This window comes from Thalassospira xianhensis MCCC 1A02616, from assembly GCF_003326475.1.
Lineage (GTDB): Bacteria > Pseudomonadota > Alphaproteobacteria > Rhodospirillales > Thalassospiraceae > Thalassospira > Thalassospira xianhensis.
Genome location: NZ_JPWA01000007.1, coordinates 57,672 through 115,342, shown reverse-complemented (window position 1 = coordinate 115,342; position 57,671 = coordinate 57,672). Strand labels below are relative to the sequence as shown.

Sequence of the window (57,671 nt, the reverse complement as noted above, 5' to 3'; positions counted from 1 at the left end):
TGGAGTACCTGTTCAATCAATCAGGACCGATGTCGATGGCACCAAGCCAGCTTGGCATCTTCACCAAATCGGATGCGTCATTCGAAACGGCGAACCTGCAGTATCATGTTCAGCCGTTGTCGCTTGAAAAGTTCGGTGATCCTGTCCACCCCTTCCCGGCCTTTACGGCAAGCGTCTGTAACCTGCGTCCTCAAAGTCGCGGCAGCATCCATTTGAAATCGCCCGATTTCCGCAACCAACCGGCCATCGCGCCCAATTATCTGAGCGCGGATGCCGATAAAAAGGTTGCTGCCGATTCTATCCGTTTAACCCGCAAAATTGCCAATCAGCCCGCCCTTGCCCCGTACCGGCCCGAAGAATTTAAACCCGGCCCGTCATATGAGACCGAGGATGATCTGGTCAAAGCCGCAGGCAATATCGGCACAACAATTTTTCACCCCGTCGGCACATGCCGCATGGGTACGGACCCGGCATCGGTGGTCGACCCGCAATTGCGGCTGCGCGGGCTTGACGGGCTTCGGATTGCAGATGCCTCGATCATGCCCACCATCACATCGGGCAATACCAATTCACCGACCATCATGATCGCGGAAAAGGCCGCCGCAATGATCATGGAAAGCGCACGAGACTAGCGTCAAAAACCAAACAAAAAAGGCCGGACAGTCACCCTGCCCGGCCTTTTGCATTTCTCAGTTGCCTGATCACCCTTTGGTGCGGGCAACGATCCGTTCGCGGACTACGGCGGCAGAACCGGTTCTGGCGACCTCGCCATCGCCAATGACGATTGCCTCGCGCAGTAGTGCCGTTGCCTCTTCAAGCTGCGCCTGATCGCGGATATGGGCGATACAAAGCGGCGTTTCTGCCGAAACCGCCTGCCCGACCTTGATGAAATCGGTAAATCCGACAGCAAAGTCGATTTTCTGGTCGGCACGCGTCCGGCCACCTTTCAACGCAACCAGCGCCAGACCGACCTTGCGCGCATCCATCGATACAACCCGCCCCGTCTTTGCCGCGCTGATCGGCTTGATCATAGGCGCCACCTCGAGATGGTCCGAAGTATTTTCGATAAAATCCACCGGACCGCCAAGGGCCGATACCATTTTGCCAAAGACTTCGGCTGCCTTGCCTGATGTCAGGGCGTCGCTTGCTTTCTGCAAACCATCCGCGACATCGGTTGCGACACCGGTCAATGACAGCATTTCGGCTGCCAACGCCATTGTGACATCATAAACCCGCTGTTCCTGATGCTTACCGGTCAGGAAATCAACCGCTTCGTGCATTTCAAGCGCGTTGCCAACCGTATCGCCCAGAACCTGTTCCATATCGGTCAGAAGCGCTGTGGTCGGCACGCCATTGCGGGTTGCGACTTCGGTAATGCTCTCGGCCAGTTCGCGCGCCCGATCATATTCATTCATGAACGCACCCGACCCGAATTTGACATCCATCACCAGCGCATCCAGACCCGCCGCCAGTTTTTTCGACAGGATCGACGCCGTGATCAACGGAATGCTTTCAACCGTCGCAGTAACATCGCGGATGCCATAGAAACGCTTGTCTGCCGGCGCAAGATCGGCGGTCTGCCCGATGATGGCGCAGCCGACTTCACGTGTGACCTTGGCAAATTCGTCTAAGGTCGGTGCGGTACGATAGCCCGGAATGGAATCAAACTTGTCCAGTGTCCCCCCCGTATGACCAAGGCCCCGTCCCGAAATCATCGGAACAAATGCGCCGCACGCACCAACAATCGGCCCCAGCATAAGACTAACCTTGTCGCCAACGCCACCTGTGGAATGTTTGTCGACAACTGGGCCTTCAAGGCCAAGCGCCTTCCAATCAAGTACGGTTCCGGAATCACGCATATTGCGCGTAAGGGCAGCGCGCTCATCCATGGTCATGCCATTAAAGAAAACCGCCATGGCAAGGGCTGCAACCTGCCCCTCGCTGATGCTTTCATCGGCAATGCCATTTACGAAAAACGCGATTTCGGCATCTGTCAGTACTTCGCCCTCACGTTTGCGGCGAATGATTTCCTGCGGCAGCATGTGCTGTCTCCTGCACGCTTATTATTGAATTACGTTTCCAAACCCGATCAAAACAGATTCATGCATCACTTGAGAAATAACGCAGCAGGATCTTGATCAGATTGGCAGATCCTTCTTTCGCCATTTCAAGCGTCTGTTCATGGCTAAGGGCGGTCGGGCTCATGCCCGCGGCCAGATTGGTAATATTTGAAACTGCCGCCACCCGGAATCCCAGACGACGAGCAAGAATGTTTTCCGGCACGGTCGACATCCCGACCGCATCCGCCCCCAGAACCTTAAGCGCGCGAATTTCGGCCGGTGTTTCAAAGCTCGGTCCGGTGCACCAGCAATAAGTCCCTTCAAACAAATCAATACCAAGCTCTGCTGCGGTATTTTTCAGACCCGATCCGATTTCCGGGTCATAAGGCACATCCATCCCGACAAAACGATCGTTGCCATGATAACCGATCAACGGATTGGGACCGAACAGGCTGATATGATCGGTAATCAGCATCAGGTTGCCCGGTGATGCCTCGGGGATAAGCGAGCCTGCCGCATTGGTCAGGATAAGCCGGTCTGCACCCAATTCACGCAATGTCTCAAGCGGCTCGTTCATCAAATCCGAACGACCGTGTTCATAATAATGCGCCCGCCCCTGCATAACTGCGACGGAAACACCGCCAATCCGGCCAAGTACCAACTGCCCGCCATGGCCCACCACCGTCGGCTTGGGAAAGCCCGGTAGCTCGGCATAGGAAATCCTGATGGCGTCACTGACCGCGTCAATAACGCCTCCCAACCCACTGCCAAGAACAAGCGCGACCTCGGCCTTAAAACCCGGGGCTTTGGTTGCAATGATGTCCAATGCGGCTTTGACGTTGCTCATTTCAGATTCTCCGGCCCGAAGGAATGGGGAATAAGTTCTTCACGGGTCAGGCTCAGAAGCGTTTTGCCCGCATCATTGATGATATAAATCGTCGCATCCGATCCGGTGAATTCCCGGATTTTCTGACGACAACCACCACATGGTGTACAGGCAACATCCCCCAGCCCTACAACAACGATTTCATCAAACTTGGTTTCACCCGCCAGAACCATGGCCGAAATTGCCCCGGCCTCGGCACACACACCTTCGGGATAGGCCGCATTTTCAACATTGCATCCGGCAATGATCTGTCCGCGCTCCGTCCGAAGGGCTGCGCCAACGTGGAATTTCGAATATGGCGCATATGCTTTGTCACGCGCGGCAAGTGCCGCATCAATCAAATCGCGCGGAGCGTCGGTTACAGTTTGCGATGTCATGTGTCTTAATCCTGTTTTTCCTGCCGCTTATCGCGGGCAGGTTCCATCCTGCATATAGTCGTGAACCGTAATCCTGCCGTCGATGATGTCGTTGCGCGCCGCATCGGCCGCATCCTTCATCGCAGGCGTGATCAGGTCTCTGTTAAAATCGTCAAATGCCCAGTCAATCCCGCCTTCGGCAAGGCCAAGACTGCGAATACCGGGCTTCCAGCCCCCATTGCGCGCCGCCTCGAATGCATCGAACACGGCGACATCGACATGCTTGACCATTGATGTCAGAACCGATCCCGGATGCAATCCGTTCTGGTTTGCGTCCGATCCAATTCCAAGCTTTCCGGCATCCGCAGCTGCCTGCAAAACGCCAATTCCTGTACCGCCGGCCAGTTGCAAAACAACATCCGCACCCAGACCGATCTGCGTGGTCGCCAGTTCAGCACCACGGGCCGGATCGTTCCACGCCGCACCGGTTGTTCCCGTCATGTTTTCCAGCACCTTGATGCCGGAAACCGCCTGCAACGCGCCAAGGGCATAGCCGCATGTCATTCGACGGATCAACGGAATGTCCATGCCGCCGACGACGCCAATAGTCCCTGTGTCCGACGCCATGGCCGCCAACATCCCGACAAGATAAGTGCCTTCATGTTCACGGAACACCACCGACTGCACATTGGGCTGATCAACAACCATATCGACGATTGCAAAACGGGTATCGGGAAATTCCGGCGCAACTTTGGCAAGTGACGTCGCCTGCTGAAACCCGATCACAATAATCGGGTCCCGTCCCTCGCGGGCAAAATTCCGGATCGCCTGTTCGCTTTGCGTGTCATTGCGCAATTCGAACTCGCGATAGTCAATACCGGTTTCCTGTTTGAAACGGTCTGCGCCCTCAAATGCTGACTGATTGAACGAACCGTCAAACTTTCCACCGGTCGAATAGACAACTGCTGGCGCAATTTCGGAAGCCCGCACGGCAAAAACCGTGACGGGCAGCGAAACAGCCAGAACGGCAATGATGGAAAAGACCTGTTTGCAATTCATCACAGCCTCGTTTGCCAGATATGCCTGATAGGAACGCTGATCGCGACGCGATCAGCGTTCCTTCACATACGGACGACCAAGCGATTTTGGCGGCGTGGCACGGCCAATAAAGCCCGCCAGCAGGACCACCGTCAAAACATAGGGCAATGCCTGCACCAGTTGCACCGGCACCTCGCCGATCCCCGGCAGGATAACACCCTGCATGCGGGTTGCCGCAGCATCAAGGAACCCAAACAGCAAACAGGCAAACAATGCCGGGAAAGGCCGCCACTTACCAAACACCATCGCGGCTAGTGCGATATAGCCCTTGCCCGCCGTCATATCCTGAAGGAAGGACGCCCCCTGCGCGGTCGAAAGATACGCACCAGACATGCCGACAAGAACACCACTGCACATCACCGCACGGTAACGCATGGCGACAACACCAATACCAGCTGTATCAACCGCGCCGGGATTCTCACCAACCGCCCGCAGACGTAGGCCGAAACGTGTGCGATACATCACCCACCAAGCCGCCGGAACTGCCAGAAACGCAACATAAACAAGAATGTTATGACCGCTAAGTAACTCCGAATATATCGATCCCAAAACCGGGACATCGGCAACGGCATCCGCACCGGGCAAGGTGATCGGCTGGAACCGCGATCCATGATCAAGCGATGGCGTCTTGCCGCCCTGCGCAAACAGCGCAATCCCGACCAATGCCGTCAGACCCGACATTAGAATATTGATTGCCATCCCCGATACGACCTGATTGCCCTTATGCGTGATGCAGGCAAAACCATGCAAAAGCGAAAGGCAGATCGTGGTTCCGATTGCTGCTAGCAACCCGATCCATGGATTTCCAACATAATAAGCGACAGCTGCGGCTGAAAACGCTCCGCCCAGCATCATGCCTTCAAGTGCAAGGTTAATCGTGCCGGATCGCTCCGAAAACATCCCGGCCAGTGCGGCAAGAATAAGCGGGGTCGATGTCCGAAGCGTCGCATCCAGAAGCAGGATAACCAATTCAAAATTATCCATTATGCTGCCTCCTGCGCACGACGGCGCAAATGCCACGCTGTATAAATCCGGGTCACACGCGGACGGAACATGTGTTCCATCGCGCCGGTGAACAGGATCACAAGCCCCTGAATAACCACGACCATGTCATTCGAAATCGTCGGAATTTCAAAGCTCAGCTCCGCCCCGCCCTGATACAGCATCCCAAACAGCAATGCCGCCAGGAAAATGCCAAACGGATGATTACGCCCCATCAGGGCTACAGCGATCCCGACAAAGCCGTAACCAGCTGTAAAATCGATCAGCAACCGGTGTTGAACACCCATCACTTCGTTAAGTGCCATAAAGGCCGAAAGCGCGCCTGAAATCATCATCGCCATGATGATATAACGCCCTGGTTCGATCCCGGCATAGGTCGCGGCAACAGCATTGGCCCCAACCGTGCGGATCGCATAGCCCCATCTTGTATGCCAGATAAACAGCCACACCAGAACGCTGCAGACAAGCGCGTATACGAACGACAGGTTCAGCGGACTGCTTGCCATCTCCAGACCAAGGCCTGCCGCGATATCATGGATGAACGGCAGACGCAGATGTTCGGCAATCTGTTCGCTTTCCGGGGTCATCGATCCCTGCGGACGCAGAACATTGACAAGCAGATAAACCATCAGCGACGATGCAATGAAATTGAACATGATCGTGGTGATCACGACATGCGACCCGCGACGTGCCTGTAAATAGGCCGGTATATAAGCCCAAGCCGCACCGAAAACTGCCGCGGCGAGAATGGCAACAATCAGCATGATCGGGAATGGCAGGAAATCAAGATAAAGGGCCGCCAGAACAACACCAAGCCCCCCGACATAGGCCTGCCCCTCGGCACCGATATTAAACAGACCGCAATGGAATGCCACGGCAAATGCCAGACCGGTAAAGATGAAGTTGGTGGTGTAATAAAGTGTATAACCCCACGCCTCTTCATAACCGAACGCGCCATAAAGCAGGATTTCAACAACTTGCGTCGGACTTTCGCCAATCGCCAGAACCACAAGCCCCGAAACAATCAGAGCCAGCAGAAGGTTGAGCAGCGGCAACGCGCCAACATCAATCCAGCGCGGCAGTTGAACGGTATCACTCATGCACTGCCCTCCGCGGCTTTGGCTTCATGGGGGTCAACCCCGGCCATCATCAGGCCAAGGACCCGTTCATTTGCTTCGGCAGCAGAAACTTCACCGATGATGGAACCATCACACATCACCAGTATGCGGTCGGCAAGAGACATGATTTCGTCCAGTTCGACGGATACCAGCAGGACGGCCTTGCCAGCATCGCGCATCGCAACAATACGTTTGTGAATGAATTCGATGGCACCGATATCGACCCCACGCGTTGGCTGACCGACCAGAAGAAGTTCCGGATCACGCATGATTTCACGCGCCAGAACCAGCTTCTGCTGGTTGCCGCCGGAAAAATTGGCGGCTTTCAGATCAGGATCATTTGGCCGCACGTCGAATTCCGACATCATATGTTCGGTCGCATCGGAAATCGCATGCCAGTTCAGGAAAATGCCCTTCTGATAGGTCGCGTCATCCTCGTAACCTAGGATAGCGGCCTCTTTGGCCGAAAATGACGTCACCATTGCCATACGATGGCGATCTTCTGGCACATGGGCGACACCACGTTTGCGCAGCTCGGCGGCATCAACACCGCGACCGGGTGTCACATCCAGCCCGTTTAACAGGACCTGTCCCTCGGTTACTGCTCGGATTCCGCCAAGCGCTTCAAGAAGTTCACTTTGCCCGTTGCCGGAAACCCCGGCAATGCCGACGATCTCGCCGGCGCGCACGCTAAAGCTGGCATTCTTGACCTTGCGCACACCCTGCGATGTTTCAACGCACAGATTATCGACCTCAAGAACCGTCGCCGCCGGTGCGGCTTCACCCTTTTCAAGGCGCAAAAGCACCTTGCGGCCAACCATCAGTTCGGAAAGTTCTTCGGGGCTGGTTTCTGCCGTTTTGCGATGGGCCACCATTTCGCCCTGGCGCATAACGGAAACATTGTCCGTTGCCGCCATGATCTCACGCAGTTTATGCGTGATCAGAACAACGGTTTTTCCCTGCTGTTTCAGGGTTTCAAGAATGCGGAACAGATGGTCGGCTTCCTGCGGGGTCAAAACACCCGTCGGTTCGTCAAGAATAAGGATTTCGGCCCCGCGATATAGGGCCTTCAGAATTTCAATGCGCTGCTGCAAGCCGACAGAGAGATCACCAACAATGGCATCGGGATTAACGTCGAGCGAATATTCACGCTCCAGACGTCTGAGCTCCTCGCGGGCCTTGTCTACACCCTCGCGCAGGATCGCCCCACCCTCGACACCCAGAATAACGTTTTCAAGCACCGTGAAAGGTTCAACCAACATGAAGTGCTGATGGACCATGCCGATCCCGACCGCAATGGCGTCTTCCGATCCCTTGATATCGCAAAGCCTGCCATCGACATGGATGGTGCCTGCATCAGCCTGATAAAAGCCATACAGAATACTCATCAGGGTCGATTTCCCCGCACCGTTTTCCCCGACGATGCCGTGAATCGTACCCTTTTCAACTTTCAGATCGATTGATTTATTCGCGTGTACCGCACCGAACCGCTTGTCTATACCGCGCAGTTCAATAGCGGGCTGCACGGCACCGGTCTCCCCGGCGCCGTGCATTTGATGCATCGTATCCGACACTACAAATCCCCGGTTTGTTCGTCCTGCCTTACATCGGGCAGGCGCTGTCGCTCATGTAATCATGGACTTCAAGGCTGCCGGAAATGATTTCTTCCTTGGCCTTGGCAACAGCCGCTTTCATGTCGTCGGTGATGAGTTTCTCGTTATTCTCGTCAAGCGCCCAGTCAACACCGCCTTCTGCAAGGCCAAGAACAGTCACACCCGGTTCCCATGTGTCGTTGGCAGCAGCTTCGAACGCTTCGTAAACCGCAACATCAACACGCTTGAGCATAGAGGTCAGAACCGAACCTGGATGCAGGGCATTCTGATTGGAGTCAACGCCGATACCAAGCTTTCCGGCATCCGCCGCCGCCTGCAGAACACCAACACCGGTGCCGCCAGCCGCGTGATAGACAACGTCCGCACCACGGTCGAACTGCGATTTCGCAAGCTCGCCACCTTTAACCGGGTCATTCCAGGCCGCACCGGTGGTGCCGGTCATGTTCTGGAATACTTCGGCATCGGCATTGGCGTGTTTAACACCCTGCGCATAGCCACAGGCAAATTTACGGATCAGCGGAATGTCCATGCCTCCGATGAAGCCGACCTTGCCGGTTTCCGATGCCATTGCCGCGAGAACGCCAACAAGGAACGATCCTTCATGTTCCTTGAAAACCACCGACTGAACGTTCGGCAGGTCAACAACCATGTCAACGATCGTGAACTTGGTGTCGGGGAATTCGGTTGCAACTTTCTCAAGGGCGGACGCCTGCGAGAAGCCGATTGCGACAATCGGGTTCATACCACGGCGTGCGAAGTTGCGCATGGCCTGTTCGCGCTGCGAATCGTTCTGGATTTCGAAATCGCGATACTCGGTCCCGGTGTCGGCCTTGTATTTCTCGGCACCGTTATATGCGCCCTGGTTAAACGAACGGTCAAAACGACCGCCCAGATCATAAACGACTGCCGGTTTGATTTCTGCTGCGCTCGCTACACCTGCATAGCATGCAACAGCCGCGACCATGGTGGTCAGAAGCTTTTTCATTCCGATGCCCTTCTATTGCTTGATTCTCTTTTATATCCCACCAGTGCCCTTAACCGGCAGGACTCCCTCATCGAAAAAGTGTTTCATGCAGCAGTGCCGCTTTTTTTGCCCCGGATGCCGGTATGCTCTTGTGCGTCTCTGCTGCAGAACGCCTATGGTAACTACAAAATACAGTGCTCTGTAAATAGCAGAGCACGAACCATTGATACAAAACCTGTCCATTCGGTCAGAATTCATTCTACCCCGGCTTGCCTTTTTACCGTCTATCTGCGGGGTTTCCCTTAGTTTTTCACGCATTAGAAAATGCTGACATTCCAACCGCTGCCGATACTATTTCTCGAAGAATTTCATAATCCCGCCGCGCGCCATTTCTGTAATCCCGACTGTTGCCCCACGAACAAAGGCGTCCGATTCTGCATTGCAATGAAAATGCCTTCCTCCATCGCCCTGGTGCGGATCGACAATTTAACCGCCCAGTCATCAACCGGGCGTACCCCCGCCGGAATTTTAATGCTAGGATCGCGTGCGTTCAGGGATTTGACTTTTCATACCATACCGGGTCGAGGGATCCCGGTGCAACGGCTTGTTCGGAGATAAAAAATGAAACGGAAAATTGCCGGGCTTCTTTCGGCCTGTACAGTGCTGACTTTCGGTGCCGGTTCGGCACTTGCGGATTATGATCTGCGCATCCTCCATACCAACGACGTTCACGACCGCGTTGAATCGGTTACCAAATATAACAACAGCTGCAGTGCTGAAGACGAAACCGAAGGCAAATGCTTTGGTGGCTATGCCCGTTTGGCAACCGCTATTCGCGACAACCGGGCCATGGGTGGAAATGTCCTTGTTCTGGACGGCGGAGATCAGTTCCAAGGGTCGCTTTATTATTCGACCTACAAGGGCAAACTGACCGCCGAACTGATGGCAATGGCGGGTTATGATGCCATGACGATTGGCAACCACGAATTTGACGATGGTCCCGATGTTCTTGCCGCCTTCATCAAGGCGAGCAAAATTCCGGTCCTGTCGGCCAACGTTAAACCACTTGGCGGTTCCGGCCTTGAAGGTTTCATCAAGCCCGACACCATCGTCGAGGTCGGGGGCGAGAAAATCGGCCTGATCGGCATCACCACCGAAGAAACCCCGGATATTTCAAGCCCTGGCGACCATGTCAGCATCACTGATTCCGAAATGGCGCTGCGCTATTCCGTTGCCCGTCTGCGCCTGAAGGGCATCAACAAAATCATCGTGATGAGCCATTCCGGGTCTTACAAGGATTTTGAACTGGCCAAGACCGTCAGCGGCGTCGACGTCATCGTCGGCGGCCACGATAACCAGCTATTTTCGAACACCAATGAAAAGGCGGACTATCCCTACCCGGTTGTTGAAACCGCACCGGATGGCAAACCTGTTCTGGTTGTTCAGGCCTACGCCTATAGCAGGTATCTCGGCGCGCTTGAGGTCACCTTTGATGACGACGGCGTTGCCAAAGCATGGTCGGGCGAGCCAATCACCCTTGATGCCAGTATCAAACCTGCCGAAGATGTTCTGGCGAAAATCGCCGAAGTCAGCGGTGCGGTCGATGCGGTCCGCACCATCGAAGTCGGCAGCTTCACGACCGCCGCCGATGGATCTCGCGAAACCTGCCGCGCGATGGAATGCGCCATGGGCTCTCTGATTGCCGATGCGATGCTGTGGAAAGCTGGCGAGGGTTACCAAATCGCCATCCAGAATGGCGGCGGCATCCGTGCCAGCATTGACGAAGGCACCGTGACAATGGGCGAAGTCCTGACGGTTCTGCCGTTCCAGAACGCCCTAGCGACCTTCAAACTGTCAGGTGCCGATGTCGTGGCGTCCCTTGAACATGGCGTTTCACTGGTGTCCGAAGGCAAAGGCCAGTTCCCGCAGGTTTCGGGCCTGAAATTTGATCTGGACCTTAACGCACCCGTCGGGTCGCGCGTATCTAACGTCATGGTCAATGAAGGCGGTACTCTCGCTCCGATTGATCCGGCCAAAATGTATGGCGTCGTATCGAACGATTTCATGCGCAATGGCGGGGACGGTTATGCCCTGTTCCGTGATAATGCGACCGATGTCTACGATTTCGGCCCGAACCTTGAACAGGCTGTTGCGGAATATATCGGCATGAACTCGCCGATGACCCCGGCAACCCATGATCGCATCATGATGAAATAACCCCGAACCAACCGGTTTGACCTAGGGCGATGCACGATGATCTCGCGCATCGCCGTTCTTGTTTTGCTTGCGTTGCGTTGGCCCTGCAGCTTATGACTTCGCACCTGTCCCCAACGATCCGTTCAATAAGAAACAGAGCATCATCTTGATTAACCCGGCCAGCAATATCCTTTGCCTTGGTGCAGCCCATTTTGACCGAACCCTGCAATGCATGGAAACATTCGTGCCTGCAGCGTCAAATCCTGTGCGGACCCTGCATCGCAAACCGGGTGGTGTCAGTCGCAATATCGCGGTTCACCTGCGCCTGCTGGGCTGCAATGTCGGGATGCTTGGCGCGGTTGGCGAAGACGGTGACGGGGACGAAATCATCCAGTCCCTGTCCGAAATCGGTATTGATACACGGCAAATCCGCAAGATTCCCGGCGGTCATACCGCCGGCTATACCGCCATTCTTGACGAAACCGGTGAACTGGCCCTTGGGCTAATGGATGCCGAAATATATGACCACCTGACATGCGACCTTTTGGCCTATCAACTGGCAAATATTCAAAACTGGCCGTGGTGGCTGGTCGATGCCAACCTACCGACCGAAACCCTGATCTGGCTGGCCGACCAGAAAGGCACATCGCGCTTTTGTGCGGCTACAGTATCCCCATCAAAGTCGGCACGCTTCAAACCGCTTCTGAACAAACTGGATGTCCTGATTGCCAATCGGGCCGAAGCAAAAATTTTATCCGGCACTGAAATCAACGACATTGATGATGCGATAACCGCGATCAAGGTCCTGCGTGATCATGGTATTCCCCATACTATCATCACGCTGGGTGCCAAGGGTGTCGTATCTGCCAATGACCACGAAATCGCTTTCTGGCGTCCGTTGCCAACCACGGTCGTTGACGTCAATGGTGCCGGAGATGCGTTTTATTCGGGCTTCTTGTCGGCTTTCAGCAAATCGGAAACCAGCTTTGACGCTGCGATTGGCACCGGCCTTGCAATGGCAAGCCTGACCGCAGAAACCCGCGGGACAACCGTTTGGAATCTTGACAGCAAAATGGTTCAGGAACGTGCGTTAAACGCCTATAAAGAAACGATTTAACAGCCAACTTTACCGACTGAATATTTCAGCCAGTTACCAAGTTCCAGCAATCTGCGTTCATAAAGCAGCGCATCTTTGTCAATGCCGTATTGCCATGCCAGATCGCGTCGATCCGGGTCCTGATGCAACGCCATCCAGTTTGCCGCCATGTTTTCAAGCGCTCCCTGATCGGCAAACAATCCGGCATCAATCAGGCGCTGCCCGTATCGCCGGAAAATCGCGGCAAGTTCCGCCAGCGTATATTCCGGATGGTATTGCACGCCCCAGAATTTCAGCCCGTCATTTTCCATCGCAAGCGCCTGGATATGGCTGTGCTCATTCCCCGCAAGAACCACGGCCCCCTTGGGTGGAACCGATACTTCGTCCATATGCACGGTCAGTGCCGAAAAACAGACCGATTTCCCGCGATACATCGGATGCACAACCCCTGCGCGGTTCAGGCGGATCATGCGCCCGACCCCGATTTCACGCCCATTGGGCGATGCCCGGACTTCGCCGTCAAAGGCACGGGCCACGATCTGCATGCCCCAACAACTGCCAAATACCGGCACACCGGATTCAACCGTTGCCTTGGCCAAGGGTAATTGATTTAAAACCGCATCTTCATCGATATAGGCATTAAGCGCCGAACCGGTCCACGCAATGCCGTCAAAATCGCCAAGCTTCACACCGTCGGGAAGACAGTCCGGCCCATCATCGGCAGGCCGGACAATCGTAACATCAAGTTCAGGATCAAGGCGTCGCAGGGCCGTTTCATATCCCTCGCCCGATGGCGATCCACCCAGTGAACGGTTCAGCTCATTCACCTCGTGGCGATTGCCATCGACAATCAGGATTTTTCTGACGTTTTCCATGATAACACCCTGATCCCGTTATTGTTCTGGTTATCGTTTCTTGAACTTAGCCAAGTTCGCCGACACAGGCCCGACGGAAGATTTCGGCATAATCAGCCACCGAAAGTTCAATCGGGTTGCCTCCATCGGACGGATCACCCTTGGCTTTGGCCGCGACTTCGTCGGCACGGTTTACGTCGACACCGATTTCCGCCAGCGTATTGACGATGCCAAGACGGATACGGAACGCCAGAACCCATTCAAACAGGGTATCAAAGCCCGGTGCAGCAAGGCCCAGCAAACGACAAATCGTTTCACAATTGCCTTCAATCGCGCGGCGGTTGGCACGCATGACATACGGCAGAAGGATTGCGTTGGTCAGGCCATGATGTGTATCAAAAATCGCCCCGATCGGATGGGCCAGTGCATGAACACCACCAAGTCCCTTCTGGAAGGCTGTTGCCCCCATCGACGCTGCCGAAAGCATATCAGCGCGCGCCTCAATATCCTTGCCATCGTCATAGGCACGCGGCAGCGCATCGGCAATCAGCCGCATGCCTTCAAGGGCAACACCATCCGCCATCGGATGATAACCCGGCACACAATGGGCTTCGAAACAATGCACAAACGCATCGACACCGGTCGCTGCCGTCACATGCGGCGGCAGGCCAATGGTCAGTTCCGGATCGGAAATCACGATGGCTGGTAACATCTTCGGATGGAAGATGATTTTCTTTTCGTGCGTATCTTCCTTGGTGATCACGCTGGCACGACCGACTTCGGAACCAGTCCCCGACGTGGTCGGAACGGCAACAATCGGCGCGATACCGGCCGGATCGGCACGGGTCCACCAGTCACCGATATCTTCGAAATCCCACATCGGACGGGTCTGCCCTGCCATCAAGGCAACTGCCTTGGCCGCATCAAGGCCCGAACCGCCACCAAAGGCAATCACACCGTCATGACCGTCTGCACGGTAGACCGCCAGACCGTCTTCAACGTTTTTGCCTGTCGGATTGCCTTTCACACCAGCAAACAGCCCTGTCGGAAGTCCTGCGGCTTCGTTTGCGGCAATCGCATCGCGCACCATCGGCAGGTCTTTGAGCCCCTCGTCGGTGATCAACAACGGCTTCTTCATGCCTGTTGCCTTGCAGGCATCTGCCAGTTCCGAAATACGGCCCGGACCAAAACGCACGGAGGTCGGGAAGTTCCAGTTTCCAACAATCTTCTTGGTCATCTCTGTATCCTTTGCGCGCAAACGCGACGTTAAATCTTGGTCCGCAGGTGGAAGCTTTTCGGCCGGGTCAGTGATTCGTAACCCAATTTCGAAAGCGTGCATCCACGTCCCGAATTTTTCACCCCCGTCCAGGCCAGTGCCGGATCAAGGTAATCTGCACGGTTCATGAAAACCGTTCCGGTCTGAAGCCGGTCACCAATCGAAAGGGCAGCATCTTCATCCGCCGTCCAGATCGATGCCGTCAGGCCGAATTCACTGTCATTCATCAGGGCAATGGCTTCCTCGTCGGACGTCACCTTCATGATGCCGACCACCGGGCCAAAGCTTTCCTCGCTCATGACGCGCATCGAATGATCGACATTGATCAAAACCTGCGGCGCCAGATACGAGGTGCCTTCCTTGTTGGCGGCAAATTTCGACGGATCGATCAGTGCCTTTGCCCCGTCGCGGATGGCATCGGCAATCTGGCCACGCACAAAGGCCGCCGATGACGCCCGCACCATCGGGCCAAGGTTGGTTTCCGTATCAATCGGGCTGCCAAGGCGGTATTGCGACACAAGGTCGGTTGCCTTTTCAACAAAGGCATCAAACACGCTTTCATGGGCGTAAATGCGTTCAATCCCGCAGCACGACTGACCGCTGTTAAAGAATGCACCATCAATGACGTTTTCAACCGCATGATCGATATTGACGTCCGAACGCAGATAGGCCGGGTCTTTCCCGCCAAGCTCCATACCGGTTGCGATGAACTTGCCACCCACCGCTTGCTGAACTGCGTGACCGCCTGGAACCGAACCGGTGAAATTGACGAAATCAACACGGATATCGCCCATCAGTTTTTCCGCATCCGCATGGCTCAGATGAAGATACTGGAACAATCCCTTGGGCAGGCCAGCGGCCTCAAACGCCTCGGCAAAGCGTTCCGCGCAAAGCGGAGTCTGGTGCGAATGTTTCAGCACCACCGCATTCCCCGCCATAAGGGCGGGAACAACGCCATTCACGGCCGTCAGATACGGGAAGTTCCACGGCGCGATGATCGCAACAACGCCCAATGGTTCACGGCGGATGAAACGGTTAAAACCGGCCTTCTCGCCCGGATTGTAATCGCCAAGCGCCTCGGGGGCGATGTCGATCATGTAATCCGCACGTTCCTTGAAACCGTTGACCTCGCCACCAGCCTGCGAAATCGGGCGGCCCATCTGCCAGCTGATTTCAGCCGCGATTTCATCCTTTTTCGCGACAAAGGCGGCAACCGCCTTGCGCAGGATTTCCTGACGGGTTGCGACCGGCACAGTTCGCCATTCGGCCTGTGCGGCGCGGGCAACATCAAGTGCCTTGTTGATCTCGGCAGCACTGGCAAGCGGACGCTCGACATAAACGGATCCATCAACGGGCGAGATGGTGCGTAAACTCTCGGACATAATGCCTCACAATTGGAGAATGAGTTAGGGCGCTAAGATATGTGATCGGGCGCGAAGCGACGATGCGTCGCCGCGTGCAACAGATCAAATGATTTCGAAGTAACGCTGCATTTCCCAGTCGGTAATCGCCTTGCGGAATTCGCGTTCTTCCCATTCCCGCGATTGGGCGTAATGGGTCACGAATTCTTCGCCAAACAGCGATTTTGCAGCCTCCGATTTGCGCAAACGTCCAGCTGCCTCATAAAGGGTGGCTGGCAATGTCGTCTCTTCGGGGAATTCCTGCGCATAGGCGTTGCCGACGACCATTTCGCCCGGCTCCACCTTGTTTTCAATGCCCCAAAGTCCCGAACCGATGGCAGCCGAAAGCGCGATATAGGGGTTAATGTCCGCCGCAGCAATGCGATATTCAATACGCTGCGATTTGGCACTACCCGGAATGACGCGAAGCGCCGTGGTCCGGTTTTCAACACCCCATGTTGCCGTCGTCGGTGCCCAGAAACCCGGGATCAGTCGCGAATAACTGTTTACCGTACAGGCCACCATCGACAGAAGTTCCGGCATAAGTTTCTGCTGCCCGCCAAGGAACCAACGCATTTCATCGGACATGTTGTGCGGTTTATTGGCGTCATAAAATGCCGCCCGGCCATCCTTGCCCTTGATCGAAACATGCATATGCCCCGACTGCCCCGGCCAATCGGGCGACCATTTCGCCATAAAGGTCGCCATCCATCCGGCACGCTGAGCCAGAACCTTGGTAAATGTCTTGAACAATGCGGCTTTGTCAGCTGCCCTTAATGCTTCGTCATGACCAATGGCGGCTTCAAGCACACCGGGACCGGTTTCGGTATGAAGTCCCTCAATTGGGAAATCCATGCTTTCGCCGAGTTCAAGCAGGTCATGATAGAATTCCGAATGCACGGAATTGCGCAGCATCGAATAACCGTAAAAGCCCGGCGTGATGTTCTTAAGATTGCGATAGTTCTTTTCACGTACAGAATGCGGATCTTCCTCGAACAGGAAAAACTCGAACTCGCAAGCAGCCGACACGTCATATCCCATGGCATCGGCTTTTTCGAGAACACGGCGCAATGTGCCGCGCGGACAAACAGTTTCCGCTCGTCCCTCGAACTCGCCAAGGAACAGGACGGTATCGTCTTCCATCGGCAATTCGCGGCAACTTTCCGGGATCACGCGCACCGGTGCATCCGGATATGCCGTGTGCCAGCCGGTAAACTCGGATTTGTCATAAAGCTGGTCATTTGAATCCCAGCCCAGAACCACATCACAAAAGGCAAAACCGGAATCGAGTGCCGACAGGAATTTGTCGCGATGCATGTATTTGCCGCGCATGATTCCGTCGACGTCGAAAATACCGATTTTGACGAATTTGATGTCTCGTTCCTTAATCAGTTTTCGTGCGTCATCGGCGGTTTTGACATCCTTCGCCTGCATCGGCGGCCTCCTGTGATTTGGGCTTTATTATTGTGTCGGATTGACCGGTTCCTGCCCGTTTATATTTCGCGTCTTGTGACGTCTTGGTCTGTAATGTAAATTACAATATTGAACATTTAAACAAATATTTTGCCATTTTGTATTATTCATTACATGGACAAAACTCGCATAAATGCAAAAGAATACCGGTTTACAGGGCAGCAGGTGCCCAATGAAACATCTGCTGCCCTGCCCAATCAAAATTGACCGTTCCCGACGGGCTTAGCTGTAACGATACGGCTTGCCGGCTTTTTCCATCACCGCAGCATACTGCTTGAAGATCTCCACGACCTTCGCGCAACGCGGGCTGGTCTGCGCAATCTCATCCCAGAACTTATGTGCTTCGGCTTCGACCGTCGCCCATTCCGCATCGGGGATCGAGGTCAGCTTCAGCTTCGTACCCTGGGTCCGAAGTTTGGCTTCACCACCCCAGTACCAATGCTGGCGATAATAGTGCGAGCTGTCCATGCACAGCTTGAACAGAACTTTCAGATGTTCCGGAAGTTCGTTCCAGCGTTCTTCATTGGCGAAGAACGAGCCACACCATGCACCGGAAATGTTGTTGGTCAGGAAGTAGTTGGTCACATCGGCCCAACCGACCGTGTAATCCTCGGTGATGCCCGACCATGCGATCCCGTCAAGCTCGCCGGTCTGAACGGCAACCTCGATGTCTTCCCACGGCAGGGTGACCGGAACAACGCCAAAGCGCGACAGGAATTTACCCGCCGTCGGGAAGGTAAAGACACGCTTGCCTTTAAGGTCTTCCAGACTGTTGATCGGATCAACCGTTGCAAAATGGCACGGGTCCCACGAACCGGCAGAAAGCCATTTGACACCTTCGACTTCGCTATATGCTTCGTCCCAGATTTCGTTCAGGCCGTATTCTTCAAACAGGACCGGAACGTCAAGGCTGTAACGGGTCGCGAACGGGAAATAGCCGCCAAAGACCGAAATATCCACCGGAGCCGCAATCGAGTCATCATCGGACTGAACCGCATCAATAGTGCCGCGCTGCATGGCACGGAACAACTCGCCGGTCGGAACCAGCTGATCGGCATAGTAAAGTTCGATTTCCATTTCGCCATTGGCGACCTTGTTAAAGGCATCAATCGCCGGTTTGATCACATGTTCGCCCAGCGCCGGACCGGCATAGGTCTGCAAACGCCAGGTGATCTTGGCGTTCTGCGCCTTGACATAAGGTGCGGCAAACGCCGTGGTACCGGCTGCTGCGGTTGCAACACCGGCTTTCTTCATAAAGTCGCGTCTCGTCGTCATTGTATCATCTCCCTGATCGATGAAGTTCGTTAACGCATTAATTAGCTGCCCTGCCCGCCTTACGGGTCTGGCAGCGCCTCCTCTTGTTGGAAATTTAAACCTCCCCTGAATTGATTTTGTTTTGAACGGCGGGGCCTTCTGCGACCCCGCCGGTATCGGGTTCATTTGCTTACCGCGCGTAATGCCATTCCGGCAGCCATAGCGCGATCTGCGGGAACGCCATCACGATGCCAAGCGCCATCGCCATGATGATCACAAACGGTGTGATGGATTTATAGATGTCCTTTAACGTTACCTCTGGCGGGGCCATGGCACGCATCAGGAACAGGTTGTAACCAAACGGCGGTGTCATATAGGCGATCTGACAGGTGATGGTATAAAGCACGCCATACCAGACCAGATCGAAACCAAGTGCACCAACCAGCGGCACATAAAGCGGTGCGACGATCACCAGCATCGCGGTGTCATCAAGGAACATGCCCATCAGGATGAAGGAAATCTGCATCATGATCAGGATCTGCCACGGGCCAAGGCCCATCTGATCGACAAAGAAGCTTTCAATCGCCCGAACCGCACCCAGCCCGTCAAACACCGCACCGAATGCCAGTGCTGCCAGAATGATCCACATGAACATGCAGCTGATCGACAGTGTCTTGCGCAGGGTTTCTTCCATGACAACGCGGGACAGGCGGCGCTTGAACAAGGCGGCAAGGGTCGCGGCAAGCGCCCCTACGGCCGAACTTTCAACAAGCGACGTAATCCCCATCAGGAACAGACCGGTCATCGAGAAGAAGATGAACAGCGGAACGATCCCGGCTTTCAGCAGGCCAACCTTCTCGCCCCATGTGATTTCCGCGCGTTCTTCCTTGCTTAATGCCGGGCCCATACTGGGCTGCAGCCAGCAGCGAATGGCAATATAGATGATGAACATGCCCGCCATCAGCAGCCCGGGGAACACCCCCGCCAGCCAAAGCTGCCCGACCGGCTGACGCGCGATCATGCCATACAGCACCAGAACCACGCTTGGCGGCACAAGAATGCCAAGCGAACTGCCCGCCTGAATAACCCCGGTCACCATGACCTTGTCATAGCCACGCCGCAAAAGTTCCGGCAACGCAATGCTGGCCCCGATCGCCATGCCCGCAACACTTAGGCCATTCATGGCCGACACCGCGACCATCAGAACAATCGTCCCGATGGCAAGGCCACCGCGAACCGGCCCCATCCAGACATGGAACATCCGGTAAAGATCATCGGCCAGACCGGATTCCGAAAGCATATAGCCCATATAGACAAACAACGGCAGCGTCAGAAGCGGATACCACTTCATCAGCTTCATCGCGGCACTGAACGCCATTTCAGAACCGCCATCCCCCCACATGCCAAGGGCGAAAACAACGGCAACAAAACCGATGGCACCAAAAACCCGTTTCCCGGTCAGAAGCATCAGCATCATCGTGGAAAACATCAGAAGAGCGATCATTTCATAACTCATGAAAGGCTCTCCCCGCGGGCGGCTGCCACATCTTTAAAGAAGGTTGCAATTGCCTGCAGCAGCATCATGAACACGCCAAATGTCATGATCGCCTTGATCGGCGACATCGGCGGTGACCACGCGGAATAGCTGGTTTCGCCATACTCGAACGCATAGGCGGTCGACGACACGCCGCCATACAGCAGAAATGCCAGATAAAAGATCAGAAACAGGATCGTGATCGCATCAAGCCCGGCCTGTTTGCGCGGCGACAAAGCGCCATACAGCAAATCCATCCGAACGTGCGAGTCCAGCTGCATGGAATATCCCCCGCCCAGCAGGAAATAGGACACCATCAGGAACTGCGCGGTTTCCAGCGTCCAAAGGGCCGGAAATTCCATCAGCTTGGTCGCAGCGGAATACAAAAGCACCGCAAGCATCGCAAAGATCAGATACATCGCAAACCGGCCGATGATCCGGTTCACGCAATCGACCCATCTGACGTAGGTCTTGATAAATTCAGGCATCTAACGCCACCCCAACATCTCCCTGTTTTATCGGTCGCAACAGCGGTTGGTTTGTCATTTGCAAATATGATCCCACCCGTTCACATCCGATGGATGCGAACGGTGATACGAAATGCCTTACCGCCCGGAAAAACCCGGCAGGTTCAACATCGACACCAAATCTGGATGGAAGTATTCGCAGCCCTGACAACCCATATTGCATCCCCTTGTCTGCACCACCTTTTACAAGGCCGTACCGTGTGATGAACCGCCTCCCGGGCGACCGACTTTTGCCAAGCCGTTGAATTGTTGCACCGCTTTTCGCGGCACGGGTTTTATCCCTTCTGTAACGAACGTTACATGATTTCAATTTTGATGACAAGAATATCAAATATTGTAAAATTCGTTACAATCATTGTATTTGTAGGTCAGACAAGGTAAACCGCGCCCGAACAATGCATAAGCGCACTTTGCGGGTGTTTGGCCATTCCGTGCGAATGGCATAACCGGGGAAATATCGCCTTTGGATGCGAAGCAGCAGGCAACGAAACCGACAGTCGCCGAACAGATCACGCAAAAAGCCGATACACTGACCGCATCGGAACGCAAGCTGGCGCAGGCCCTGCTTGGCAACTATCCAATGGCCGGGCTTGAAACCGTGGCGACCTTTGCCGAACGGTGTGGCGTTTCCGCCCCGACGGTGCTGCGCTTTGCCAGCAAGATCGGCTTTGACAGCTATCCCGATATGCAGGCGCGCCTGCGCGGTGAACTCGAAGCCCGCCTGCAATCGCCCCTAACCCGAAGCAGCCTGCCCCGTTCGCGCAATCATTCCGGCCATCCAATGGGCGAATTGCTTCATGAAATGACCGAAGCAACCATCAGCAACATCCGCACAAGCCTTGCCAATATCAACCCGGCCGAACTGCAAAGCGCGATTGAGCTGATCGGTGATTGCAAGGGATCGGTTTATCTGCTGGGCGGGCGGTTTACATCCGCCCTTGCGGTTTATGCCTATGAACATCTGCGCACCATGCGAAGCCATGTGCGCCGCGTCTCGGGCCAAAGCGCCAAATGGGCCGAAGACCTTCTGGATATCGGCAAACGCGATGTTCTGCTGGTCTTTGATGTCCGGCGTTATCAGGCCGATGTCATCGCATTTGCCGAAGCCGCTTCCAGACAGGATGCCAAAATCATTCTGTTCACGGACCAATGGCTCAGCCCGATTGCACAATTCGCCCGCCATGTTTTTCCGGTCCGCATCGAAACCGGCACGACGTGGGATAGCTCGGCTGCCAGCATGGTCATGCTGGAAACCCTGCTTGAAGGGGTCGGTCAACATAACCCCGAACAGGTGCGCGCGCGCATCAAGCATCTGGAAATCCTGCGTCGCGCGCCGCAATCTTAGTACGCCGCGTGCGTTGCCCGCAGTAATGATTGAAACCACCGCCGCACCGCGATAGCTTGGGGCATAATTTTTATCCCCAAATACCGGAGCTGCACCGATGCATCCCTTTTTCATTTTCGTGAAATGCGATCTGGGCAAAGCCTATGACGTTGCCACAGCACTGGTCGAGGAAATCGAAGGTGTATCGGAAGTCTATTCGATTTCGGGACCGTTTGAATTGCTGGTAAAGGTCTATATCGAAGACGGTCAGGATATCGGGCGCTATGTGAACGAAAAAATCCACCTGCTGCCCCATATCAAGGATACGCAGACGATCATCACCTTCAACGCCTTCACCTGATCATAGAACCACAGGCGCAAACAAAAAAACGCGGTGAGATTTTCACCGCGTTTTTCTTTATCCATATCACATCCGATGCTAGTCGCGCACAACGTCGCGGATCACATCAAGGATGATATCGGTTCCCTTTTCAATCAGGACCACATCACTACCGACAATCTGTCGAATGGCATCCGAACGATACGGCAGGCGTGATCGTAAATCTGCCGGAAGGTCGCGTTTGGCAATCCCCGGGGGCAAGGTGCCGCCGCGCTCAAGCTTCATGGCAATACCGGGTGGCAATCCGTCTTTTCCTTTGCCGTTACCCTTGTTCTTGCCACCTTTGCCTCGATTTTCGTCATCGCCAATATTGCGGTCAACCGCATCAAGCACGTCATAAATGATGCGCCGTTCTTCTTGGCTAAAACCGCCCGATTGCGCGATTTCATAAACTGGCGCAGCAGCCGGTTTGCTCGCAGCCGCCGTTGCTGTCAGAACCATCACTGCCAGCAAGGTCGAACCCGCAAGTAACAATGGTTTGGCGATGGACTTGAACTGATCGAAATACATCATCGCAACCTCGTCGGATTATTAAAGCTGATCCATCATAGATGATGTTCGAGAACGCCATTGGCGACCCCGCCTGTTACGATAACGTCTGAAATGATTGTTTTATTCCCGCCTCAAAAGAAAAAAGCACCCTTTTGGGGTGCTTTGATCAGTGGCGGACAAGGAGGGATTCGAACCCTCGATGGGGCTTTTGACCCCATACTCCCTTAGCAGGGGAGCGCCTTCAGCCACTCGGCCACTTGCCCTTATCTCTTTGGTGTTCCGTGCGGAACGACGCCTTTCTTAAACATCGCATCAGCCCATGTCAATGCCGGAAACAGGCGTCCTGCCCGTTTTCTTTTATCAAATCCGGTGAATGAAACCACCAGCTTTTTGAAGGGCTTTGCCATTACCTTTTCTGGTTGAGGACCAAAAGAGTCTCCAAACCATCATATTGCTGTCATCGCAGCGAAAAACTTGGCTGTCATAAGAGCTGTGTAAGTTTCTTTTTCCCGTTTGAGCCCGTTCGAGACAGAAAGCAGGTTAAAGCATCATGCGTACCGTTTATCAGAGCACGGATGACCTCGGTCATACCCTTCGCGCCCTGAAACTCAGCAAGGAAGGCCACAATAATCCGGTCTATCTTGGCCTTGTCATTCACGACCGCGAAGTCCTGTTTCGCACCCGTGAAAATTCATCACGCGAATTTGTTCTGCAGAAGATCAAGGAATTCGTCGCGGCCAACAGCCCGACATTAAATGCCCAACCGGCCTGATGGCCGGTTTTTTATTGCCCGGATCGCGGTCGGTTCATCCCGCCCGCAATACCACGCGAAACGAGATCGCGCCGGGGCGAAACTCCCCGTTCGCCCTGCAACTCGAACCGCCGGTCTATTGACCGGCGGTTTCTTTATCCGTCCTATGCCCGCTGCGTCACCGCCTGCCGCCCGCCAAGCCACATCAGTACCATCGCCATCACCAATACTGGCAGAACCCCGAAATTGATAATGTTCCACCCGGCTCCGGCAATCAGCGCACCTGCCACCAGCGATGCCGCCGTCCCGGTAATACTGTTGCCAAGTTCCATCAGGCTTTGCGCATGGCCGCGTTCCGATGCATCATGCCCCTCGCCCAAAAGCGTCGTCCCCGCCAGCAACATCAGGTTCCAACCAATCCCCAACAGGAACGAACTGATCAGGAATGCCGAAAAACTGATCCCCGACACGGCAAAGGCCACACTGAACACCAACGCCAGCGCGCCGACCATTGCCATCAAGCGCGCACCAAACCGGTCAATCATCGGTCCGGCAACAAAGGCCGGTAAAAACATGCCGATAATGTGCCAGCGAATGACATTCGCCGCCGTATCCACATCAAACCCGCAAAACTTCATCGCAAGTGGCGTCGCCGTCATGACAAGAATCATGATGCCGTGCCCGGCGGCACCGACCGCGATTGCCCCGCGCAACCTCGGACGACTTAACAGTTCCAGTAACACCGCACCACCGGTGCGCGTTTTTGCCGGAACCCCACCATCACGCAACATCAACATGATAAGAGCCGCGATTGCTGCCAACCCGGCAAGTGCGAGATACGATCCGGCAAACGGGATCGCCACCATATTGCGGGTATGGCTTGCAATTTCGGGCGCAATCAGGGCCGCCAGAACACCGCCCCCCACCACCAAGGCGGCCGCACGACCCTTCTGATCATCCCGGACCGCTTCCAATGCGGCATACCGGTAATACATTGCCGATGCCTGATATCCGCCAATCAAAAACGTCCCCAGACACACCAACAAAAATTCCGCCTGATAAACCCCGGCGGCCACCACGGCACCGCCAAGAACCCCGCTGATCGCGCCCAGAAACAATCCGGTCCGCCTGCCATAATGCTGCATCATCATCGCCAGCGGATGCACACAGGCGAGGTTCCCCAGCAACAATAACGCCAATGGCAGGGTCGCCAATCCCGGCACAGGGGCCAGATCAATCCCGATCAATGATGTCAGGGTTATCCCGATCAGCGAACAGGACCAGTAAAGCGCCTGAGCAATAAACAGCAGACGCACCGATCCATTGGTCAGTAACAGCATGTCGCCAACTCCAATAAAAACAGATCATTATAAAAATATCTTCGCCGTTCGCTTAAACCGGAACGGCCATTGGCCTTCGCCCGAAACGGTCGGCATATTCCTGCGGACTGACCGACAAATGGCGTTGAAAGGCGCGGCGCAACGTTTCGGGATGGCCAAATCCGCATAGTCGCGCCACACGCGTCACTGTCATGGCATCATCCTGCAAAAGGGCACGCGCGGCTTCGATCCGAACCCGTTCAACATAACGTGCCGGTGTCATGCCAAGATCGCGGGTGAATACCCGCGATAATGTCCGGGCCGACATGCCCGCACGACGGGCCAAGGCTTCCAGCGACAGATCACCATCGAGTTGGCCCGGTATCCATTCTAGCAACCCGGCAAGCTGCGCTGTCGCCCCGATGGCAGGCGTCAGATAGGCCGAAAACTGGGCCTGCCCGCCCGGTCGCTTTAAGAACATCACCAGTCGCCGAGCGACGGCAAGGGCAATCGCCCGCCCGTGATCCACCTCGACCAACGCCAGAGCAAGATCAATGCCCGCCGTTACCCCGGCCGATGTAAAAATATGCGGATCGCCGTCCAGACCACTCGCATCGTAACTGTGCAGCCGATCCTCGATCACATTGACCTTCGGGAAATGCGCGCGCATCTCGTCGCAACGCGACCAATGCGTGGTTGCCATCCTGCCATCCAGAAGTCCCGCCTCGGCCAGAATCAGCGCACCGGAACAAACCGATCCAAGCCGCCCGACACTACCTTCTGCCCGTGCCAGCCATTCCAGTATATCCGGACGCTGGCGCAACCGGTTGACACCATCTCCCCCCGCAATCAGGACAGTATCGGTTTCATCCAGATCAAGGTCCCGCCAATCCAGATCGGCATACAACCTGAATCCGCCCGATGTCGGCACCGGCCCGGCAGCATCGGCAATCACCAGTAACTCATAAGCCCGTTCGCGCCCCTGCCGTTCCAGTTCGGTATTAGCGGATGCGAAAACCTGCAACGGTCCGACAACGTCAAGGCTCATGACATCGGCAAAGGCAAGGCAGGCGATGGTTTTTGTGCTGGTTGTGTGGTCTGGCATGAGAATCCCCGTTCATCAGGAATGCAGCATGCCTCAGGATATCATTGGCAACAATGACAAACACCCCACGAATCTTGCCACAACATCTGTTGCCACAATCTTCGCGGGGTGTGCCTCTTCGCAGTTTTACTGCGTCTCCCCACCAAACTCTGGATCGGTCGCCCTAAAAACCGCTTCGCTGCAAAAGGGCATAGAAATCACGTATCGTGCCTTCCTTGGCCGTCATATCCTTGATGTCATCAACAAGCTTGTCGGTAAAATTCGGCTGTTTCAGATACCCGACGACCCTTTTCCGGGCCATGGATGCCGATTTCCCCTCGATCAGAACGCCACTCGAACAGAATTGCACCAGCATATAGGCACGCTTACGCAGATGAAGCGACGGATTGTCGATCCGCTCGATCACCTTTTCACGCACCAGATAATCCGCCAGCCCCTCGTCAAGCTTGTCGCCAATGCGCTGTTTCTGTTCGTCGGAAAGTTTCGATGCCTGGAGCGCATCATTCATCACCGTGACCGTCGCCATCTTGTCGCGCGGTTTGGCATCACTGTCGCAAAATGCGCGCAATGCCCGCATATCCTTGACCGTATCCATCAGCATATCGAAAACTTCGTCCCCGAAATCTTCGACAATCCCGGAATTCATAACTGCCAGCAGCCAAGCCATCTTGCGGCAATTCGGCCCCATGCGACCGTTGATTTCCGCCACCCCGTCAATCATGGCACGCGGACCACCAACATTGCGAAGACGCGCGCCGCGCTCGGCCAGTGCCGATACCATCGGTGCCCCGTAAACAACGCCCTTCTCGCTCACCAGCCGGTCCAGAATACCGACCAGCGGATCAGGATCGCTTTCATGACGGGTCAGACTGTTCGCACTGCGCAACTCGCGAACAATATAATCAAACAGGGCTTCCTGCGACGTCGCCAGCAAGCCCGAACCAAACAGCGGATTCAACAACTCAAGAATATCATCCGCTGAACCGCGATTACCACGCGCCCGCCCCAACGCCAGATCGATATGCAGGATTACCGCATCGCCAAAGCTGCGCGAACTGCCAAGCAATTCCTTCAACGCCACTGGCGATCCCAGAATGTCGGCAATAACATCGTCAAGCAGCTTGCGCGCGGCCTCATCTTTCTCGTCACCCTTGACCTTCAACGCCAGATCAAGCTTGCCAACCCAGTTTCGGCTTGACGACAACACCCGCGTCAGCGCGACCATGGTCAGAAAGTCGGTATCCTCCGCAAGGTTCAGACGGCGAATTTCATCACGGACTTCGGAAATGGTAGCATCTTCAAATGCCGGAAGGTCGACCTTTTCGACCTCGCGCGCGCGCGCGGCCAACTGTTCGATCGCACCATGCAGCTTGTTCATGGCCTCGATATGGTCGCCATCGGTCGCCTTGGCATGAATGCCGGCCACCTTGTCGACCGCAGTCGGCATCAATGTATCATGAAACATCAACTTGCGCAGATTCTGATAATTATACATTACCTCGCAAGGGGTCAGGATTTCCTGTTCGAAATATTTGCGCAGCAGACGATTGATCGTCGCACGGCTTTCCGACTGCAAAAGGTCGTTATCGGAATCACAAAGCGGTGCATCCTCAATCGCCGAGACACGAACATCCTTGTCGTCGTCTTCGCCTGCACCCTGTTTTTCCAGAAGAACTTTTTCGATATGCCGACCGTCGGCGCGTTCCCAATCACGAACAACCCTAACGGCGGAGACCTTGGTCTTTAAAAGCTTTTCAGCCTCGTTAACCGCCTCTTTTTCGACATCAAAGGTCGAATGAATGATCCAGCGTTCCCCACGCTGAACCCGTACTTCAAAGGTCGTATCCGACATAACGCGCACTGGCTCCCTAACTTCCTGTATGGGGGCGGCATTTGCATGCCATTACTCAGTCAGGCGCGTGTCCCATCATTTTTATATTTATACTTCTTTATAAGGCAATTCTGTTTCTGAAAACAATAGGGCGAATTCGAACTTTTCAAATGTTATCGGAAATCGCGGTATTCCAGCAAAACAGACACCATTCCGGATACATCAAACAATAGTCATACAACCCAAAATACCAATACCTTGGTATGATCCGCTATACCAACCCCATCCTTGAGGCAATTTCAGCGATAAGACTGGGCAATGGAATCGCTCAGTCGTCCCAAAAGATCGCTCATGGCAGCAACGGTTGCCTCGGTGGTTGTGTCTTTCGGAACCACGGAGTCCGTAAACCGTTCGGATACAGCAACTTCACCAGAATTGAAATTGACGATTTTCCAACGTGCCACCATCTGCACTGAACCGTCCGGTTGGCGCTCAAACTGTCCAAGATCCACCACGATCTGCCAGACAACCCCGTCACGAGAATTCCACGGGAATGTCTCGATCCGCTGCGGGCTCAGTCGATGATCCAGATTTTCCACCAGGACATGCTGAATGTTTTCATCCAGCGGTTCTGCCCAGCGATCAAACTGATTAATCACCAACCGGTTATCGCTGCTGCGTGTTACGATCTGGCTGCGATCCAGATGGCTTGGGATGGTGATCGGACCAACCCCGACCACCGCTGTTCTGGCCGCCCCCGACGGCGCGGCAACATCATCTGGTGACAACAGGAAATAACGCTCCTGAACCGGTGTGCTGCATGCTGCCAGAACCCCCAGCGATGCTACAAACATTCCCGCCATCACACGGTCGCGAATTTTTGCCGTTGCTTTCGGTTTCATCTGCAATTCCTGCATCATTCTTGCTCCCGGCGGCCCGGTTTGCCCAAGATCAGGGCATTCGGATTTTGTTCAAGGAATTCGGCAAGATCACGCAACGACCGGGCTGCTGCCGACAATTCCTTCATCGTTTCCTCGAAATTATAGCGGACAGGCGAACTGGGCGAGGTCACATCACGCACCCCGCCAAGCGCAACCTGCGCGGCTTCCAGTGCTTTCTGGGTTGCCGGCAAGACGCTGGTATCAAGGTTCGTCACAAGCTGGTTCACCCCGGCAGCAGCCTGTTTCAGGCTGTCCATCCCTTCGATGATTGCCGGTGATGTAACTATATTCTCCATCCCCTCGACAGTTCCCAGCAGGCGAATACCTATTTCCTCAATCGGGAATGTCTCGACCTTTTCAAGCAGCGAGGACAACGAATTACTAATCTCGTCTATTTTCTGCGGCAATGTCGGCAGTTCGGGAATTCTCCCCTGCCCATCACCCAGATACCGGGCAGGTGTCACCGGATACATGCCAAGATCGACGAACAGCTGACCGGTGATAAAGCTTCCGGTTTTCAGACGCGCCCGCAAGCCACGCTCGACCAGAAGATCCATGATCTGCGAATAGTCGGTATTTTCGGAATTCCGCCCGCCAACCATCTGCACCCTTTCCGGTTCCAGCGTGACTTCTACCGGAACCCGGAATGACTGGTTCGGCACAACATATTCCAGATTGACGCTGTTGACCGTCCCCACACGGATACCATTGAATTCCACCGGTGCTCCCGGCGTCAGCCCGCGAACTGATGAATCGAAATACAGCATGTATTTCTGGGTAATGCCATGTGTCAGAATTTCCGCCTGTTTGCGGTTATCATTCAGCCGGAACACGGTATCGGATTTCGCTGTTTCGGAATTAAGACTTGCTTCCGGGGTATAAAAATTGATCCCGCCGGCCAATACCGACCGCACAGATTGCGCGCGCACTGAAAAACCTTCCGCATTCAGATCAAGGCTGATGCCGCTTGAATTCCAGAACCGCGTGTCGCGCTTGACCAATGCATCAAACGGTTTGCGAATATAGATCGGGATGGAAACCCTTTCGGCTGCGGAATCCAGGTTGGTATCAAGAACCTCGCCAACCTCGACCCCACGCAGCAGAACCGGGGTTCCCGACGCGACCGAACCAAGCTCTTCCGCCATCAGAATAAAGCGTGTTCCATCCGTACCATCAGGCACATATTCCGGTTCTTCCGATCCGGTAAACTCGCGGGCTTCCTCGCCTGACTTATCAGGCACGACTTCGATATAGGCGCCTGAAACGATGGTTTGCAGGCCGGAAATGCCCTGTGCAGAAACACGCGGGCGCACGACCCAGAATTTGGTGTTCTCAGTCAGATAGGGCTCGAAATCCGATGTCATGCGCAGGGTCAGCACGACATGATCAAAATCCTTGCTCAGATTGATTTCGGTCACCTGCCCGACATCGACATCACGATACCGCACGGCGGTTTTTCCTGCTGTCAGTCCTTCGGCCGTTTCAAATGTTACGGTGATTTCCGGTCCCTTGGCTGACGCCTCGCGCCATAACAGCCAGCCGCCAATGATCAACGCGACAATCGGCACAATCCAGATAACCGGCAGGTTCTGAAATGCCTTTTTCACCTCGGGCCTGCCCGGCTGCCCCTGTTCGGCATTCCGGCTGGTGTCGTCCGTCATGATGACATCCCCTGTTCCTTTTGCATTCCCGCCCGATCCCAGATCAGCCGCGGATCAAACGCCATCGCCGACAGCATGGTCAGAATGACCACGGCACAGAAGGCTACGGCACCAAATCCCGGTGCAACGGTTGCAATGTTACCCAATTTCACAAGTGCTGCCAGTATCGAAACCATGAACACATCAACCATCGACCATCGGCCGATCAGTTCCGTGATCCGGTAAACAAGCGTCCGCTGCCGAAGCGGTCCGCTCAATCCCAACCCTGTTGCAACATAGACCCACCCCAGCAGCACGATTTTCAGGATCGGCACCACGATGCTGGCCGTAAAAACAACAATCGCAATCGGCCATTCACCCGATTGCATTAAAACCGCCACGCCCGACAGGATGGTATCGGATTCCGCGCGTCCCAGATATGTGATCGTCATGATCGGGAAAATATTGGCCGGGATATAAAGCACCATCGCCGCCACCAGAAGCGCCCACGCCCGCGACAGGCCTCCTGCCTTGCGATGATGCAGATGCGTCCCGCATCGCGGACATTTCCCGCCGGTTTCCCGCGCGGCACTATCGGTTACGACAAACGCGCATGTATCGCAGGTCATCCAGCCGGTCGCCCTTGTCTGCCCGGCATTGGCACGCAGCTCTTCCAGATCCTCAAGCGTTGCATAACGCAAATTCTGCGGTGCCAGTCTGCGCCAGATGGTCCTTGGATCCAGCGTTGTACTCATCAGCAATGTCGCAGGGATCAGAAGACAAACCGCATAAAAGGCAGGCCCGGCGATGACATCGGCAAAATCCGTCAGCTTTGTCAGCGCGACCAGAAGCCCGATCAGAAACACATCCAGCATCGACCAAGGCCGGATCACCGCCAAAACCCGCCAGACCGCACGCAGGCCCGGCACGACAAAGCCGAAATAAAGCGGCATCAAAACATAGATATACGCCCCGATCAGCATCAGAGGAGCCGCAATCGATGTCAACGCCACCATGAAGGCCAGGAACGGAAAACCTTCCTGCCAGAAGGTTACAACTCCGCTTAGCAACGTGTTGCTTTCGGTACGCCCTTCCATGGCAAAGGTCAGGATCGGAAATGAATTGGCAATCAGAAACAGGACAAGTGCGGTAATGGCGAAGGCCAGCGGCCGCTCCACCGTGCCCTTCTGCGCCTGATACAAGGGCGACCCGCAGCGTGCGCACCGCGCCACAAAACCCGGCGGGATGTCATCTTCGACATGCAGGTAATCGCAATGTTCACAGGCAACAAGGCGATGCGACATTCAATCTTCCCGTTTCCATAAGGCATTAGCGCACAATCTGGAAGTCATGTGAGTAAGCGGCAGAATTCGTCCCCTGTCAAACCTGATTGGCAAATCGGATCGGCCTTATGCCATATGGCCAAACCCAAAATAAACGCGATCCCAACCATTTAGTTCCCGATTTGGGGCAAATAATGGCGCGCTTCACCCAGAACGATCTCATTGACCTGCGACAGCAAGCCGCTTTGCATGTTCCAGTGATGCCAATAAAGCGGCCGCTCGATTACATGCGGGCACGGTTGCACCAGCCGTCCGCTCCGTAAACCTTCCGCCGCCTGATGTTCCTCAACCACGGCATAGGCGATGCCCTGCTCGGCCACGGTGACGAACCCTTGCGAACTTGGCACCGTATGGGCTGGAAATTCTCCCGGCACCAATCCGAAATACTTGTTCAAGAACTGGTTTTGCAATTCGTCATGGCGCGAAAAATTAACTGCCGGACAGGATCGCAGCGCATCGGCTGTCACTCCGCTTGCAAAATACCGGTCTCGAAATTCCGGCGCCACCACCATGATATAGCGCATCGCACCTAATGGCCGCACCCGGCATCCCTGAATCGGATCGGACCGCAAGCTGACCGCTCCCAGAACCGTTCCGGCCTGAAGCGCCTCGTGATTAAGTGCTTCGTCATCGACCGTCAGATGCACCAGTAGGTCGAGCTCATCGAACAATCTTTTGGGAACTTTGACAAACCAGGTCGCCAGACTGTCGGCATTGACCGCAATCGCGATCTGGCCGAAATGGCTGGCAGAATGCAGCTTTGGCAATTCCTCATATAATTCCTGCTCAAGCAGGCTGACACGCTGATAATGCTGCAACAGCCGCTTGCCCGCGTCGGTCGCGGCAATCGGTTTGGACCGGATGATCAATGGCTGCCCCAACCGGTCTTCCAGTAACTTGACCCGCTGGGATATCGCCGACTGCGTCAGACCAAGATCACGCGCCGCCTTCTCAAAACTGCCATGACGGATCACCTCGGCACTGGCCTGCAACAGTTTGTAATCAATCATTTTATTATCTCAACTTCATCCACCAGCCACACACATATTCATCAATGGATCGCCAGCTACCAATAATGTATCACCCACACAGAACAGCCTCGCCTGCTACCAAGGATGCATCGCTACACCAGGACTGCCGTCTGTCGTCACGACTATACTTCCATGCTGCTTAAGCAGCTTGCGAGCAGCATGATACCGGGGCTGGTCATACGCTGCTGCGCGCATTTCAATCATAAAATTTATTAATACTATATCATGATAATTCGATTTTCTTATTTCTTAAAACTGCTATCCCTGCCCCATCAACAGCGATTTTGCGGGATGGAAAATGCTTCTAACCTTTGCGACCGGATTTGGGCTTGGCGGCGGGTTGATCATTGCGATTGGGGCACAGAACGCCTTTGTGCTGGGACAAGGATTACGTCGAAACCATCCGGTAATGGTCGCGTTCATCTGTGCGCTGTGTGATGCCGCGCTGATTGCCGCCGGAGTTGCCGGGCTGGGAACGCTGGTTGCCACCTACCCGATCCTGACCAAGGTCGCGGCGTGGGGTGGTGCGGCCTTTCTGATCTGGTACGGGTTTGGCGCGCTCAGACGCGTGTTTGAAACCGAAACCCTGTCAGAAAGCGATGTAAAACAAGCGGGCTGGAAGGCGGTACTGACGACGACGCTGGCGGTCACGCTTCTGAACCCGCATGTGTATCTTGATACCGTTGTCATGCTGGGCGGGATTGGCGGGCAGTTCCCCGCAGGGGAACGGCTGGCCTTTGCGCTTGGAGCGATGAGTGCCAGCTTTGTCTGGTTCTTTGCGATTGCCCTTGGGGCAGCGTGGCTGGCACCCTATGTGGCGCGGCCGATCACATGGAAAATCATTGATGGCGTGACCTGTGCGGTGATGTGGCTGGTGGCTTACAAGCTGATCGCACCGGAAATCGCATCCCTGTTTCATTCCTGAGGAAAAATGAATAATCGACCCGATTAAGCATTTTTTGTGGAAAATGGGGATCGGGCAGTTTATTGGCCCATCGCTTCCTTGAAATGCTGCCGGCAGACCGAGACATATCGATCATTGCCACCGATTTCGACCTGGGCCCCCTCACGCACCGTCTTGCCGTTTTCATCAACGCGCAGAACCATCCCGGCCTTGCGTCCGCAATGGCAAATTGTCTTAAGCTCGCTTAGCTTGTCGGCCCAGGCCAGAAGCCATTTCGAACCTTCAAAAAGCTGCCCCTGAAAATCGGTACGGATGCCATAACACAGCACCGGCACGCCAAGCTTGTCGGCGACATCGGAAAGCTGCCAGACCTGATCCTTGGTCAGAAACTGCGCCTCGTCCACCAGCACGCAATCAATCCGGCCTTCATCAAGCTTTTCCCCTATCAGGGCGCACAGGTCGGTATTGCCGTCAAACAAGACGGCCGGGGCTTCAAGGCCAATGCGCGATGCGATCTTGCCAACACCAAACCGATCATCAAACGCAACGGTCAGCAGAAGCGTCTGCATGCCGCGTTCCTGATAGTTGAAGCTCGATTGCAAAAGCGTCGTCGATTTGCCCGCATTCATCGACGAATAATAAAAGAACAGCTTGGCCATAGTTTCCCCCGAAAATCGTTATTGGGGAATAGCCGATCAATCGGGATTGATCAATATGACAACGGCACCCAAACCAGTTATCCGCCATTGCGGCCAATATCGATGTCACGCAGTTCGCGGCGCATGAAATCAAGCAGCGACTGGATTTTGGCACTGCGCGTCACACCGGCCGGAAACACGGCGAAAACTTCAAGATCGGGCAATTTGCAATTCGGCAGAATATGCACCAGATCACCGCGCGCGATTTCATCGGCAATATCGCAAAACGGCACAACCGCAAGCCCATGCCCGCCGCGCAGGAATTGCAGACGTGCCGTTGCATTATCAACCCGGACACTACCCGATACCCGAATGGATTTTTCCTGATCATCACAGGTCAGGCGTAGGGTTTCGGGTACTCGGCTATACATCACCCAATCATGATCGGCGAGCTGTTCGGGGGTTTCGGGCAGACCTGCCCGCACCACATACCCCGCCGATGCCGCAACGATCCGGTGGGTCTGATACAGCTTGAAGCTTTTAAGCTCCGAGCTTTTGAGCGGCCCGGACCGGATGCCGATATCAATCCCCCGCCCGATCAGATCGACAACCTCGTCAGACAGATGAACATCAATCGCCACCCCAGGATAGGTTTGACGAAACCGGTCAAGGATCGGCACGATGCGAAGCGTGCCCAGATGCACCGATGAAGTGATCGATATTTTGCCGACCGGCTCGTCACGCAGGATTTCGACCCGTTTGCGGGCGGCCTCGGCCTCCAGCGCGATCGTCCGGCAACTGTCGTAATAACGCGTTCCGGCATCGGTCAGGCTGAAATTACGCGTGCTACGCCGAAGCAGCGGCACGCCAAGTTTGGCTTCAAGCTGCCGGATCTGATGGGATACCGCAGCACGGCTCAGCCCCATCTTGCGCGCCGCGGCAGAAAACCCGCCATCCTCGACCACACGGGCGAAAATCATCATTGCCCGAACTTCATCCAGTGCCGACATTTCATACGCTCATTTAATTTGACAATCTGTCCAATTCTTCGACCTTTCGCAAATTAGATCAGCATCCTATCCTTGGTGCAAATCCTATTCACATATCGAGGACCAAAACGATGCGTATTCTGATGATTGTGACGTCCCACGACAAAATGGGCGATACCGGCCACAAAACCGGTATCTGGCTGGAAGAACTTGCCGCGCCCTATTTCCGGTTCCGCGATGCCGGTGCCGATATCACGCTGGCATCCCCCAAGGGCGGTCAGCCGCCGCTTGATCCCAATAGCCAGGTTCCCGATGCCCTGACCGAAGCGACCAAACGGTTTGAAGGTAATGCCGATGCCCAGAAGGCATTCGCCAACACCGTGAAACTTGATGGCCTGAAAGCCGATGATTACGACGCGCTGTTTTATCCCGGCGGTCACGGGCCGCTTTGGGATCTGGCAACAGATGCCAAATCCATCGCCCTGATCGAGGCATTTGTCGCACAGGACAAACCGGTTGCCGCCGTCTGCCACGGCCCGGCCGCGTTCGTGAATGCCAAAACCAAGGACGGCAAGCCGTTGGTGGCGGGCAAAAAAGTCACCGGTTTCACCAATGACGAGGAAAAGGCCGTCGGCCTTGAAAAAGTCGTGCCGCTTCTGATCGAGGATGAATTCACCAAACAGGGCGGTCTTTATGAACGCGGTGATATGTGGGCATCCCATGCGGTTGTCGATGGCAAACTGGTGACCGGCCAGAACCCGGCATCAAGCGATGCGGCCGCCGACGCGGTCGTCAGATTGCTGGGTAAATAATCGCTTGACCTTCCAGCGACTGGAAGCCCCATAGTCGGATCATCCAATCCAAACTGACGGAGCCACCGGAATGCTGAAACTGAAAGTCGATGAAATGAGCTGCGGCCATTGCGCTGCCACTGTTACCAAAGCCGTCGAAGGCGTTTCGGGCGTTGAAAAAGCCGATATAGACCTTGCCAAGGGCGAAGTAACCGTGACCGGCAATCCCGATGTCGCAGCCCTGATTGCCGCCATTGACGATGCCGGTTACCCGGCCCGTGAAATGGCGTGATCCATCACCATATCCATGACAAAGGCCGCCCGATGGGCGGCCTTTTTTTTTCCGGCATGCGGCATTCAGGCTTTAGGGCCGTGTTCGATATCGGGCAGGAAAATCGCAAGGAAGCCAATGGCTGGCAACCATGCACAAAGCTGATAGACCAGCCCCAGCCCGAAATGATCGGCCATGACGCCAAGAATGGCCGCACCAATCCCGCCAAGCCCGAAGGCAAGACCAAAGAACAAGCCGGAAATCATGCCAATGCGCCCCGGTACAAGTTCCTGCGCATAAACCACAATCGCCGAAAATGCCGATGACAGGATCAGACCGATGGCAATCGAGAGCATCACTGTTGCCCCCAATCCAACATAAGGCAGGATCAGTGCAAAGGGCAGTGCCCCAAGGATCGATCCCCAAATCACCTTTTTGCGGCCAATCCGGTCGCCGACCGATCCGCCGATCAGGGTCCCCGCCGCGACTGAGGCCAGGAAAATGAACAGATAAATCTGCGCATCGCCCTCGGACAGCCGGAATTTTTCCATGAGGTAAAACACGTAATAGCTGGTGAAACTGGCAAGATAGAACCATTTCGACAGCATCAGGCAGAACAGAACCGCCAAGCCGCCAATCACCTGGCGCCGTGCCGGAAGATTTGCCGCCAGATGAACAACACGCGGGCGCCGCACGGCATGGCCGTTGCGTTTGTACCAGCGCCCGAGCAATGTCAGGATCACAACCCCGGCCAGTGCAGCAAAGGCAAACCATGCCAGACTGCCCTGCCCATATGGCAGAACGACTGCGACCACCAGCAACGGCCCGATGGCCGAACCGACATTGCCCCCCACCTGAAACAGCGACTGCGCAAAGCCATGCGCCCCGCCCGAGGCCAGCCGCGCCAGACGCGAGGATTCCGGGTGAAAGATCGACGATCCCACGCCGAGCATCGCACTGCCCATAAGCAGCATCGCAAAACTGGTTGCCGAGGACAGCACCAGAAGCCCCGCCATCGACATCCCCATACCGAACGGCAGGGAATAAGGTTGCGGCCGACGGTCCGTGAAATGGCCGATAAAGGGCTGTAACAGCGATGCCGTCACCTGATAGGTCAGTGTCAAAAGACCGAGTTGCGCGAAGGATAGGTCAAAGCCGCCCCTGAACACCGGATAAGCCGCGACAAAAAGCGACTGGATCATATCGTTCAGCAAATGACAGAAACTGGCCGCACCCAGAACCGGCAAAACGGTTCGGGAAACTTGCGGACGGTTAAGAACGGCTTCGTTCATCGGGGACCTCGTTGAAATGACATTAAACGCAACTCCTGGTGCGTTAATCCTCATTATAAAAATTGCAAAGCGGCCCACCACCGCGTTAGGGTCAATTTACTACGAGACTGGGCCAATCAGCGCAAACAGGCATCAATGTCATCATTTCGCGAAGTTCCAAGACCGGTCATCGCATTGGGGACGGATTATCCCGATGGTCACGTGATTGCCCCCCACCGCCATGATCGCGATCAGTTGCTATATGGCATGACCGGGGTTTTGATGGCATCAACCCCGCACGGCGCATGGATGATGCCGCCCCAGCGCGGCATGCTGATCCCCGCCGGGGTAATCCACGAGGTACGCCTGTTTGGTGATGTCAAAATGCGGTCGCTGTATCTGCGCCCCGACCGGCTTGGGGATACAGACAACCAATGCAAGGTGGTCGGCATTTCATCGCTGATGCGTCATTTGCTGATCGAAGCGGTTGCCGTCCCAGCGGAATATGACATGGCGGGACGAGACGGTGCGCTGATGGCTCTGATTGAACATGAAATCAAACGGTTACCGGTCCTACCACTGTCGCTTCCGCTACCGGAACAGGCCGCATTACGGGAAAAATGCCGTGCCTTTCTGGCATCCCCGACCCCGCATGAAACCATTGATGACTGGTGCGATCATCTGGGCATGAGCCGCCGAAGCTTTACCCGGCAGTTTCGCAAGGAAATCGGATCAAGCTTTGTCGAATGGCGTCAACAGGCCTGCATCCTTGCCGCCCTGCCAAGGCTGGCGGCAGGCGAAGCGGTTACAACGATTGCGATGGACCTTGGCTATGACAATCCCGCCGCGTTCAGCAATATGTTCAAACGCATCCTTGGCGCATCACCACGTGATTACCGGACCAGTGATGTTTAGGCCCCGATAATGAAAAAGCCGCCCGTTTCAGATCGAAACGGGCGGCTTTTGTAAATCGTCTGATGATTGAAATCAGCCGAGGATTTTGTCGCGGAGCATCTGGTTGACCATGCCCGGGTTGGCTTTGCCACCCGTGGATTTCATGACCTGGCCAACGAACCAGCCCAGCATGCGGTCCTTGCCGTCGCGGATTTCCTGAACCTTGTCCGGGTTGGCCGCAATGACTTCGTCGATTGCTGTTTCAATCGCACCGGTATCGGTGATCTGCTTCAGACCTTTTTCTTCCACGATCTTTTCCGGGTTATTGCCGGTTTCGATCATGATTTCAAAGACGTCCTTGGCGATACGGCCTGAAATTGTGTCATCCGAAATCAGGTCCAGAAGTTTACCGAGATTTTCGGCGGTAACCGGGCTTTCGGTGACGGGAACTTCCAGCTTGTTGAGCGCACCAAACAGGTTGGTAATCACCCAGTTTGCGGCAAGTTTGCCGTCGCGGCCCTTGGCAACGACTTCGTAATAGGCGGCCTTTTCCTGATCGGCGACGAGAACACCGGCATCATAAGCCGACAGGCCGTTTTCACGCATGAAACGGGCTTTTTTCTCGTCCGGGAGTTCCGGCAGGGTCTTTTCGATTTCGGAAACGAATGCCTGATCAAACACCAGCGGCAGCAGATCCGGGTCCGGGAAATAGCGGTAATCATGTGCCATTTCCTTGGACCGCATCGAACGGGTTTCACCCAGACGCGGATCATAAAGACGGGTTTCCTGAACAATTTCGCCACCGGCTTCGATGACTTCGACCTGACGTTTTGCTTCGATCTCGATCGCCTGCATCACATAACGGATGGAGTTGACGTTCTTGATTTCGCAACGCGTGCCAAATTCAGCACCCGGACGACGGACCGAAACGTTGGCATCGCAACGCATCGAACCTTCGTTCATGTTGCCATCGCATGTGCCAAGATAACGCACAATCGCGCGCAACTTGGTCAGGTAGGCACCGGCTTCTTCCGGAGTGCGAATATCAGGCTTGGACACGATTTCCATCAGGGCAACGCCCGAACGGTTCAAATCGATATGCGAATATTTCGGGTCCTGATCGTGCATCGATTTACCAGCATCCTGTTCAAGATGCAGGCGTTCAATACCAACCGATTTGGTCGAACCGTCCGGCATGTCGAGGATGATGGTCCCCTCGCCGACGATCGGTTTGTCGAACTGCGAAATCTGATAGCCCTGCGGCAGATCAGCATAGAAGTAGTTCTTGCGCGCAAAGACGCTTTCAAGATTGATCTTGGCTTTAAGGCCAAGGCCGGTCTTGACGGCCTGACGCACACATTCTTCGTTGATCACCGGCAGCATGCCTGGCATGGCCGCGTCAACAAGGCTGACATTGGTGTTGGGATCGTTCCCAAATGTGGTCGAGGCACCAGAAAACAGTTTGGATTTGGAAACCACCTGACAGTGGACTTCCAGACCGACAACGATTTCCCAAGGGCCGGTTGAACCTTCGATGATATAGGTCATGGATCAGCCCTCCTGCCCGGCCGGTTTCGCGGTAAAGTTGGAGGCCGTTTCAAGCACGCCACCGACACGCAGAACGGTTTCTTCGTCAAACGGTTTACCAATCAGCTGCAGACCAAGCGGCAGACCTTCGGAAGACAAGCCGGTCGGAACGGACAGACCCGGAAGACCCGCAAGACTTGCCGGAACGGTAAAGACGTCGTTCAGATACATTTTGACCGGATCGTCTTCGTTTTCACCAATCGCAAAGGCGGCCGATGGTGCGGTCGGAGCCAGAATGGCATCAACGGTGCCAAATGCGGTTGCGAAATCCTGATAGATACGACGACGGACTTTGAGCGCCTTGTTGTAATAGGCGTCATAGTAACCAGCCGACAGCACATAGGTGCCGATCATGATGCGGCGCTGGACTTCCTTGCCGAAACCGGCAGCACGGGACTTCATATACATGTCGTCCAGGCTGTCGCCTTCGTCCATGACGCGCTGGCCGTAACGCAGACCATCGTAACGCGCAAGGTTCGAGGATGCCTCGGCCGGGGCGACGATATAATAGGTGCCAAGCGCATATTTGGTGTGCGGCAAGGTCACATCGACCACTTCGGCACCCGCATCGCGCAGCATCGCAATACCGTTATCCCACAGCTTGTTGATTTCTTCGGGCATGTTATCGACACGGTATTCTTTCGGAATACCGATTTTCATGCCGCGGATATCACCCGTCAGGGCGGCTTCGAAATCAGGAACCGCAACCGGGGCGGACGTGCTGTCCTTGGCGTCGTGACCGGCCATAGCACCTAGCATGATTGCTGCATCGCGAACGGTTTTGGTCATCGGACCAGCCTGATCAAGCGAGCTTGCAAAGGCGACAATGCCCCAGCGCGAGCAACGGCCATAGGTCGGCTTCAGGCCGACAATACCGCAATAGGATGCCGGTTGACGGATCGAGCCACCGGTATCGGTACCGGTCGCCGCCAGCGCCATGCCCGCGGCAACGGCAGCAGCAGAACCACCGGACGAGCCCCCCGGAACCAGATCCTTGCCATCCTTGCCCTTCCACGGGTTGATGACATTGCCATAATAGGAAGACGTATTGGACGACCCCATGGCAAATTCATCAAGGTTGGCCTTGCCGAGCATCACCGCGCCGTTATTGAACAGGTTGGTGGTAACGGTGGATTCATATTCCGGTTTGAAACCTTCGAGGATGTGCGAGGCTGCGGTCGTCTGGACACCTTCGGTGCAGAACAGGTCCTTGATCGCAATCGGCAGGCCTTCCATTTTGCCCGCGTCACCCTTGGCGCGCTTGGCATCGGAAGCCTTGGCCATGTCGAGGGCCTTGTCCGGGGTTTCGGTGATGTAAGCGTTCAGATTACGGTGCGCTTCCATCGATTTGATATGGGCTTCGGTCAGTTCGACCGATGTGTAATCGCCCTTTGCCAGCCCGTCGCGGGCCTCGGCAAGCGTCAGATTTGTCAGATCAGTCATTATTCAACCACCTTCGGCACAACAAAACAGCCAGCATCGGTCATCGGTGCGTTTGACAGCACTTTTTGCTGGATATTGCCATCGGTGACTTCGTCCTTGCGCATCGGCAGGGTCAGATCGGCAACCGACGTCAGGGGATCACAACCCTCGACATCAACTTCTTGCAGTTCCTCGACAAAATCGAGGATACGGGTCAAATCTCCCGCCAGTTCGCCAAGCCCTTCCTCGGACACGTTGATACGCGACAGAAAGGCGATTCTGCGAACTGTTTCCTTATCCAAAGACGACATGGATGAAAGTCTCTCTTAAGGAATGACAAAACACCCGGCAAGCAGGCAGCCTGCCGGAACCTGAAATTACAGCGCGGAAACTAGCACCCTGCCGCCCCCGCCGCAAGGGCCGGAGACAGCCAATTTCGGCAACTTTTCCAACTGTTGGGAAAGTTTCCGCCGGATCATGGCTGGCATCGGGGGCAAAGCCATGCTTTCACCGACGTTTCAGGCATGTCAGTATTGCGTTTCGCCGGTTGAAATGCGCTGGCGTTTTTAGGGCAACGCACCTATAAGGGCGCCATGATTTGCAATGACACACAGGAATTGCTGCGGTTTTTGACACCGGCAGCACGCGTTTTGGGGCTGGATCTCGGCACCAAGACCATTGGCGTGGCCCTTTCGGATGTCGGGCTACAGATCGCGTCCCCCTATTCGCTGATTTCGCGCAAGAAATTCACGCGGGATATTGCCGAACTTTCGGCGATCATCACCAAACAGAACGTCGGTGGTATCATCATCGGTTTTCCGCGTGAGCTTGACGGCACGATCGGCAAGGCCTGCCACCGAGTTTATGCCTTTGTCGACGAAATGCAGAATTATATCGATCTGCCGATCCTGCTTTGGGATGAACGTCTTTCGACCAACGCGGTTGAACGCATCCTGATCGAGGATGTCGACATGACCCGCAAACGCCGCGCGGAAGTTGTCGATAAAACGGCTGCGGCCTATATCCTCCAGGGTGCGCTTGATAACCTTAATCTTCACACCGATCCGTATGAAAATCCGGACGATGACGATGAGGACGAAATCGGCGACGAAGACGCCTGATTTTTCGCCCGATCAAACCGGGCCATTTCAAGATTTCCGATAAGGCCGTCTGATATGTCAGGCGGCTTTTTCTTTGGCCTTGAAGACAATCAGGGTCCCGAAGAACTTGGATGGCGGCAGGATCAGTCGCCCCTTCTTATGGATTGCCCCCATCGATTGCGCGGCTTCGGCGATGTCGTCAATCCTGTCAACGATGATTTCGTATCCGGCAAATCCGTCGGTCGGGAAAAGCGGATCATCAATGCCAAAACGGGTGACCATTTCATCGCTGTGAAGGGCTTCGACAATATTGTCGGTGCCTATTTCGGCGACAAAATCCGATACCGCGTCGGCCGCCCAATGCATCAGGAACACCTTGCCAATCGCATAGGCCCCGTTGGCATGCATCTGATATTCCGGATAATAGAAATTCTGCGGCGGGTGGCGATGCTGGCAAACGAATGTTACGGCGTGACGCAGCAACGGGTGATTGGCAAAGGCAAGCGAGAATGCCACATCGGTCAGGGAGCCATCCGGGCGGGTGGCTTCGCGTTCGAACTTGAAGACACGCGGAACGGCGGCACCGGCGGCAATGAAAGCCTCCCGGTCTTTTTCCGCATCGCGTGATTGCAGCGCCAGCATCGACATGCCTTCGCGCTGGCGCAGATAATCGCGATTGTAAATCGGGAAGGAAAACGGCGCTGCGAGATCGGTTTCGGCGATTTTTTCCGGCTCGATCACGGCAAGCAATTCGATATACATGCCGTCAAGCTGGATCAGGGCATTGCCGGTTCCAAACGGATGATTGGCGCGCGGGGTGAGGGTAAAACCCAGCTTGCGATAGGCGTCACAGGCCGCATCAAGATCATTGACACATAAAACCAGATGATCGATTGCGCGACTCATGGGCTTTCCCCTGATTTGCATCCCTGTTTGCCGTAGCAGGTCTCGGCGCAGGAATTTCTTTCAATTGATAAATCAGTGCGTTGCACGCATTATCTGACCCATGCTCATTATCACAGGATGGACATGCAATGAAACAAACAGTCTTGTCGATACGATGTCAGACAGGACCGTCGCAATGCAAACCATCACAGCAAATCACATAACAACCGATTAATAACCGGCCCATCGTGCCGCAAGATATTTTCGAAAGCGCCCCATGTTAGCCATCCTGTCCGCCCTGATCCCGACCTTTGCCCTGATCGTGCTTGGTTTCATCCTGCGGCAACGCAAATTCCTGCCTGATGCGTTCTGGCCTGGGGCGGAAAAGCTGACCTATTATGTGACATTCCCGGCATTGCTGTTTTCCAATACTGCGCAGGCCGATCTGGGCAGCCTGCCGCTGGCGGGGATTGCGACTGCGATGCTGGGCACGGTTTTTATCTGCACCGTTCTTATCCTGATCACCAAACCGGTTCTGAAAGTCAGCAACCCGGCCTTTTCATCGCTGTTTCAGGGGGCGATCCGACCCAATACCTATATCGGGCTTGCGGTTGCCGCGGCTCTTCTGGGCGAAGCCGGATTGACGGTGACCGCCCTTTGCGTTGCCTTGGTCGTGCCGACGGTCAATGTGCTTTCGGTTCTGGCGTGCGCGCATTGGGGGGATAATGAACGCACGCCCGGTGCGGTGTCGCTTTTGCGCGATGTTCTGCGCAATCCGTTGCTGATGGCGTGTGTTTTGGGCATCGCGATCAATATGACGGGATTTGGCCTGCCGCCGGTGATCGGGCCGTTTCTGGAGGTTCTGGGGCGTGCCGCATTACCGATCGGGCTTCTGGCAGTTGGTGCAGGGCTTGATCTTTCGGCGGCACGACGTGCCGGGGGACCTGTCGGGTTCTCAACGCTTGGCAAACTTGTCATCAGCCCGGCGATTGCAGCGGGGCTTTGCCTTTTACTGGGCCTGCCACCGGTGGAGCTTGCGGCGGTTGTGCTGTATGCCGGGTTGCCGTGCTCGGCCAGTGCCTTTGTGCTGGCCCGCCTGATGGGCGGTGATGCACCGATGATGGCCAGCATCATTACGGTTCACACGCTTGTCTCGATTATTACCATCCCGATCCTTGCGGTTTTGCTGCATGTGGTGTGATGTACACCAGGTGAAATACTGACCACCCGGTCAGGATGTTTGGGCAATATTTTAACTTTCCGTGACAGGGGCAATTGGGTATGCTCCGCGCGAAATTCTGCCCATACCATTTAAGGAATATGTGCAACGCCATGAGTGTCATGGGACCAGCGGCGGATCACTATCCGCACCCTCACCTCCTCGGTATCGAAGGTCTTACCCCGGGGGAAATCACCCTTATTCTTGATCGCGCCCAGCATTATGCGGAAAAGAACCGCACCGCAGACAAGACCAGCAACATTCTTGCCGGGGCTACGGTCGTCAATCTGTTCTATGAAAATTCGACCCGAACGCTGACATCGTTCGAACTTGCCGCCAAGCGGCTGGGTGCGATGGTCATCAACATGACGGTCGGCACCAGTTCGGTCAAAAAGGGTGAAACCCTCATTGATACGGCGATGACGCTTAATGCGATGAACCCCGATGCACTTGTGGTCCGCCATGGCGACAGCGGCGCGGTCAAGCTTCTGAGCGAGAAGGTCAATTGCGCAGTTCTCAATGCCGGGGATGGCCGCCACGAGCACCCGACACAGGCGTTGCTTGATGCGCTGACCATTCGCCGTCACAAGGGCCGCCTGCATCGGCTGAATGTGGCGATCTGCGGCGATATCGCACATTCGCGCGTCGCCCGATCCAACATCCTGCTGCTCAATACCATGGGATCGCGGGTGCGCCTTGTCGCCCCCCCGACCCTGATCCCGTCAAAAATCGACCGGATGGGGGTCGAGATTTTCCATGACATGGAAGAAGGCCTTAAGGATTGCGACATCGTCATGATGCTGCGCCTTCAGCTGGAACGCATGGAAGGAAGCTTCATCCCGTCCGTCCGCGAATATTTCCATTTCCACGGCCTTGATCGCGCCAAGCTTGCCAATGCCAAGCCCGATGCGCTGATCATGCATCCCGGCCCGATGAACCGCGGGGTCGAGATCGACAGTGAAGTCGCCGACGACGTTGAACGATCCGTCATCCGCGAACAGGTTGAAATGGGGGTTGCGGTGCGCATGGCCGCCCTTGAATTGCTGGTACAGAACCACAGACAGGCAGGAGGCCAGGCATGACCCCCGCCATTCGTGTAAAGGGCACGGGCCGCAAGGCCATCATCAATGCCCGCCTGCTTGACCCGGCTGAACAAACCGACAGCACGGGTGGGATTCTGATTGAAAACAGCAAGATCATTGATTGCGGTGTGAAGGTCACGCGCGACAATCTGCCCAAGGATTGCGAGATTATTGATGCAGCCGGTGCCTGCCTTGCGCCCGGACTTGTCGACATGCGCGCGCAATTGCGAGATCCGGGGTTCGAACATCAGGAAACCATTGAAACCGCTGGTCGCTCGGCAGCAGCCGGCGGGATCACCACGATCATCGCCCTGCCCAACACCGACCCGGTGATTGACGATGTAGCGGGTGTCGAATTTATCGCACGTCGCGCCCGCAAGGTCGGCCTGGCCAAGGTTTTTGCCTATGGTGCGGTATCAAAGGGTATCGAAGGTGGCGAAATCACCGAGATGGGTCTTTTGCATCAGGCCGGTGCGGTGGCGTTTTGTGATGGCGTGAAAACCATCGCCAGCGCACGGCTGCTGCGACAGGCATTGTCTTATTCGACGTTCTTTGACGGCATGATCGTCCAGCATCCCGAGGAACCGGAACTTTCCAAGGGTGCGGCAATGAATAGTGGCGAACTTGCCACGCGCCTTGGACTTAGCGGTGTTTCGCCACTTGCCGAAGTCATGCAGATCGAACGCGATTTGCGGCTTGTGGAAATGACGGGCGGACGTTTGCATTTTGCCCATATATCGACCGGAGAGTCGGTTGAGGTGATCCGCAAGGCCAAGAAACGCGGCCTTAAGGTCACGTGCGATACCGCCCCGTTCTACTTTGCGCTTAACGAAAATGCAGTTTCGGATTACCGGACCTTTGCCAAGCTGTCGCCCCCACTTCGGTCCGAAGACGACCGTCAGGCGATTGTGGCGGGCCTTGCCGATGGCACGATTGATGCCATCGCATCCGACCATAATCCGCAGGATGTTGACTCCAAACGCCTGCCTTTTGCGCAGGCCGCCGCCGGTGGCGTTGGTTTTGAAACGCTTCTGCCGATCACGCTTGAGCTTTATCACAACGGCCATATGTCGATGCTTGACGTGATTACCAAGCTGACGACGGCACCAGCGGGACTGGTGCGCATCAAGGGTGCCGGTACACTTGAAATCGGGACGGCGGCCGATCTGGTACTGTTTGATCCGGATCGCCCGTGGAAGATCGATCCCTATCAGTTCGAATCAAAATCGAAAAACTCGCCATTTGACGGCCGCCTTACCCAAGGCCGTGTCCTGCGCACCATCATTGATGGTCGCGAGGTTTTTGCCGATCCCTCTGTCGCGGAAGGCGCTTGAATATGGAACTTGATGCCACTTACAAAGCAACCCTGATGTCGCTGCAGATTGCGACCCTTTGCGGGTATCTGCTGGGGTCGATCCCGTTTGGCCTTGTTCTGACGCGGATGGCCGGGCTTGGCGATATCCGCAAGATCGGATCAGGCAATATCGGTGCGACCAACGTGCTGCGTACCGGGAACAAGTTTCTGGCGTTTCTGACACTTGTCGGCGATGTCGGCAAGGGCGCGGCTGCAGCCCTGCTGTTTACCCATTTTGTCAGCGCTGAGGCCGGTATTTTTGCCGGCGGTGCTGCGGTTATTGGGCATATGTTCCCCGTCTGGCTGCGTTTCAAGGGCGGCAAAGGCGTTGCCACCACCCTTGGCACCCTTGTCGCGGTCAACTGGATCATGGGGCTTGTCGCAGCAGCGACGTGGCTTGTCATGGCACTGATTTTCCGCATTTCATCGCTTTCAGCCCTGATTGCGATGATTGCCGCCCCGATTGCCGCCTTCCTGATCGCTAATGATCCCGGTGCCGGATGGCTTGCGATCTTCCTTGCGGTCATTGTCTGGGGTGCGCATCACAGCAACATCCGCCGCCTGATCAAAGGCGAGGAACCCAAAATCGGCCAGAAGAAAAAAGAAGCCGCGGCTGCCAGCGAAGAATAAGCCGCAATTCGAATAACTTGACGAAACAACGCCCGGATGATCACAATCCGGGCGTTATGGTTTCAGATACACAACAACCGATACGATTACCGCAATCCGAACGCCTCGCACGTATGCGACTGGCGCGCAGTGCCAATGTCGGCCCGGTCACATTCCACAAGCTGATCGAGCGGTTCGGATCGGCACGCAATGCAATTGATGCCCTGCCCGATATCATTGAGCGCACTGCTGGCAAGCGGCAGATTGTTCTGGCGACGCGTGAAGACACGATTGCCGAAATTGATCAGGCGCGGACCTGCGATGCCAAGCCGATCATTATCGGCGATCCAGAATATCCGGCGATGCTAGCCGCGATCGCGGATGCCCCACCCTATTTTTATGCGCTGGGTCGAGTTGAGCTTTTGACCAGACCAACCATCGGAATCGTCGGAGCCCGAAATGCATCGGCCAATGGATGCGGGTTCGCCCGGCGTTTATCAGCCGCCCTTTGCGAGGCAGGATATGTCGTGGCATCAGGTATGGCACGCGGGATTGATGGCGCGGTTCACGATGCCTGCCTGCAGGTCGCAAATACAGATGGTGGCACCGTTGCGGTTTTGGGCGGTGGCGTGGATGTGATTTATCCTCGGGAACATGCCGATCTGTATCGCAAGCTTTGCGAAAATGGCTGCGTGATTTCGGAAATGCCGCCAGGATTGAATCCGCAGGCACGGCATTTTCCAAGGCGCAACCGGATCATTTCCGGGCTGTCGCACGGCATCGTCGTGGTCGAGGCAGGACGCAATTCGGGATCACTGATCACGGCGCGTTTTGCCGGTGAACAGGGCCGCGATGTTTTTGCCGTTCCAGGCAGTCCAACCGATCCTCGCGCGGCAGGCCCCAACAGCCTGATCCGAGATGGAGCAATCCTTTGCGACTCCGTTGATGTGATTTTGGATACCCTGCGCATTTCCGAGCGAAACAATCATCTACGTGAAGGAATTCATCTTTTTGCCATCGACGGCCGCGCGACAACCATAGGCGGCTCATCAGATGATTTCAGCGACATCACCAAATCCATCGAACGCGATGCCCAAAGCGCGATCATTGTCGACACCCTTGAAAGCGTTGATAACCAAGAAGAAACAGGGGCACCTGCCCCGGCCCGAAACGAAGACCGCGGCACGGAGCATATCCTTGAATTATTGTCGACCAGCCCGCTCCTGATTGATCAGCTTATCCGGGCATCGGGGATGCCTGCTGATGTGATTTCGACCATGCTGATTGAGCTTGAGCTTGCAGGAAGGGTTGAACGTCACCCCGGAAATAGGGTATCGCGTATCGCCGAATGAGTGTCGCGGACATTTGTGCTGCGACAATATTGTTGTGATTTGCCGCAATTTGCGCAATCTGATCTGAAATACGGTCACACTTATATAAGTGTCGGACATTCGGATCATTCGCAGCACGACATACATTATCGCCCCAGGGCGCAAGAACCGGACACGAAAAACGTAATGAATCTTGTCATCGTCGAATCCCCGGCCAAAGCCAAGACGATCAATAAATATCTCGGTGACGATTACAAGGTGCTGGCCTCGTTTGGTCACATCCGCGATCTTCCGTCAAAAGACGGATCGGTTGATCCCGACAACGATTTTTCGATGGTCTGGGAAACCGATGGCCGTTCCGAAAAACAGATCCGCGAGATCGCATCGGCCGCACGCGATGCCGACACCATCTATCTCGCGACTGACCCGGATCGCGAAGGGGAAGCGATTTCGTGGCATATTCTGGAAGTTCTGGAACAGAAAAAGCTTTTGCGCGGCCGCGACGTTCATCGTGTTGTGTTCCACGAGATCACTAAAAAGGCCGTGACGGATGCGATTGCAAATCCACGCGAGCTTAATCAGGAACTGGTCGATGCCTATCTGGCACGCCGTGCCCTTGATTATCTGGTGGGCTTTAACCTGTCGCCAGTCCTGTGGCGCAAATTGCCCGGTTCGCGGTCGGCTGGTCGCGTGCAGTCCGTCGCCCTTCGCCTGATCTGCGAACGCGAGATCGAGATCGAAGCATTCCGCCCCGACGAATACTGGTCGTTGGAAGCCGGTTTCAAGGTGCCTGAGGGCAGCTTCACAGCGCGCCTGACCCATCTGAACGGTGAGAAGCTGGACAAGCTGGCACTGGGTAACGAGGGTGCAGCGACGATTGCGAAGGAAAAGGTCGAAAGCCGCAGTTATACGGTTTCAAAGGTCGAGCGCAAGGACGTCAAACGTCGTCCGCAACCGCCTTTCACCACATCGACCCTGCAACAGGAAGCATCGCGCAAACTTGGCTTTGGCGCCAAGCGCACCATGCAGTTGGCCCAGCGCCTTTATGAAGGGGTTGATATCGGTGGCGAGACCGTTGGTCTGATTACCTATATGCGTACGGATGCCGTCGTTCTTTCGGGCGAGGCCCTGGCCGCGGCACGCCGCCTGATTTCCAAGGATTACGGCGAAAATTACCTGCCGCCAAGCGCACGCAGCTTTGCCAACAAGGCCAAGAACGCACAGGAAGCCCACGAGGCCATCCGCCCGACGGACCTGTTCCGTCGTCCCGATCAGGTTGCCCGTCACCTCGATAAGGATCAGTTGAACCTTTATACCCTGATCTGGAAACGGACTGTGGCGTGCCAGATGGAAGATGCCAAATTCGATCAGGTCGCGGTTGATCTGTCATCGAATGACAATCATGTGGTTCTGCGTGCCAATGGTTCGGTCGTCAAATTCGACGGTTTCCTGAAACTGTATCAGGAAGGCAAGGATGACGAGACCGAGGACGAAAATGATCGCCGTCTGCCACCGTTAAAAGAAGGCCAGAAGCCTGATCTTGGCAAAGTCAGTATCGATCAGCATTTCACCCAGCCCCCGCCCCGCTATACCGAGGCGAGCCTGGTCAAGAAGATGGAAGAACTGGGCATCGGTCGCCCGTCGACCTATGCATCAATCATTTCGGTTTTGCAGGATCGCGATTATGTGACGCTGGACAAGCGCCGCTTTGTCGCACAGGACCGAGGCCGTCTGGTCACGGCGTTTCTGTCGAAATTCTTTGAACGTTATGTTCAGTACAACTTTACGGCCGATCTGGAAAACCAGCTTGACGACGTTTCAAACGGCAGCCTTGCCTGGCGCGATGTGCTGAACCAGTTCTGGTCGGCCTTCAAGGGCAATGTCGACGAAGCGAAGGACCTGAAAATCACCGATGTGCTTGATGCGCTTCAGGTGATGCTGGAAAATTACCTGTTCCCGACGCGCGACGATGGTGCGGACCCGCATAAATGCCCGAAATGTGCTGATGGGACGCTCAGCCTCAAACTTGGCAAATTCGGGGCATTCCTTGGCTGTTCGAATTATCCGGAATGCAACTTTACCCGTCCGTTGGTTGCCAATGAAAATAGTGGAGATTCCGAACTTGACTCCGGGCCCAAGGTGCTTGGCATTGATAAGGAAACCGGCAAGGAAATCACCCTGCGCAAAGGCCCGTATGGCGTTTACGTGCAACTGGGTGAAGAAGAGGAAGTCGAAGGCAAGAACGGCAAACCCAAGAAGGTCAAGCCGAAGCGGACATCGCTTCCGAAAGGGCTCGAGCCATCGGTTGTCGATCTAACCAAGGCTGAAGAATTGCTGACATTGCCGCGTCTGGTGGGCGTCTTCCCCGACACCGGCGAGGAAATCAAAGCCAATGTCGGCCGGTTTGGCCCCTATGTTCAGGCAGGCAGCATCTTTGCATCGCTTAAGGCCGAGGATGACGTTCTGACGGTTGGTGAAAACCGTGCGATTGCGCTTATTGCGGACAAACGCGAAAAAGCCGGCAAGGAAATCGGCAAACATCCCGATGACAGCGAACCGATATTCCTGGCGGATGGCCGTTGGGGACCGTTTGTCAAACACAAGAAAACCAATGCCAATCTGCCACGTGATACCAACAAGGAAGATGTCACGCTGGAAATGGCCATTGCGGCGCTGAAGGAAAAGGAAGCCAAGTCGGGCAAGCCGGCCAAGGCAACCAAAGCCGCCGCTAAGAGTACAACAACGAAAAAGGCGGCTGCCAAGAAACCCGCAGCCAAAAAGACCGCTGCAAAGAAACCCGCAGCGAAGAAAACAACGAAGAAAGAGGCGGCGAACTAATCGCCGCCTTCCTTTTCTTGACTATGAAATTGAAAGGACGCCGCGAAGTTGGCGAACGACACAGAAAATAAAACCCCGTTCCCCACCCGGGAACAGATCATGGAATTCATCGATATGAGCCCCACCCCGGTGGGCAAGCGAGAGATTGCGCGCGCATTTAACATCAAGGGTGCTGCGAAGATCGAGCTTAAAAAGATTCTGAAGGATCTGAAAATCGGTGGTGACGTGGTCAAGGGCCGCAGACGGTTTGACAAACCCGACCGCCTGCCGCCTGTCGAGGTACTGGAAATCACCGGCATTGATGACGAAGGCGAAGTGATTGCCCGTCCTAATGTCTGGAAAGAAGATTATGAACCGCCGGTAATTTACGTGAAAATGATCCGGCGCGGCGGACCAAGCGCACCGGGCATTGGCGACAAGATCCTTGCCAAGCTGCGCTATACCGGAAAGCAGACCTATGAAGCCAGCATCATGCGGGTTCTGGGCAGCGGCCCGCAACGTGTTCTGGGCATTTTCCGCCCCAATGAACGCGAAGGCAGGGTTGTGCCCACGGATCGCAAGGATGCAGGCGAGATTGCCGTGCCGCTGGATGATCATCCCGATCTTGAAGGCGGGGCGCTGGTTCTGACAGAAATTCTGCCGGGTAAGCATTTTGGCCTGCGCAAGGGCCGGATTACCGAGGTTTTTGGCAATATCAACGAACCGAAATCGATCAGTCTGGTATCGATCCATGCGCGTGGCATTCCGTTTGAATTCCCGCCCGAAGTCGAATTACAGGCGCGTGAGTCCAAGGCAACGCCAATGGGCAAGCGCACCGATCTGCGCGATATTCCGCTGGTGACGATCGACGGTGCCGATGCCCGCGACTTTGACGATGCCGTGTGGGCCGAAGCCGATCCCGATCCGGAAAACGAAGGCGGCTGGCACATCATGGTCGCGATTGCCGATGTGTCCTGGTATGTGCGCCCGCATGACGCACTTGACCGTGAAGCGGTAAAGCGCGGCAACAGTTGTTATTTCCCGGACCGGGTTGTACCGATGTTGCCGTTTGAATTGTCAAACGGATGGTGTTCGCTGGTTCCGCATGAAGATCGCGGCTGTATGGCCGTCGAGATGTGGCTAAACAGGCACGGCACCAAACTGCGTCACAAATTCTGTCGCGGCATAATGCGATCAGCAGCGCGCCTGACCTATGATCAGGTTCAGCGCGCGATGGATGGCTATCCCGATGACACCACCGGTCCGCTGCTTGAAACCATTATCAAGCCACTTTACGGGGCGTATGAAGCCTTTCTTGAAGCACGCAAAGGACGTGGTGTTCTGGAACTTGACCTTCCGGAACGCAAGATCGAGCTGAATGACAAGGGCCAGATTATTGCCATTGCGCCTCGCGCACGCTTTGACAGCCACAAGCTGATCGAGGAATTCATGGTCGCGGCGAATGTCTGTGCGGCCGAGGAACTTGAACGGATCAAGCAGCCCTGCATGTATCGTATTCACGATGCCCCGAGCGAGGAAAAGCTTGAGGCGCTTCATGAATTCCTTGAGGGTGCCGGATACAAGCTGAACAAGGGGGCGGTCCTGCGCCCGCGTGATTTCAACCGCATCCTTGAACAGGCCAAGGACACCCCCGAGGCCGAGCTGATCAATACGGTTGTGCTGCGCAGCCAGTCACAGGCGATGTATAGCCCGGACAATATCGGGCACTTTGGTCTTGCGCTTAAGAAATACGCCCATTTCACATCCCCGATCCGGCGTTATGCCGATCTTCTGGTGCATCGTGCCCTGATCGCGGGTCTGAAACTTGGCGAAGGCGGATTGCCACCCGAAGATGGCGAGCGGTTCGAACAGATCGGCGAAGACATTTCCGGCACCGAACGTCGTGCGGCGATGGCCGAACGCGATGCGGTCGACCGTTATGTCGCGGCCTATATGGCAGACAAGGTCGGTGCGGAATTCCCCGGTCGTGTTTCGGGGGTCACGCATTTTGGCCTGTTCGTGTCGCTCAACGAGACCGGCGCGGATGGTTTGATCCCGATATCCACCCTGCCCGATGATTATTATGTGCATGATGCCATCGGTCATGCGCTGGTCGGGCAAAATCGCGGCAAGACATTCCGCCTGGGCGATGATGTCGTTGTCCGCATTGCCGAGGCAGACGCGGCAACCGGGTCACTTGCGCTTCGTCTGGCGGGACATGCCGATATTACCGATCGTGACCTGATCGAACGGCCACGCGGGCGCGGAAAACGCCGAGGCAGCCCGGGTGACCGCAGCCATCGTCATGGGACAAAACCGGGCTTTCGTGCCAATCCAAAGGATAAGACCGGTGCATCTGGTGGTGGTCCCCGCGGTGGAAAACCGGGCGGAAAGCCTGGTACCAAGGCCGCGAGCAAGAAGAAAACCACACCGAAAAAACAGCGCAAGCTGGTGGCATCAAGCCGGGTCGCACGAAACACGACCAAACGCGATAGTTAAACAAGAAGGGCGACCACGATGGTCGCCCTTTTCATTGGTATCGGATTTATCAATCAGCCCAGCGTTTCGATGAACTTCGCCAGATGTTCGGCCGTTTGCTTGCCCCGGTTGGAAATGATCGCGACATTTGACGGCAGCCCTTCGAGATCAGGGTGGGATGCATCGAAGCTGGTCAAAAGGCCAAGTGCCTTGCCTTTCAGTGATTTCATAGCGGCAAGAGCACGGATCAGTTCAATACCGCTCAAACCATCAAGGACCGCGGCAGTGATGATTGCATCCGGGCGCGATTGAACGACGGTTTGAAAGGCCTCGACTGCGGTGCGTGCGGTAATGGTCCGGAAGCCTTTTTCACGCAATTCACGTTGCAGGAAATGGGCCTGCACCGTGGTTGCGGTAACGATCAGGACTTCCTTATCGTGCGCAGCCGGTGTGTCTGCGGCCGCGTCTTCGTCATCCTTTTTGGCACTTCGCGTCGGAAGCGACCGGAGGATGCGGGTTTCTTCCTCGGCCGGGGGATTGGTACCGCTTTCGATGATTTCGCGGATCCATGTGGTGAAATCGACAAGAGACGCGGCTTCGAGATCGTCGATCTCGGTCAGTTCGGCGATATAGTCTTCCATGCGGTGTGCAATCGCACCAACCAGCGGGAAACCGAATGAACCGGCAAGACCTTTGACAGTGTGTGCCTCGCGCCTTAGTTCGGCAATTCCGACATCGGCCTTGTCCATGCCACCGGCGACACGATCAATGGTTGTTTCAATACGATCGGTGCGTTCAAGGGTGTCTTCAATGAAATCCTGTTTCAGTCGGGCGACGATATCGTCTGCATTCCCCATCTGGGCGCTCCTGTACCGGGTTGAAGACATCAGTATCAAAGGATCGTCATTATAACGGTTTTCAACACAGTTTTCAGCCATGCCGGAAAAGCACTTGCCCGATCACTTCAACTTCATGATGATAGCGAACCGTTTCAATGCCCCTTTTTTCCGGCCTGATCAAGGGGCTGGATCAAGAAACAGGAACGAATGCCACCATGCAGCCAGAATATAGCGAACAAAGCAGCGGATCGCGCCTGCTGACCGGTCTTAGCCGGGGATTTCGGCGCAAATGCCCCAATTGCGGGCATGGCTTTGCCTTTGGCGGGTACCTGAAACTGCGTGATGAATGTGATTGCTGCGCGCATCCGATCGGCGAATATCGCTGTGATGACGCCCCGCCCTATTTCACGATTTTCATTGTCGGTCATATCGTTGTTGGTGGTGCGCTTTCGATGGAGCAATCCATGCAGCCATCAATCGCGCTGCAATTATCTGTCTGGCTTCCGACAACCGTCTTGCTCTGCCTTGCCTTCCTGCCCTTCATCAAGGGGGCGGTGCTTGGCACCCAATGGGCGATGAAGATCAAGGGATAGTCATTGTCGACTGCGCGTCATTCGCAGTAGAATGACTTTTACGTTGAGCTATCTCCTTTCGGATTGAGCACATTTTGGCATCAGCCACACGAGATATCGGTACTGTCCTCTCCCGCCCGGCGTCGCGGCCAATAAGGCGCGTTGCGGGACTGGTTGGTATTTGCTTTTTGCTGACAGGCTGTGCCACCCAGCGTGGTGACACGATCATTTCAAATGATGATCAGCAAACCCGCGATGTGATGTCGCAGGCGATCGAGCTTGTGGCGACACGCTATATTGATCCTGTGGGACGCGAACAGATTGTTGTCAATGCGCTGGACGGACTGTCGTCGATTGATCCGAATATCCGCATTGGCATGACGCCGGAAGAGATTATCCTTGGCTATAATGGCAAAACTGTTCGCAACCTTGCTCTACCCGACGCCGACAGCGAGGAACAGGATACGCTTTTATGGACGGAACTGACCCTTAAGGGTGTAGGTATTTATCGGGTTTATTCATCCGATTTGCGACATGCGGATGCGCTTTCGGTACAATCGGCACTTGTCAGCGGATCGATCAAGAACCTTGATCGTTACAGCCGCTATGAGGGCCCCAATCAGGCCGAAACAGCACGGACACGGCGCGATGGCTATATTGGCGTTGGTGTGCGGCTGATTGGCGGCGATGGCTATCCGGTGATCAAGAAGGTGCACGAAGACAGCCCGGCGGCCAAGGCAGGACTTGATATTGGTGACCAGTTGATTTCGGTGAATGGGGTCAACCTTTATAACCGGACGGCGGCCTATGCCAGCGACCTTCTGCATGGCGAGGAAGGCACGCGCGTTACGATCGAAATCAATGGTGCCGAAAGCCAGGTCATCACCCCCATCGAAATCATGCGCGAACGGGTGATCAGCCGAACCGTATTTACCGAAATTCGCGATAATGTCCTGATTGCCCGGATTGCCAGCTTTAATAGCGCGACGGCACAGTCCCTTGGCGACGAAATCCTCAAGGCTGGCCTTTTCCCCGGCGGCTTGCGGGGCGTGATTCTTGACCTTCGCGGCAATCGCGGCGGACTTTTACAGCAAGGGGTCGAGGTTGCCGATCTGTTTATCGCCGGTGGCCCGATTGCCAATACGCGGTCACGCGTGATGGCTGCGCGCCATATCTTCAAGGCAAATCCCGAAGACCTGACCCGAGGGGCGCCGCTGGTTGTGCTGATTGATGGCAGGACGGCGTCCTCGGCCGAACTGGTGGCGGCGGCCCTCCAGGATCGTAACAGGGCGGTCCTGATCGGTTCGACAAGCTTTGGCAAGGGATCGGTTCAGGCGATCAATGATCTGTCGAATAAAGGCACGCTGACCTTTACCTGGTCGCAAATGACCGCCCCGTCGGGATATACGTTTGATCGCATCGGACTTTTCCCTTCGATCTGCACGACAGCCAGTGGAATTGCTCCGAATGACCAGATCAGATCCGCCCTTGCCCATCGTGATGATATGGTTGCCATCATGACCAAATGGCGCAAGCTTGATTATCAGAATGAAAAAGCGCGACAGGACCTTCGAAATGTGTGTCCGGCCCGTCAGGGCATTGATGAAAACGACATTGATATCGCTCTTGAATTGATCAAAAACCTTCCGGGTTACAAGGATCTGGCTCAATTACCGATCAATGAAATTGCCGATACCTTTGCCTCACAATAAAAATGGCATTCTTTTTTGCCAA

Annotated in this window: 52 protein-coding genes and 1 tRNA gene (1 of these 53 only partly in view); 20 read left to right on the top strand and 33 right to left on the bottom strand. The window is 55.2% G+C overall.

Features of this window, described 5'->3' with window-relative positions:
- On the top strand, window positions 1-632 hold the 3' end of the coding sequence (locus tag TH5_RS08120) for a GMC family oxidoreductase (RefSeq protein WP_114121419.1). It extends 973 nt beyond the left edge of the window; only the last 632 of its 1,605 coding nucleotides appear in the window; its start codon lies off the left edge, out of view; it ends in the stop codon at window positions 630-632.
- A 69-nt stretch (window positions 633-701) separates the two neighbouring features.
- On the opposite strand, the gene deoA is transcribed toward TH5_RS08120, so the two are convergent.
- Genes deoA through TH5_RS08080 form a run of 8 tightly spaced genes read right to left on the bottom strand, consistent with a single transcriptional unit; the run spans window position 702 to window position 9,118 of the window.
- A complete protein-coding gene (deoA, locus tag TH5_RS08115; RefSeq protein ID WP_114121418.1) occupies window positions 702-2,042 on the bottom strand; it encodes a thymidine phosphorylase in 1,341 nt (446 codons plus the stop codon).
- 58 nt (window positions 2,043-2,100) lie between these two features.
- On the bottom strand, window positions 2,101-2,907 hold the full coding sequence (locus TH5_RS08110) for a purine-nucleoside phosphorylase (protein WP_114121417.1): 807 nt from the start codon (window positions 2,905-2,907) through the stop codon (window positions 2,101-2,103).
- Entirely contained in the window at window positions 2,904-3,323 is a 420-nt protein-coding gene (gene cdd, locus TH5_RS08105) for a cytidine deaminase (protein WP_114121416.1), read from the bottom strand. Before cdd ends, TH5_RS08110 begins: the two co-directional genes overlap by 4 nt.
- 27 nt (window positions 3,324-3,350) lie before the next feature.
- On the bottom strand, window positions 3,351-4,361 hold the full coding sequence (locus TH5_RS08100) for a BMP family lipoprotein (protein WP_114121415.1): 1,011 nt from the start codon (window positions 4,359-4,361) through the stop codon (window positions 3,351-3,353).
- Between the two features lie 51 nt (window positions 4,362-4,412).
- Window positions 4,413-5,384 carry an ABC transporter permease gene (locus tag TH5_RS08095; protein ID WP_114121414.1) on the bottom strand — a complete coding sequence of 324 codons (972 nt, stop codon included), beginning with the start codon at window positions 5,382-5,384 and terminating at the stop codon, window positions 4,413-4,415.
- A complete protein-coding gene (locus TH5_RS08090) occupies window positions 5,384-6,502 on the bottom strand; it encodes an ABC transporter permease (protein WP_114121413.1) in 1,119 nt (372 codons plus the stop codon). The genes TH5_RS08095 and TH5_RS08090 overlap by 1 nt, the downstream gene beginning before the upstream one ends.
- Window positions 6,499-8,073, bottom strand: coding sequence for an ABC transporter ATP-binding protein (locus TH5_RS08085; protein WP_114121468.1), 1,575 nt, complete (start codon window positions 8,071-8,073; stop codon window positions 6,499-6,501). Before TH5_RS08085 ends, TH5_RS08090 begins: the two co-directional genes overlap by 4 nt.
- A 49-nt stretch (window positions 8,074-8,122) precedes the next feature.
- On the bottom strand, window positions 8,123-9,118 hold the full coding sequence (locus tag TH5_RS08080; protein ID WP_114121412.1) for a BMP family lipoprotein: 996 nt from the start codon (window positions 9,116-9,118) through the stop codon (window positions 8,123-8,125).
- 600 nt (window positions 9,119-9,718) lie between these two features.
- On the opposite strand from TH5_RS08080, the gene TH5_RS08075 reads away from it, so the two are divergent.
- Together TH5_RS08075 and TH5_RS08070 are read left to right on the top strand one after the other, a co-directional pair.
- Window positions 9,719-11,314 carry a bifunctional metallophosphatase/5'-nucleotidase gene (locus TH5_RS08075; protein WP_114121411.1) on the top strand — a complete coding sequence of 532 codons (1,596 nt, stop codon included), beginning with the start codon at window positions 9,719-9,721 and terminating at the stop codon, window positions 11,312-11,314.
- 145 nt (window positions 11,315-11,459) lie between these two features.
- Entirely contained in the window at window positions 11,460-12,410 is a 951-nt protein-coding gene (locus TH5_RS08070; RefSeq protein WP_114121467.1) for a carbohydrate kinase family protein, read from the top strand.
- On the opposite strand, the gene TH5_RS08065 is transcribed toward TH5_RS08070, so the two are convergent.
- The 7 genes from TH5_RS08065 to TH5_RS08035 form a co-directional block, all read right to left on the bottom strand.
- Window positions 12,407-13,264, bottom strand: coding sequence for a type 1 glutamine amidotransferase (locus tag TH5_RS08065; RefSeq protein WP_114121410.1), 858 nt, complete (start codon window positions 13,262-13,264; stop codon window positions 12,407-12,409). The genes TH5_RS08070 and TH5_RS08065 overlap by 4 nt on opposite strands.
- Window positions 13,265-13,310: 46 nt before the next feature.
- Window positions 13,311-14,480, bottom strand: coding sequence for an iron-containing alcohol dehydrogenase (locus tag TH5_RS08060; RefSeq protein ID WP_114121409.1), 1,170 nt, complete (start codon window positions 14,478-14,480; stop codon window positions 13,311-13,313).
- A gap of 29 nt (window positions 14,481-14,509) precedes the next feature.
- Complete coding sequence (locus tag TH5_RS08055) at window positions 14,510-15,901, bottom strand: aldehyde dehydrogenase family protein (protein WP_114121408.1); 1,392 nt, start codon at window positions 15,899-15,901, stop codon at window positions 14,510-14,512.
- Window positions 15,902-15,985: 84 nt separating this feature from the next.
- Complete coding sequence (locus tag TH5_RS08050; protein ID WP_114121407.1) at window positions 15,986-17,353, bottom strand: glutamine synthetase family protein; 1,368 nt, start codon at window positions 17,351-17,353, stop codon at window positions 15,986-15,988.
- Window positions 17,354-17,614: 261 nt separating this feature from the next.
- Complete coding sequence (locus TH5_RS08045; protein WP_114121406.1) at window positions 17,615-18,667, bottom strand: TRAP transporter substrate-binding protein; 1,053 nt, start codon at window positions 18,665-18,667, stop codon at window positions 17,615-17,617.
- 169 nt (window positions 18,668-18,836) lie between these two features.
- Window positions 18,837-20,162, bottom strand: a complete 1,326-nt coding sequence (locus TH5_RS08040; protein WP_114121405.1) for a TRAP transporter large permease — start codon at window positions 20,160-20,162, stop codon at window positions 18,837-18,839.
- A complete protein-coding gene (locus TH5_RS08035; protein ID WP_037987544.1) occupies window positions 20,159-20,668 on the bottom strand; it encodes a TRAP transporter small permease subunit in 510 nt (169 codons plus the stop codon). The genes TH5_RS08040 and TH5_RS08035 overlap by 4 nt, the downstream gene beginning before the upstream one ends.
- 502 nt (window positions 20,669-21,170) lie before the next feature.
- On the opposite strand from TH5_RS08035, the gene TH5_RS08030 reads away from it, so the two are divergent.
- Both TH5_RS08030 and TH5_RS08025 read left to right on the top strand, forming a co-directional pair.
- On the top strand, window positions 21,171-22,052 hold the full coding sequence (locus TH5_RS08030; protein WP_114121404.1) for a MurR/RpiR family transcriptional regulator: 882 nt from the start codon (window positions 21,171-21,173) through the stop codon (window positions 22,050-22,052).
- Between the two features lie 97 nt (window positions 22,053-22,149).
- Window positions 22,150-22,392, top strand: a complete 243-nt coding sequence (locus TH5_RS08025) for an Lrp/AsnC ligand binding domain-containing protein (protein ID WP_007089884.1) — start codon at window positions 22,150-22,152, stop codon at window positions 22,390-22,392.
- Between the two features lie 78 nt (window positions 22,393-22,470).
- Here TH5_RS08025 and TH5_RS08020 read toward each other — a convergent pair whose 3' ends face one another.
- The 3 genes from TH5_RS08020 to TH5_RS25465 form a co-directional block, all read right to left on the bottom strand.
- The gene (locus TH5_RS08020) at window positions 22,471-22,944 is read right to left on the bottom strand and encodes a hypothetical protein (protein ID WP_244204855.1); all 474 of its coding nucleotides are present in this window, start codon (window positions 22,942-22,944) and stop codon (window positions 22,471-22,473) included.
- Window positions 22,945-23,093: 149 nt separating this feature from the next.
- Window positions 23,094-23,186: transfer RNA gene (locus TH5_RS08015), tRNA-Ser, on the bottom strand.
- Entirely contained in the window at window positions 23,187-23,330 is a 144-nt protein-coding gene (locus TH5_RS25465; RefSeq protein WP_167443488.1) for a hypothetical protein, read from the bottom strand.
- A 143-nt stretch (window positions 23,331-23,473) separates the two neighbouring features.
- Between TH5_RS25465 and TH5_RS08010 the strand changes: the two genes are divergently transcribed.
- Window positions 23,474-23,695 (top strand): hypothetical protein, encoded by a 222-nt coding sequence (locus tag TH5_RS08010; RefSeq protein WP_062949104.1) that lies wholly within the window; start codon window positions 23,474-23,476, stop codon window positions 23,693-23,695.
- Window positions 23,696-23,838: 143 nt separating this feature from the next.
- Here the strand turns inward: TH5_RS08010 and TH5_RS08005 are convergent, their stop codons facing one another.
- The 7 genes from TH5_RS08005 to TH5_RS07975 form a co-directional block, all read right to left on the bottom strand.
- On the bottom strand, window positions 23,839-25,014 hold the full coding sequence (locus TH5_RS08005) for an MFS transporter (RefSeq protein ID WP_114121403.1): 1,176 nt from the start codon (window positions 25,012-25,014) through the stop codon (window positions 23,839-23,841).
- Between the two features lie 52 nt (window positions 25,015-25,066).
- Window positions 25,067-26,098, bottom strand: a complete 1,032-nt coding sequence (locus tag TH5_RS08000) for a GlxA family transcriptional regulator (protein WP_114121402.1) — start codon at window positions 26,096-26,098, stop codon at window positions 25,067-25,069.
- A 163-nt stretch (window positions 26,099-26,261) separates the two neighbouring features.
- Window positions 26,262-27,950, bottom strand: coding sequence for a hypothetical protein (locus tag TH5_RS07995; protein ID WP_062949110.1), 1,689 nt, complete (start codon window positions 27,948-27,950; stop codon window positions 26,262-26,264).
- A 278-nt stretch (window positions 27,951-28,228) separates the two neighbouring features.
- The gene (locus TH5_RS07990; protein WP_167443487.1) at window positions 28,229-28,831 is read right to left on the bottom strand and encodes a PqiC family protein; all 603 of its coding nucleotides are present in this window, start codon (window positions 28,829-28,831) and stop codon (window positions 28,229-28,231) included.
- A 14-nt stretch (window positions 28,832-28,845) separates the two neighbouring features.
- Window positions 28,846-30,531 carry a PqiB family protein gene (locus TH5_RS07985; protein WP_114121400.1) on the bottom strand — a complete coding sequence of 562 codons (1,686 nt, stop codon included), beginning with the start codon at window positions 30,529-30,531 and terminating at the stop codon, window positions 28,846-28,848.
- Window positions 30,528-31,814, bottom strand: a complete 1,287-nt coding sequence (locus tag TH5_RS07980; RefSeq protein WP_114121399.1) for a paraquat-inducible protein A — start codon at window positions 31,812-31,814, stop codon at window positions 30,528-30,530. Before TH5_RS07980 ends, TH5_RS07985 begins: the two co-directional genes overlap by 4 nt.
- Before the next feature lie 149 nt (window positions 31,815-31,963).
- Complete coding sequence (locus TH5_RS07975; protein ID WP_114121398.1) at window positions 31,964-32,863, bottom strand: LysR family transcriptional regulator ArgP; 900 nt, start codon at window positions 32,861-32,863, stop codon at window positions 31,964-31,966.
- Window positions 32,864-33,182: 319 nt separating this feature from the next.
- On the opposite strand from TH5_RS07975, the gene TH5_RS07970 reads away from it, so the two are divergent.
- Window positions 33,183-33,809 carry a LysE/ArgO family amino acid transporter gene (locus TH5_RS07970; RefSeq protein WP_114121397.1) on the top strand — a complete coding sequence of 209 codons (627 nt, stop codon included), beginning with the start codon at window positions 33,183-33,185 and terminating at the stop codon, window positions 33,807-33,809.
- 59 nt (window positions 33,810-33,868) lie between these two features.
- Here the strand turns inward: TH5_RS07970 and TH5_RS07965 are convergent, their stop codons facing one another.
- Together TH5_RS07965 and TH5_RS07960 are read right to left on the bottom strand one after the other, a co-directional pair.
- Window positions 33,869-34,447 (bottom strand): thymidine kinase, encoded by a 579-nt coding sequence (locus tag TH5_RS07965; protein WP_114121396.1) that lies wholly within the window; start codon window positions 34,445-34,447, stop codon window positions 33,869-33,871.
- Between the two features lie 77 nt (window positions 34,448-34,524).
- Window positions 34,525-35,436, bottom strand: coding sequence for a LysR family transcriptional regulator (locus TH5_RS07960; RefSeq protein ID WP_114121395.1), 912 nt, complete (start codon window positions 35,434-35,436; stop codon window positions 34,525-34,527).
- A gap of 110 nt (window positions 35,437-35,546) precedes the next feature.
- Here TH5_RS07960 and TH5_RS07955 point away from each other — a divergent pair, with 110 nt between their 5' ends.
- Window positions 35,547-36,227: a type 1 glutamine amidotransferase domain-containing protein gene (locus tag TH5_RS07955; protein ID WP_114121394.1), complete on the top strand. Its 681-nt coding sequence runs from the start codon at window positions 35,547-35,549 to the stop codon at window positions 36,225-36,227.
- Window positions 36,228-36,297: 70 nt separating this feature from the next.
- Window positions 36,298-36,498, top strand: coding sequence for a heavy-metal-associated domain-containing protein (locus TH5_RS07950; protein WP_114121393.1), 201 nt, complete (start codon window positions 36,298-36,300; stop codon window positions 36,496-36,498).
- Between the two features lie 65 nt (window positions 36,499-36,563).
- Here TH5_RS07950 and TH5_RS07945 read toward each other — a convergent pair whose 3' ends face one another.
- Window positions 36,564-37,769: an MFS transporter gene (locus tag TH5_RS07945; RefSeq protein ID WP_114121392.1), complete on the bottom strand. Its 1,206-nt coding sequence runs from the start codon at window positions 37,767-37,769 to the stop codon at window positions 36,564-36,566.
- Between the two features lie 135 nt (window positions 37,770-37,904).
- Here TH5_RS07945 and TH5_RS07940 point away from each other — a divergent pair, with 135 nt between their 5' ends.
- A complete protein-coding gene (locus tag TH5_RS07940; protein WP_114121391.1) occupies window positions 37,905-38,663 on the top strand; it encodes an AraC family transcriptional regulator in 759 nt (252 codons plus the stop codon).
- Window positions 38,664-38,735: 72 nt separating this feature from the next.
- Here the strand turns inward: TH5_RS07940 and gatB are convergent, their stop codons facing one another.
- The 3 genes from gatB to gatC are packed head-to-tail and all read right to left on the bottom strand — an operon-like array spanning window position 38,736 to window position 41,962.
- Window positions 38,736-40,190 carry an Asp-tRNA(Asn)/Glu-tRNA(Gln) amidotransferase subunit GatB gene (gatB, locus tag TH5_RS07935; RefSeq protein ID WP_114121390.1) on the bottom strand — a complete coding sequence of 485 codons (1,455 nt, stop codon included), beginning with the start codon at window positions 40,188-40,190 and terminating at the stop codon, window positions 38,736-38,738.
- Between the two features lie 3 nt (window positions 40,191-40,193).
- Entirely contained in the window at window positions 40,194-41,672 is a 1,479-nt protein-coding gene (gatA, locus tag TH5_RS07930) for an Asp-tRNA(Asn)/Glu-tRNA(Gln) amidotransferase subunit GatA (RefSeq protein ID WP_114121389.1), read from the bottom strand.
- Window positions 41,672-41,962: an Asp-tRNA(Asn)/Glu-tRNA(Gln) amidotransferase subunit GatC gene (gatC, locus tag TH5_RS07925; protein WP_007089905.1), complete on the bottom strand. Its 291-nt coding sequence runs from the start codon at window positions 41,960-41,962 to the stop codon at window positions 41,672-41,674. The genes gatA and gatC overlap by 1 nt, the downstream gene beginning before the upstream one ends.
- A 282-nt stretch (window positions 41,963-42,244) precedes the next feature.
- Here gatC and ruvX point away from each other — a divergent pair, with 282 nt between their 5' ends.
- Window positions 42,245-42,772 carry a Holliday junction resolvase RuvX gene (gene ruvX, locus TH5_RS07920; protein ID WP_062949140.1) on the top strand — a complete coding sequence of 176 codons (528 nt, stop codon included), beginning with the start codon at window positions 42,245-42,247 and terminating at the stop codon, window positions 42,770-42,772.
- A gap of 57 nt (window positions 42,773-42,829) precedes the next feature.
- On the opposite strand, the gene TH5_RS07915 is transcribed toward ruvX, so the two are convergent.
- Window positions 42,830-43,657: a VOC family protein gene (locus tag TH5_RS07915; protein WP_114121388.1), complete on the bottom strand. Its 828-nt coding sequence runs from the start codon at window positions 43,655-43,657 to the stop codon at window positions 42,830-42,832.
- Between the two features lie 256 nt (window positions 43,658-43,913).
- On the opposite strand from TH5_RS07915, the gene TH5_RS07910 reads away from it, so the two are divergent.
- From TH5_RS07910 to rnr, 7 genes are all read left to right on the top strand, one after another.
- A complete protein-coding gene (locus TH5_RS07910) occupies window positions 43,914-44,837 on the top strand; it encodes an AEC family transporter (RefSeq protein ID WP_114121387.1) in 924 nt (307 codons plus the stop codon).
- Between the two features lie 140 nt (window positions 44,838-44,977).
- On the top strand, window positions 44,978-45,937 hold the full coding sequence (locus TH5_RS07905) for an aspartate carbamoyltransferase catalytic subunit (protein ID WP_110252313.1): 960 nt from the start codon (window positions 44,978-44,980) through the stop codon (window positions 45,935-45,937).
- Complete coding sequence (locus TH5_RS07900) at window positions 45,934-47,271, top strand: dihydroorotase (protein WP_114121386.1); 1,338 nt, start codon at window positions 45,934-45,936, stop codon at window positions 47,269-47,271. Before TH5_RS07905 ends, TH5_RS07900 begins: the two co-directional genes overlap by 4 nt.
- A gap of 2 nt (window positions 47,272-47,273) precedes the next feature.
- Window positions 47,274-47,921, top strand: coding sequence for a glycerol-3-phosphate 1-O-acyltransferase PlsY (gene plsY, locus TH5_RS07895; RefSeq protein ID WP_208638421.1), 648 nt, complete (start codon window positions 47,274-47,276; stop codon window positions 47,919-47,921).
- Between the two features lie 17 nt (window positions 47,922-47,938).
- A complete protein-coding gene (dprA, locus tag TH5_RS07890) occupies window positions 47,939-49,252 on the top strand; it encodes a DNA-processing protein DprA (RefSeq protein WP_244204854.1) in 1,314 nt (437 codons plus the stop codon).
- Window positions 49,253-49,417: 165 nt separating this feature from the next.
- Window positions 49,418-52,069: a type I DNA topoisomerase gene (topA, locus tag TH5_RS07885; protein ID WP_114121464.1), complete on the top strand. Its 2,652-nt coding sequence runs from the start codon at window positions 49,418-49,420 to the stop codon at window positions 52,067-52,069.
- Window positions 52,070-52,117: 48 nt separating this feature from the next.
- Window positions 52,118-54,547 carry a ribonuclease R gene (rnr, locus tag TH5_RS07880; protein WP_114121384.1) on the top strand — a complete coding sequence of 810 codons (2,430 nt, stop codon included), beginning with the start codon at window positions 52,118-52,120 and terminating at the stop codon, window positions 54,545-54,547.
- Between the two features lie 53 nt (window positions 54,548-54,600).
- Here rnr and TH5_RS07875 read toward each other — a convergent pair whose 3' ends face one another.
- The gene (locus tag TH5_RS07875; protein ID WP_114121463.1) at window positions 54,601-55,383 is read right to left on the bottom strand and encodes an Hpt domain-containing protein; all 783 of its coding nucleotides are present in this window, start codon (window positions 55,381-55,383) and stop codon (window positions 54,601-54,603) included.
- A gap of 137 nt (window positions 55,384-55,520) precedes the next feature.
- Here TH5_RS07875 and TH5_RS07870 point away from each other — a divergent pair, with 137 nt between their 5' ends.
- The gene (locus TH5_RS07870) at window positions 55,521-55,958 is read left to right on the top strand and encodes a DUF983 domain-containing protein (protein ID WP_062959734.1); all 438 of its coding nucleotides are present in this window, start codon (window positions 55,521-55,523) and stop codon (window positions 55,956-55,958) included.
- Between the two features lie 74 nt (window positions 55,959-56,032).
- On the top strand, window positions 56,033-57,649 hold the full coding sequence (locus TH5_RS07865; RefSeq protein WP_244204852.1) for a S41 family peptidase: 1,617 nt from the start codon (window positions 56,033-56,035) through the stop codon (window positions 57,647-57,649).
- The last annotated feature ends 22 nt before the right edge of the window (window positions 57,650-57,671 follow it).

Coding starts and splice junctions, on each gene's coding strand:
- gatA (WP_114121389.1), bottom strand. CDS start 41,672: ATGACTGATCTGACAAATCTGACGCTTGCCGAGGCCCGCGACGGGCTG.
- TH5_RS08055 (WP_114121408.1), bottom strand. CDS start 15,901: ATGTCCGAGAGTTTACGCACCATCTCGCCCGTTGATGGATCCGTTTAT.
- TH5_RS08020 (WP_244204855.1), bottom strand. CDS start 22,944: ATGATGTATTTCGATCAGTTCAAGTCCATCGCCAAACCATTGTTACTT.
- TH5_RS07985 (WP_114121400.1), bottom strand. CDS start 30,531: ATGACGGACGACACCAGCCGGAATGCCGAACAGGGGCAGCCGGGCAGG.
- TH5_RS08095 (WP_114121414.1), bottom strand. CDS start 5,384: ATGGATAATTTTGAATTGGTTATCCTGCTTCTGGATGCGACGCTTCGG.
- TH5_RS07940 (WP_114121391.1), top strand. CDS start 37,905: ATGTCATCATTTCGCGAAGTTCCAAGACCGGTCATCGCATTGGGGACG.
- TH5_RS07875 (WP_114121463.1), bottom strand. CDS start 55,383: ATGGGGAATGCAGACGATATCGTCGCCCGACTGAAACAGGATTTCATT.
- TH5_RS08010 (WP_062949104.1), top strand. CDS start 23,474: ATGCGTACCGTTTATCAGAGCACGGATGACCTCGGTCATACCCTTCGC.
- TH5_RS07870 (WP_062959734.1), top strand. CDS start 55,521: ATGCCCCTTTTTTCCGGCCTGATCAAGGGGCTGGATCAAGAAACAGGA.
- TH5_RS08045 (WP_114121406.1), bottom strand. CDS start 18,667: ATGACGACGAGACGCGACTTTATGAAGAAAGCCGGTGTTGCAACCGCA.
- TH5_RS08065 (WP_114121410.1), bottom strand. CDS start 13,264: ATGGAAAACGTCAGAAAAATCCTGATTGTCGATGGCAATCGCCACGAG.
- TH5_RS07900 (WP_114121386.1), top strand. CDS start 45,934: ATGACCCCCGCCATTCGTGTAAAGGGCACGGGCCGCAAGGCCATCATC.
- TH5_RS07980 (WP_114121399.1), bottom strand. CDS start 31,814: ATGTCGCATCGCCTTGTTGCCTGTGAACATTGCGATTACCTGCATGTC.
- TH5_RS07955 (WP_114121394.1), top strand. CDS start 35,547: ATGCGTATTCTGATGATTGTGACGTCCCACGACAAAATGGGCGATACC.
- TH5_RS07995 (WP_062949110.1), bottom strand. CDS start 27,950: ATGTCGGATACGACCTTTGAAGTACGGGTTCAGCGTGGGGAACGCTGG.
- TH5_RS08060 (WP_114121409.1), bottom strand. CDS start 14,480: ATGACCAAGAAGATTGTTGGAAACTGGAACTTCCCGACCTCCGTGCGT.
- TH5_RS07915 (WP_114121388.1), bottom strand. CDS start 43,657: ATGAGTCGCGCAATCGATCATCTGGTTTTATGTGTCAATGATCTTGAT.
- plsY (WP_208638421.1), top strand. CDS start 47,274: ATGGAACTTGATGCCACTTACAAAGCAACCCTGATGTCGCTGCAGATT.
- TH5_RS08090 (WP_114121413.1), bottom strand. CDS start 6,502: ATGAGTGATACCGTTCAACTGCCGCGCTGGATTGATGTTGGCGCGTTG.
- deoA (WP_114121418.1), bottom strand. CDS start 2,042: ATGCTGCCGCAGGAAATCATTCGCCGCAAACGTGAGGGCGAAGTACTG.
- TH5_RS08085 (WP_114121468.1), bottom strand. CDS start 8,073: ATGCACGGCGCCGGGGAGACCGGTGCCGTGCAGCCCGCTATTGAACTG.
- TH5_RS07910 (WP_114121387.1), top strand. CDS start 43,914: ATGTTAGCCATCCTGTCCGCCCTGATCCCGACCTTTGCCCTGATCGTG.
- TH5_RS25465 (WP_167443488.1), bottom strand. CDS start 23,330: ATGGCAAAGCCCTTCAAAAAGCTGGTGGTTTCATTCACCGGATTTGAT.
- TH5_RS08035 (WP_037987544.1), bottom strand. CDS start 20,668: ATGCCTGAATTTATCAAGACCTACGTCAGATGGGTCGATTGCGTGAAC.
- TH5_RS08080 (WP_114121412.1), bottom strand. CDS start 9,118: ATGAAAAAGCTTCTGACCACCATGGTCGCGGCTGTTGCATGCTATGCA.
- TH5_RS07970 (WP_114121397.1), top strand. CDS start 33,183: ATGCTTCTAACCTTTGCGACCGGATTTGGGCTTGGCGGCGGGTTGATC.
- TH5_RS07945 (WP_114121392.1), bottom strand. CDS start 37,769: ATGAACGAAGCCGTTCTTAACCGTCCGCAAGTTTCCCGAACCGTTTTG.
- TH5_RS07950 (WP_114121393.1), top strand. CDS start 36,298: ATGCTGAAACTGAAAGTCGATGAAATGAGCTGCGGCCATTGCGCTGCC.
- TH5_RS08110 (WP_114121417.1), bottom strand. CDS start 2,907: ATGAGCAACGTCAAAGCCGCATTGGACATCATTGCAACCAAAGCCCCG.
- ruvX (WP_062949140.1), top strand. CDS start 42,245: ATGATTTGCAATGACACACAGGAATTGCTGCGGTTTTTGACACCGGCA.
- topA (WP_114121464.1), top strand. CDS start 49,418: ATGAATCTTGTCATCGTCGAATCCCCGGCCAAAGCCAAGACGATCAAT.
- TH5_RS08100 (WP_114121415.1), bottom strand. CDS start 4,361: ATGAATTGCAAACAGGTCTTTTCCATCATTGCCGTTCTGGCTGTTTCG.
- TH5_RS07965 (WP_114121396.1), bottom strand. CDS start 34,447: ATGGCCAAGCTGTTCTTTTATTATTCGTCGATGAATGCGGGCAAATCG.
- TH5_RS08005 (WP_114121403.1), bottom strand. CDS start 25,014: ATGCTGTTACTGACCAATGGATCGGTGCGTCTGCTGTTTATTGCTCAG.
- gatC (WP_007089905.1), bottom strand. CDS start 41,962: ATGTCGTCTTTGGATAAGGAAACAGTTCGCAGAATCGCCTTTCTGTCG.
- gatB (WP_114121390.1), bottom strand. CDS start 40,190: ATGACCTATATCATCGAAGGTTCAACCGGCCCTTGGGAAATCGTTGTC.
- TH5_RS07905 (WP_110252313.1), top strand. CDS start 44,978: ATGGGACCAGCGGCGGATCACTATCCGCACCCTCACCTCCTCGGTATC.
- TH5_RS08050 (WP_114121407.1), bottom strand. CDS start 17,353: ATGCAGGCGAAGGATGTCAAAACCGCCGATGACGCACGAAAACTGATT.
- TH5_RS07975 (WP_114121398.1), bottom strand. CDS start 32,863: ATGATTGATTACAAACTGTTGCAGGCCAGTGCCGAGGTGATCCGTCAT.
- TH5_RS08000 (WP_114121402.1), bottom strand. CDS start 26,098: ATGCCAGACCACACAACCAGCACAAAAACCATCGCCTGCCTTGCCTTT.
- TH5_RS08040 (WP_114121405.1), bottom strand. CDS start 20,162: ATGAGTTATGAAATGATCGCTCTTCTGATGTTTTCCACGATGATGCTG.
- cdd (WP_114121416.1), bottom strand. CDS start 3,323: ATGACATCGCAAACTGTAACCGACGCTCCGCGCGATTTGATTGATGCG.
- TH5_RS07960 (WP_114121395.1), bottom strand. CDS start 35,436: ATGTCGGCACTGGATGAAGTTCGGGCAATGATGATTTTCGCCCGTGTG.
- TH5_RS08075 (WP_114121411.1), top strand. CDS start 9,719: ATGAAACGGAAAATTGCCGGGCTTCTTTCGGCCTGTACAGTGCTGACT.
- TH5_RS08025 (WP_007089884.1), top strand. CDS start 22,150: ATGCATCCCTTTTTCATTTTCGTGAAATGCGATCTGGGCAAAGCCTAT.
- TH5_RS07990 (WP_167443487.1), bottom strand. CDS start 28,831: ATGAAACCGAAAGCAACGGCAAAAATTCGCGACCGTGTGATGGCGGGA.